Source organism: Streptomyces olindensis (assembly GCF_040645895.1).
Taxonomy (GTDB): Bacteria; Actinomycetota; Actinomycetes; order Streptomycetales; family Streptomycetaceae; genus Streptomyces; species Streptomyces olindensis.
Genome location: NZ_JBEYZD010000008.1, coordinates 1 through 56358, shown reverse-complemented (window position 1 = coordinate 56358; position 56358 = coordinate 1). Strand labels below are relative to the sequence as shown.

52 protein-coding genes, 2 pseudogenes and 1 riboswitch (1 of these 55 only partly in view) are annotated in these 56358 nt (G+C 72.6%); of the genes and pseudogenes, 30 read left to right on the top strand and 24 right to left on the bottom strand.

From position 1 onward, the window contains the following. The 3 genes in view from nuoL to nuoN are tightly spaced (at most 5 nt apart) and all read left to right on the top strand, a layout consistent with a single transcriptional unit that may run on beyond the window. Positions 1-99 carry the 3' end of an NADH-quinone oxidoreductase subunit L gene (gene nuoL / locus ABZ948_RS06805; protein ID WP_359757880.1) on the top strand. Its footprint begins 1866 nt before the window's first position, so only the last 99 of its 1965 coding nucleotides appear in the window; its start codon lies off the left edge, out of view; it ends in the stop codon at positions 97-99. Between the two features lie 5 nt (positions 100-104). Beyond that, a complete protein-coding gene (locus tag ABZ948_RS06800) occupies positions 105-1676 on the top strand; it encodes an NADH-quinone oxidoreductase subunit M (RefSeq protein ID WP_359757879.1) in 1572 nt (523 codons plus the stop codon). Further along, complete coding sequence (gene nuoN / locus ABZ948_RS06795; protein ID WP_359757878.1) at positions 1673-3322, top strand: NADH-quinone oxidoreductase subunit NuoN; 1650 nt, start codon at positions 1673-1675, stop codon at positions 3320-3322. The genes ABZ948_RS06800 and nuoN overlap by 4 nt, the downstream gene beginning before the upstream one ends. Positions 3323-3410: 88 nt before the next feature. On the opposite strand, the gene ABZ948_RS06790 is transcribed toward nuoN, so the two are convergent. Then, positions 3411-3929, bottom strand: a complete 519-nt coding sequence (locus ABZ948_RS06790; RefSeq protein ID WP_359757877.1) for a hypothetical protein — start codon at positions 3927-3929, stop codon at positions 3411-3413. A gap of 323 nt (positions 3930-4252) precedes the next feature. Here ABZ948_RS06790 and recQ point away from each other — a divergent pair, with 323 nt between their 5' ends. Continuing rightward, positions 4253-6319 (top strand): DNA helicase RecQ, encoded by a 2067-nt coding sequence (recQ, locus tag ABZ948_RS06785; protein ID WP_359757876.1) that lies wholly within the window; start codon positions 4253-4255, stop codon positions 6317-6319. 99 nt (positions 6320-6418) lie between these two features. Here recQ and ABZ948_RS06780 read toward each other — a convergent pair whose 3' ends face one another. The 9 genes from ABZ948_RS06780 to fahA all read right to left on the bottom strand — a co-directional run bounded on the left by ABZ948_RS06780 (position 6419) and on the right by fahA (position 16026). Further along, positions 6419-9259 (bottom strand): fumarate reductase/succinate dehydrogenase flavoprotein subunit, encoded by a 2841-nt coding sequence (locus tag ABZ948_RS06780; RefSeq protein WP_435857464.1) that lies wholly within the window; start codon positions 9257-9259, stop codon positions 6419-6421. 11 nt (positions 9260-9270) lie between these two features. Then, the gene (locus tag ABZ948_RS06775) at positions 9271-10104 is read right to left on the bottom strand and encodes an ABC transporter ATP-binding protein (protein ID WP_359757875.1); all 834 of its coding nucleotides are present in this window, start codon (positions 10102-10104) and stop codon (positions 9271-9273) included. Next, on the bottom strand, positions 10088-10975 hold the full coding sequence (locus ABZ948_RS06770) for an ABC transporter permease (RefSeq protein ID WP_359757874.1): 888 nt from the start codon (positions 10973-10975) through the stop codon (positions 10088-10090). Before ABZ948_RS06770 ends, ABZ948_RS06775 begins: the two co-directional genes overlap by 17 nt. Then, a complete protein-coding gene (locus tag ABZ948_RS06765; protein ID WP_359757873.1) occupies positions 10972-12324 on the bottom strand; it encodes an ABC transporter substrate-binding protein in 1353 nt (450 codons plus the stop codon). Before ABZ948_RS06765 ends, ABZ948_RS06770 begins: the two co-directional genes overlap by 4 nt. A gap of 45 nt (positions 12325-12369) precedes the next feature. Beyond that, on the bottom strand, positions 12370-12597 hold the full coding sequence (locus ABZ948_RS06760; protein WP_003992261.1) for a 4Fe-4S dicluster domain-containing protein: 228 nt from the start codon (positions 12595-12597) through the stop codon (positions 12370-12372). A 33-nt stretch (positions 12598-12630) separates the two neighbouring features. Beyond that, a complete protein-coding gene (locus ABZ948_RS06755; RefSeq protein ID WP_359757872.1) occupies positions 12631-13419 on the bottom strand; it encodes a GntR family transcriptional regulator in 789 nt (262 codons plus the stop codon). Between the two features lie 140 nt (positions 13420-13559). Further along, positions 13560-14498: a M56 family metallopeptidase gene (locus ABZ948_RS06750; RefSeq protein WP_359757968.1), complete on the bottom strand. Its 939-nt coding sequence runs from the start codon at positions 14496-14498 to the stop codon at positions 13560-13562. Positions 14499-14535: 37 nt separating this feature from the next. Next, positions 14536-14670, bottom strand: coding sequence for a hypothetical protein (locus ABZ948_RS06745; protein ID WP_359757871.1), 135 nt, complete (start codon positions 14668-14670; stop codon positions 14536-14538). Between the two features lie 144 nt (positions 14671-14814). Next, positions 14815-16026 (bottom strand): fumarylacetoacetase, encoded by a 1212-nt coding sequence (fahA, locus tag ABZ948_RS06740; protein WP_359757870.1) that lies wholly within the window; start codon positions 16024-16026, stop codon positions 14815-14817. 319 nt (positions 16027-16345) lie between these two features. Between fahA and ABZ948_RS06735 the strand changes: the two genes are divergently transcribed. The 5 genes from ABZ948_RS06735 (at position 16346) to ABZ948_RS06715 (ending at position 23524) form a co-directional block, all read left to right on the top strand. Then, positions 16346-17593, top strand: a complete 1248-nt coding sequence (locus tag ABZ948_RS06735; RefSeq protein ID WP_359757869.1) for a DegT/DnrJ/EryC1/StrS family aminotransferase — start codon at positions 16346-16348, stop codon at positions 17591-17593. Between the two features lie 4 nt (positions 17594-17597). Next, positions 17598-19934, top strand: a complete 2337-nt coding sequence (locus ABZ948_RS06730) for a lipopolysaccharide biosynthesis protein (RefSeq protein WP_359757868.1) — start codon at positions 17598-17600, stop codon at positions 19932-19934. A gap of 196 nt (positions 19935-20130) precedes the next feature. Further along, positions 20131-21945, top strand: coding sequence for a glycosyltransferase (locus ABZ948_RS06725; protein WP_435857467.1), 1815 nt, complete (start codon positions 20131-20133; stop codon positions 21943-21945). Next, positions 21942-22382 (top strand): hypothetical protein, encoded by a 441-nt coding sequence (locus ABZ948_RS06720; RefSeq protein WP_359757866.1) that lies wholly within the window; start codon positions 21942-21944, stop codon positions 22380-22382. The genes ABZ948_RS06725 and ABZ948_RS06720 overlap by 4 nt, the downstream gene beginning before the upstream one ends. Further along, on the top strand, positions 22379-23524 hold the full coding sequence (locus ABZ948_RS06715) for a glycosyl hydrolase (RefSeq protein WP_359757865.1): 1146 nt from the start codon (positions 22379-22381) through the stop codon (positions 23522-23524). The genes ABZ948_RS06720 and ABZ948_RS06715 overlap by 4 nt, the downstream gene beginning before the upstream one ends. Positions 23525-23529: 5 nt before the next feature. On the opposite strand, the gene ABZ948_RS06710 is transcribed toward ABZ948_RS06715, so the two are convergent. The 3 genes from ABZ948_RS06710 to ABZ948_RS06700 form a co-directional block, all read right to left on the bottom strand. Continuing rightward, positions 23530-24285, bottom strand: coding sequence for a polysaccharide deacetylase family protein (locus ABZ948_RS06710; RefSeq protein ID WP_359757864.1), 756 nt, complete (start codon positions 24283-24285; stop codon positions 23530-23532). 167 nt (positions 24286-24452) lie between these two features. Further along, positions 24453-25742, bottom strand: a complete 1290-nt coding sequence (locus ABZ948_RS06705) for a glycosyltransferase family 2 protein (protein WP_359757863.1) — start codon at positions 25740-25742, stop codon at positions 24453-24455. Positions 25743-25763: 21 nt separating this feature from the next. After that, positions 25764-26834 (bottom strand): GNAT family N-acetyltransferase, encoded by a 1071-nt coding sequence (locus ABZ948_RS06700; RefSeq protein ID WP_435857466.1) that lies wholly within the window; start codon positions 26832-26834, stop codon positions 25764-25766. Between the two features lie 186 nt (positions 26835-27020). Between ABZ948_RS06700 and ABZ948_RS06695 the strand changes: the two genes are divergently transcribed. Further along, positions 27021-27869 carry an HAD family hydrolase gene (locus ABZ948_RS06695; protein ID WP_359757861.1) on the top strand — a complete coding sequence of 283 codons (849 nt, stop codon included), beginning with the start codon at positions 27021-27023 and terminating at the stop codon, positions 27867-27869. Here ABZ948_RS06695 and ABZ948_RS06690 read toward each other — a convergent pair. Further along, on the bottom strand, positions 27833-28597 hold the full coding sequence (locus ABZ948_RS06690; RefSeq protein WP_359757860.1) for a LysM peptidoglycan-binding domain-containing protein: 765 nt from the start codon (positions 28595-28597) through the stop codon (positions 27833-27835). The genes ABZ948_RS06695 and ABZ948_RS06690 overlap by 37 nt on opposite strands. A 3-nt stretch (positions 28598-28600) precedes the next feature. Beyond that, positions 28601-28779, bottom strand: a riboswitch (cyclic di-AMP (ydaO/yuaA leader). A 463-nt stretch (positions 28780-29242) separates the two neighbouring features. On the opposite strand from ABZ948_RS06690, the gene ABZ948_RS06685 reads away from it, so the two are divergent. The 4 genes from ABZ948_RS06685 to ABZ948_RS06670 all read left to right on the top strand — a co-directional run bounded on the left by ABZ948_RS06685 (position 29243) and on the right by ABZ948_RS06670 (position 33642). Next, positions 29243-30253, top strand: a complete 1011-nt coding sequence (locus ABZ948_RS06685) for a polyprenyl synthetase family protein (RefSeq protein ID WP_359757859.1) — start codon at positions 29243-29245, stop codon at positions 30251-30253. A 232-nt stretch (positions 30254-30485) separates the two neighbouring features. Next, positions 30486-31754 (top strand): LolA family protein, encoded by a 1269-nt coding sequence (locus ABZ948_RS06680; protein WP_359757858.1) that lies wholly within the window; start codon positions 30486-30488, stop codon positions 31752-31754. Between the two features lie 36 nt (positions 31755-31790). Continuing rightward, on the top strand, positions 31791-32777 hold the full coding sequence (locus ABZ948_RS06675) for an ABC transporter ATP-binding protein (RefSeq protein WP_359757857.1): 987 nt from the start codon (positions 31791-31793) through the stop codon (positions 32775-32777). Then, positions 32764-33642: an ABC transporter permease gene (locus ABZ948_RS06670; RefSeq protein ID WP_359757856.1), complete on the top strand. Its 879-nt coding sequence runs from the start codon at positions 32764-32766 to the stop codon at positions 33640-33642. The genes ABZ948_RS06675 and ABZ948_RS06670 overlap by 14 nt, the downstream gene beginning before the upstream one ends. Before the next feature lie 33 nt (positions 33643-33675). On the opposite strand, the gene ABZ948_RS06665 is transcribed toward ABZ948_RS06670, so the two are convergent. The 3 genes from ABZ948_RS06665 to ABZ948_RS06655 all read right to left on the bottom strand — a co-directional run bounded on the left by ABZ948_RS06665 (position 33676) and on the right by ABZ948_RS06655 (position 36080). Then, on the bottom strand, positions 33676-34257 hold the full coding sequence (locus tag ABZ948_RS06665) for a flavodoxin family protein (protein WP_359757855.1): 582 nt from the start codon (positions 34255-34257) through the stop codon (positions 33676-33678). Positions 34258-34365: 108 nt separating this feature from the next. Continuing rightward, positions 34366-35571, bottom strand: a complete 1206-nt coding sequence (locus tag ABZ948_RS06660) for an amidase (protein ID WP_359757854.1) — start codon at positions 35569-35571, stop codon at positions 34366-34368. 5 nt (positions 35572-35576) lie between these two features. Continuing rightward, a complete protein-coding gene (locus tag ABZ948_RS06655; protein ID WP_359757853.1) occupies positions 35577-36080 on the bottom strand; it encodes a DUF6668 family protein in 504 nt (167 codons plus the stop codon). Positions 36081-36240: 160 nt separating this feature from the next. Between ABZ948_RS06655 and ABZ948_RS06650 the strand changes: the two genes are divergently transcribed. Beyond that, entirely contained in the window at positions 36241-37479 is a 1239-nt protein-coding gene (locus tag ABZ948_RS06650; protein ID WP_359757852.1) for a tetratricopeptide repeat protein, read from the top strand. A 9-nt stretch (positions 37480-37488) separates the two neighbouring features. On the opposite strand, the gene ABZ948_RS06645 is transcribed toward ABZ948_RS06650, so the two are convergent. Both ABZ948_RS06645 and ABZ948_RS06640 read right to left on the bottom strand, forming a co-directional pair. Beyond that, positions 37489-38439 carry a M28 family metallopeptidase gene (locus ABZ948_RS06645; RefSeq protein WP_359757851.1) on the bottom strand — a complete coding sequence of 317 codons (951 nt, stop codon included), beginning with the start codon at positions 38437-38439 and terminating at the stop codon, positions 37489-37491. A 141-nt stretch (positions 38440-38580) separates the two neighbouring features. After that, positions 38581-39054, bottom strand: coding sequence for a VOC family protein (locus tag ABZ948_RS06640; RefSeq protein WP_359757850.1), 474 nt, complete (start codon positions 39052-39054; stop codon positions 38581-38583). 21 nt (positions 39055-39075) lie between these two features. Here ABZ948_RS06640 and ABZ948_RS06635 point away from each other — a divergent pair, with 21 nt between their 5' ends. Beyond that, on the top strand, positions 39076-39699 hold the full coding sequence (locus ABZ948_RS06635; RefSeq protein WP_359757849.1) for a CGNR zinc finger domain-containing protein: 624 nt from the start codon (positions 39076-39078) through the stop codon (positions 39697-39699). Here the strand turns inward: ABZ948_RS06635 and ABZ948_RS06630 are convergent. Beyond that, positions 39686-40159 (bottom strand): winged helix-turn-helix transcriptional regulator, encoded by a 474-nt coding sequence (locus ABZ948_RS06630; RefSeq protein ID WP_359757848.1) that lies wholly within the window; start codon positions 40157-40159, stop codon positions 39686-39688. The two genes, ABZ948_RS06635 and ABZ948_RS06630, sit on opposite strands and share 14 nt — an antisense overlap. A 91-nt stretch (positions 40160-40250) precedes the next feature. On the opposite strand from ABZ948_RS06630, the pseudogene ABZ948_RS06625 reads away from it, so the two are divergent. After that, positions 40251-41405 (top strand): annotated as a pseudogene (locus ABZ948_RS06625) (MFS transporter); the annotation flags it as partial. Between the two features lie 80 nt (positions 41406-41485). On the opposite strand, the gene rarD reads toward ABZ948_RS06625, so the two are convergent. Both rarD and ABZ948_RS06615 read right to left on the bottom strand, forming a co-directional pair. After that, entirely contained in the window at positions 41486-42499 is a 1014-nt protein-coding gene (gene rarD, locus ABZ948_RS06620; protein ID WP_359757847.1) for an EamA family transporter RarD, read from the bottom strand. Between the two features lie 188 nt (positions 42500-42687). Beyond that, positions 42688-43155 (bottom strand): RDD family protein, encoded by a 468-nt coding sequence (locus tag ABZ948_RS06615; RefSeq protein WP_031114006.1) that lies wholly within the window; start codon positions 43153-43155, stop codon positions 42688-42690. A 210-nt stretch (positions 43156-43365) separates the two neighbouring features. Between ABZ948_RS06615 and glnA the strand changes: the two genes are divergently transcribed. The 7 genes from glnA (at position 43366) to ABZ948_RS06580 (ending at position 50152) form a co-directional block, all read left to right on the top strand. Next, entirely contained in the window at positions 43366-44775 is a 1410-nt protein-coding gene (gene glnA / locus ABZ948_RS06610; protein ID WP_359757846.1) for a type I glutamate--ammonia ligase, read from the top strand. A gap of 143 nt (positions 44776-44918) precedes the next feature. Then, on the top strand, positions 44919-45179 hold the full coding sequence (locus tag ABZ948_RS06605) for an SCO2583/SCO2584 N-terminal domain-containing protein (RefSeq protein ID WP_359757845.1): 261 nt from the start codon (positions 44919-44921) through the stop codon (positions 45177-45179). 47 nt (positions 45180-45226) lie between these two features. Next, positions 45227-45598, top strand: coding sequence for a cupin domain-containing protein (locus ABZ948_RS06600; protein ID WP_359757844.1), 372 nt, complete (start codon positions 45227-45229; stop codon positions 45596-45598). A gap of 98 nt (positions 45599-45696) precedes the next feature. After that, complete coding sequence (gene htpX, locus ABZ948_RS06595) at positions 45697-46614, top strand: zinc metalloprotease HtpX (RefSeq protein ID WP_359757967.1); 918 nt, start codon at positions 45697-45699, stop codon at positions 46612-46614. Between the two features lie 7 nt (positions 46615-46621). After that, a complete protein-coding gene (gene pspAB / locus ABZ948_RS06590) occupies positions 46622-47206 on the top strand; it encodes a PspA-associated protein PspAB (RefSeq protein WP_359757843.1) in 585 nt (194 codons plus the stop codon). Positions 47207-47247: 41 nt separating this feature from the next. Next, complete coding sequence (locus ABZ948_RS06585; RefSeq protein WP_359757842.1) at positions 47248-48879, top strand: alpha/beta fold hydrolase; 1632 nt, start codon at positions 47248-47250, stop codon at positions 48877-48879. 88 nt (positions 48880-48967) lie between these two features. Further along, positions 48968-50152: a winged helix DNA-binding domain-containing protein gene (locus ABZ948_RS06580; protein ID WP_359757841.1), complete on the top strand. Its 1185-nt coding sequence runs from the start codon at positions 48968-48970 to the stop codon at positions 50150-50152. A gap of 43 nt (positions 50153-50195) precedes the next feature. Here ABZ948_RS06580 and ABZ948_RS06575 read toward each other — a convergent pair whose 3' ends face one another. Continuing rightward, the gene (locus ABZ948_RS06575) at positions 50196-50822 is read right to left on the bottom strand and encodes a TetR/AcrR family transcriptional regulator (protein ID WP_359757840.1); all 627 of its coding nucleotides are present in this window, start codon (positions 50820-50822) and stop codon (positions 50196-50198) included. Between the two features lie 94 nt (positions 50823-50916). Between ABZ948_RS06575 and ABZ948_RS06570 the strand changes: the two genes are divergently transcribed. After that, entirely contained in the window at positions 50917-51972 is a 1056-nt protein-coding gene (locus ABZ948_RS06570; protein WP_359757839.1) for an aldo/keto reductase, read from the top strand. 54 nt (positions 51973-52026) lie between these two features. Here the strand turns inward: ABZ948_RS06570 and ABZ948_RS06565 are convergent, their stop codons facing one another. Next, positions 52027-52341 carry a hypothetical protein gene (locus ABZ948_RS06565; RefSeq protein WP_359757838.1) on the bottom strand — a complete coding sequence of 105 codons (315 nt, stop codon included), beginning with the start codon at positions 52339-52341 and terminating at the stop codon, positions 52027-52029. 227 nt (positions 52342-52568) lie between these two features. On the opposite strand from ABZ948_RS06565, the gene ABZ948_RS06560 reads away from it, so the two are divergent. The 5 genes and pseudogenes from ABZ948_RS06560 to ABZ948_RS06540 all read left to right on the top strand — a co-directional run. Continuing rightward, positions 52569-52928 carry an arsenate reductase family protein gene (locus ABZ948_RS06560; protein WP_359757837.1) on the top strand — a complete coding sequence of 120 codons (360 nt, stop codon included), beginning with the start codon at positions 52569-52571 and terminating at the stop codon, positions 52926-52928. Positions 52929-53050: 122 nt separating this feature from the next. Then, positions 53051-53764, top strand: a complete 714-nt coding sequence (locus ABZ948_RS06555; protein ID WP_359757836.1) for an SCO2207 family protein — start codon at positions 53051-53053, stop codon at positions 53762-53764. A gap of 357 nt (positions 53765-54121) precedes the next feature. Then, positions 54122-55153: a glutamine synthetase gene (gene glnII / locus ABZ948_RS06550; protein WP_359757835.1), complete on the top strand. Its 1032-nt coding sequence runs from the start codon at positions 54122-54124 to the stop codon at positions 55151-55153. A gap of 334 nt (positions 55154-55487) precedes the next feature. Next, on the top strand, positions 55488-56075 hold the full coding sequence (locus ABZ948_RS06545) for a winged helix-turn-helix domain-containing protein (protein ID WP_037763212.1): 588 nt from the start codon (positions 55488-55490) through the stop codon (positions 56073-56075). Positions 56076-56144: 69 nt separating this feature from the next. Further along, positions 56145-56267, top strand: a pseudogene (locus ABZ948_RS06540) (reductase); the annotation flags it as partial. Positions 56268-56358 lie beyond the last annotated feature (91 nt).

Genomic DNA, 56358 nt, shown 5'->3' with positions numbered 1-56358 from the left:
CGCAGGCTGCAGAACGGCTTCGCCCGCTCCTACGCGGTCTCGATGTTCGGCGGCGCGGCGATCATCGTCGCCGCGACCCTGCTGATGAGGGCGGTCTGATACCGATGTCCTTTCCTCTGCTGACAGCGACAGCGGCGCTCCCGGCGATCGGGGCGATCGCCACGGCCGCCGTGCCGGCCGCGAAGCGCACCGCCGCCAAGTGGCTGGCGCTGCTCTTCTCGCTCGCCACGCTCGTCCTCGCGATCGTCGTCCTGGTCCGGTTCGACCCGGACGGCGACCGCTACCAGCTCACCGAGTCCCACGCCTGGATCGCCGACTTCGGCGTCCGCTACGAACTGGGCGTGGACGGCATCGGGGTGGCGCTGATCGGGCTCACCGCGCTGCTCATCCCGTTCATCATCCTCGCGGGCTGGCACGACGCCGACCCGCTGGAGACCGGCAGCAGCCGGTGGCGGCCGACGCAGGGCTTCTTCGCCCTGATCCTGGCCGTCGAGGCGATGGTGATCCTCTCCTTCGAGGCCACCGACGTCTTCCTCTTCTACATCTTCTTCGAAGCCATGCTCATCCCGATGTACTTCCTCATCGGCGGCTTCGGGGACCGTGCCCACGAGCACGGCGAGAAGGCGGCTGCGACGCAACGCTCGTACGCCGCGGTGAAGTTCCTCCTCTACAACCTGGTCGGCGGCCTCATCATGCTGGCCGCGGTGATCGGCCTGTACGTGGTCGCCGGGAACTTCTCGCTCCAGGAGATCGCCGAAGCACGGGCCAACGGCACGCTGGACATGGCGACCAACACCGAGCGGTGGCTGTTCCTCGGCTTCTTCTTCGCCTTCGCGGTGAAGGCGCCGCTGTGGCCGCTGCACACTTGGCTGCCCAACGCGATGCAGGAGTCGACGGCTCCCGTGGCGGTCCTCATCACGGCGGTCGTCGACAAGGTCGGCACGTTCGCGATGCTCCGCTTCTGCCTCCAGCTCTTCCCGGAGGCCAGCAAGTGGGCGACGCCCGCGATCCTCGTCCTCGCCCTGATCAGCATCATCTACGGGGCGCTGCTCGCGGTCGGCCAGCGCGACATCAAGCGGCTGGTGGCCTACGCGTCGATCTCGCACTTCGGCTTCATCATCATGGGCATCTTCGCGATGACCAGCCAGGGCCAGTCCGGCGCGACGCTCTACATGATCAACCACGGCATCTCGACGGCCGCGCTGATGCTGGTCGCGGGCTTCCTGATCTCCCGGCGCGGCTCGCGGCTCATCGCCGACTACGGCGGTGTGCAGAAGGTCGCCCCGGTGCTCGCCGGCACGTTCCTGATCGGCAGCCTCGCGACGCTCTCCCTGCCGGGACTGGCGCCGTTCGTCAGTGAGTTCCTGGTCCTGGTCGGCACGTTCACGCGCTATCCGGTGATCGGCATCATCGCCACCTTCGGCATCGTCCTCGCCGCGCTCTACACCCTCGTCCTCTACCAGCGGACGATGACGGGCCCGGTGAAACCGGAGGTCAGCGCGATGCCGGACCTCAAGGTGCGGGAGCTCGTGGTGGTCGCCCCGCTGGTCGTGCTGCTGATCTTCCTGGGCGTCTACCCGAAGCCCGTCACGCAGATCATCGACCCGGCGGTCAAGCAGACCATGTCCGACGTACAGAAGAAGGACCCCCAGCCCGAGGTGGAGGCGGCCAAGTGAGCGCAACAGCCGTCCACAGCCTGTGGACAACCGCGGCCGAACCGATCACCAAGATCGACGCGCCGACGTTCGAGTATGGACAGTTGGCGCCCACCCTGATCGTCGTCGGAGCGGCGATCGTCGGGATCCTGGTCGAGGCGTTCGTCCCGCGCACATCGCGCTATTACGTCCAGATGTTCGTGTCCGTCGTCGCGCTCGCCGCCGCCTTCGCCGCGGTCGTCGCGCTCGCGGCCGACGGGTATGGCACGACCAAGGCGCGCATCGCCGCGATGGGCGCGATCGCGGTCGACGGACCGGCCCTCTTCCTGCAGGGCACGATCCTGCTGGCGGCCCTGGTCGGCCTGTTCACCTTCGCCGAGCGGCGCCTCGACCCGGTGGTGCACGGCAACCGGGTCGACTCCTTCGCCGCGCAGGCCGCGTCCGTGCCGGGCAGCGAGAGCGAGAAGGCCGCGGTCAAGGCCGGGTTCACCACCACCGAGGTGTTCCCGCTGCTGCTGTTCGCCGTCGCCGGCATGCTGATCTTCCCCGCGGCCAACGACCTGCTGACGCTGTTCGTGGCCCTGGAGGTCTTCTCCCTCCCGCTGTACCTGCTGTGCGCCCTGGCCCGCCGTAAGCGGCTGATGTCGCAGGAGGCGGCGGTCAAGTACTTCCTGCTCGGCGCCTTCGCCTCCGCGTTCACCCTGTTCGGCATCGCGCTGCTGTACGGCTACGCGGGCTCGATGTCGTACGCGACGATCGCGCAGGTCGTCGACGGCACCGTGCAGGACGTGAACCCGGCGCTCGCCGACACCATGGGCAACGACGCGTTGCTGCTGGTCGGCGCCGCGCTGCTGGTGATGGGCCTGCTGTTCAAGGTGGGCGCGGTCCCGTTCCACATGTGGACGCCGGACGTGTACCAGGGCGCGCCGACCCCGGTGACCGGCTTCATGGCTGCGGCGACGAAGGTGGCGGCGTTCGGCGCGCTGCTGCGGGTGCTGTACGTCGTCCTGCCGGGGCTGCGCTGGGACTGGCGGCCGGTGATGTGGGCCGTGGCCATCGTCACCATGCTGGGCGGTGCGATCGTCGCGATCACACAGACCGACATCAAGCGGCTGCTGGCGTACTCGTCGATCGCGCACGCCGGGTTCATCCTCGCGGGTGTCATCGCGACCACGCCGGACGGCGTCTCGTCGGTGCTGTTCTACCTGGCGGCCTACTCGTTCGTGACGATCGGCGCCTTCGCGGTGGTCACGCTCGTCCGGGACGCGGGCGGCGAGGCGACGCACCTGTCGAAGTGGGCGGGGCTCGGGCGCAGGTCCCCGCTGGTGGCGGCCGTGTTCGCGGTGTTCCTGCTGGCCTTCGCGGGCATTCCGCTGACCTCCGGCTTCGCCGGGAAGTTCGCCGTGTTCAAGGCGGCGGCGGAGGGCGGGGCGGCCCCGCTGGTCGTCATCGGCGTCATCTCGTCGGCGATCGCGGCGTTCTTCTACATCCGTGTCATCGTGCTGATGTTCTTCAGCGAGCCGAAGGCGGAGGGCCCGACGGTGGCCGTGCCGTCGCCGCTGACGATGACGGCGATCGGAGTGGGCGTGGCGGTCACGCTGGTGCTCGGTGTGGCGCCGCAGTACTTCCTGGACCTGGCGGGGCAGGCGGGCGTGTTCGTCCGCTGACGCCCCCTGGGCGGTACGCGCGAGCGGGACCCGGTCTCCTTCGGGAGCCGGGTCCCGCTCGTGTGTGCGCCTCAGGGACGCGGACAGCTCACGGGCACGTGACCCTGGGGTTCCAGGGGTAGAAGACACCCCGGGGGTTGTCCTTGAAGATCCAGGCGTGCAGCGTGTAGACGACGCCCAGACCGGGGATCTCCTCCGGCCCGTCGAAGTGCCGGTCGCCGAACATGACCGGGCGGTCCCAGTCCGTCTCCACCTTCTGGTCGGCGTCGCGGACGATCCACTCCACGGCTCCGGCGCGGAGCCTGCCCTGCTTGTCCTTGTGGTAGACGACCGCGGCGGGCTTCACCGGATCGGTGGAGTTGATGAGCCGCTGCTTGATGTAGTGGTAGCCCATGGCGCCCTCGCCGGGCAGGGCGGTGCACGGGCCGGCGGGCAGGTAGTCGTCTCTGATCGCGCGCTTCACGTGCTGGTAGTGGCGCGTGGCGGCGTAGGTCTGCACGAGCTCGGGCTCCGAGTCGTGGCCGTGTCCGGCGGCGTGGGCGGGAGCCGCGGCCAGGGCGAGAGCGGTGGTCAGGGCGAGGGCGCAGGCGGCCTTGAGGCGGGACATGTCGAGTCGCTCCTTGCGGAGAGGGACGCCCGCGGGCGGGCGCGCGTCGTGAGGGCGCCGTGAGCGCCCGCTGGGGGAAGGACGGGCACGGGGGGTGTGATCCTCGGCAGGCCCGCGTCAGCAGCATCGCCCGGCCGGTGGGGGCGTGCCAGGCGGGCCGTCCATTGGGCTGACTCGAACGCGAGTGTGAGCAGGGAGCGCCCACCGGGCGAGACCTGTGGATAACTCCGGGACTGTCGGTGCGGGCCCCTATGGTGGACGCAGTGGTCGAGGCGCGACACACGGGGGGCGGAACGATGGGCGCTACGGGCGGGACGGGTGTGATGACGGAACTGGACGCGGTGACCGGGACCGGTACCGGTGCGGGCAGCGGCCCCGCCGGACCTCTCGGGGCCGACGCGAGCGAGGCGCTGGCCGCGCTGCACCGGGTCTTCGGCTACGAGGCCTTCCGCGGCGAGCAGGAAGCGGTCATCGACCACGTGGTCGCGGGCGGCGACGCCGTGGTGCTCATGCCGACCGGTGGCGGCAAGTCGCTGTGCTACCAGATCCCGTCCCTGGTCAGGCCCGGTACGGGTGTGGTCGTCTCGCCGCTCATCGCCCTGATGCAGGACCAGGTGGACGCGCTGCGGGCGCTGGGCGTGCGGGCCGGGTTCATGAACTCCACGCAGGACTTCGACGAGCGCAGGATGGTGGAGGCCGAGTTCCTCGCAGGCGAGCTGGACCTGCTCTACCTGGCGCCGGAGCGGCTGCGGTTGGAGAACACGCTCGACCTCCTCTCGCGCGGCAAGATCTCCGTCTTCGCGATCGACGAGGCGCACTGCGTCTCCCAGTGGGGCCACGACTTCCGGCCCGACTACCTGGCGCTGTCCCTGCTCGGCGAGCGCTGGCCGGACGTCCCGCGGATCGCGCTCACGGCGACGGCCACGCGCGCGACGCACCGTGAGATCACCGAGCGGCTGAACATGCCGTCGGCCCGTCACTTCGTGGCCAGCTTCGACCGGCCCAACATCCAGTACCGGATCGTGCCCAAGGCCGACCCCAAGAAGCAGCTGCTCGCCTTCCTGCGCGAGGAGCACGCGGGCGACGCGGGCATCGTCTACTGCCTGTCGCGCAACTCGGTCGAGAAGACCGCCGAGTTCCTCAGCCGCAACGGCATCGAGGCGGTGCCCTACCACGCCGGCCTGGACGCGGGTACCCGCGCGGCCCACCAGTCCCGCTTCCTGCGGGAGGACGGGCTGGTCGTGGTGGCGACCATCGCCTTCGGCATGGGCATCGACAAGCCGGACGTCCGCTTCGTCGCCCACCTCGACCTGCCCAAGTCGGTCGAGGGCTACTACCAGGAGACGGGCCGCGCCGGGCGGGACGGACTGCCGTCGACGGCCTGGATGGCCTACGGCCTCAACGACGTCATACAGCAGCGCAAGCTGATCCAGTCCGGGGAGGGCGACGAGGCCTTCCGGCGGCGTGCCCAGGCCCACCTGGACTCCATGCTGGCGCTGTGCGAGACGGCCCAGTGCCGCCGGGGCCAGCTCCTCGCCTACTTCGGCCAGGACCCGGACCCGGCCGGCTGCGGCAACTGCGACACCTGCCTGACCCCGCCGGAGACCTGGGACGGCACGGTCGCGGCGCAGAAGGTGCTGTCGACGGTGGTACGGCTGCAGCGGGAGCGCGGGCAGAAGTTCGGCGCGGTGCAGATCGTCGACATCCTGCTCGGCAAGCGCACCGGCAAGGTCATCCAGTTCGACCACGACCAGCTGTCGGTCTTCGGCATCGGCGAGGACCTGTCCGAGGGCGAATGGCGGGGCGTCATCCGGCAGTTGCTGGCCCAGGGGCTGCTCGCGGTGGAGGGCGAGTACGGCACGCTGGTGCTGACGGAGGCGAGCGGCTCCGTCCTGCGGCGGGAACGCGAGGTGCCGCTGCGCAAGGAGCCGAAGAAGCCGGTGACCTCCCGGTCGGGCTCCTCGTCGTCCTCCGGCTCCGGGCGGGGTGAGCGCAAGGCCAGGACGGCCGCGGCCGAGCTGCCCGAGGAACTGCTGCCGGCGTTCGAGGCCCTGCGCGCCTGGCGCGCCGAACAGGCCCGCGAGCAGGGCGTCCCGGCATACGTCATCTTCCACGACGCGACGCTGCGGGAGATCGCGACGGTGTGGCCGGCGTCGGTGCGTGAACTCGGCGGGATCAGCGGGGTGGGCGAGAAGAAACTCGCGACGTACGGGGAGGGCGTGCTGGAGGTGCTCGCGTCCCTGGGGGGACCGGCCGGTGCGCCGGCGGCGGCCGAATCCCCCTCGGCGTCTCCGGCTCCCACTCCGGTGCGGGCGTCCGGCCAGGGTGGGGAGGGGCCGGACGACTGGCCCGAGATGGACGCGGAGCCGGAGCCCGACGACTGGATATAGAGACGACTGCTTCAGGGACAGGGCCCCGGCCGGATCGCTTGGCTCCTGGCTCCGGCCGGGACACAGCGCCCCGACCACGGACGGGGAAGGCCTGATCGGTCACAGCGCTCGTGACGCATACGCCCTGACGTCCGCGTCGGAGTCCGTCGTCGCCGTGGCCAGAGCCGCTCGTGCCTCCGTCGCCGACCGGTGACGGGACAGGGCCAGGACGGCGGCCTTGCGGACGTCGGCGTTGGCGTCCGCAAGGGCCTTCGCGAGCGCGGGGACGGCCACGTCGGGGTCGGCGACGGACAGGGCCGTCGCGGCACCGGCCCGCACCTGCCAGGCCGGTTCCGCAAGGGCGGCGACGGCGCGTGCGGCGAGGGGTGCCGGGCATCCGGTCGTGCCCAGTGCTCCGTACGCCGCCGCACGCACCAGGGCGTCGGGGTCGTCGAGCAGCCCCGTGAGGGCGTGCGCGATCGGATCGGCCTCGAAGGCGTCGTCCCGGCTCGGGAGCGGTCCGGCACCCAGTCGTTCCGCCCCCACGGTGGCCAGCCCTTTGGCCATCGCCACCCGGACCTCGCGGGACGGGTCGGTGGCCGCCGCGCCCGCCAGTGCCTCGGCGGCGTCGACCGACACCAGGGCGCGCACGGCCTCGATGCGGACGGCGATGTCGGAGTCGGTCAGGGAGTCCGAGAACAGGCCGGTGTCCCCGAGGCGCAGGGCGCGCAGGACGTCCAGCGCGGCGGCGCGGACCACCGGGTCGGGCTCGTCCAGGGCGGCGGCGAGGCCGTCGCGCAGGCCGGGCTCGGGCGGCAGCGTCTCGACGAGCTCGCGCAGGGACGCCGCCGCGGCGGCACGGACCTCGGCGGCGGTGTCCCGCAGGGCGGCGGCGAGGGCGGGGCCCGTCCCCGACGGCAGGGTCTCGGTGAGCACGGCGACCGCCTCGCGCCGGACGGCGGGCACGGGGTCGGTCAGGTACGGCTGGAGGGCGTCCAGCTCGGGTTCCTCGTCGGCGAGGGCGACGAGTTCGAGGAGGCGGGCGGAGGACTCCTCGCCCGGAGCGCCCGGAGCGCTCGGCGGAGCGGTGGGTGAGGTGTGCGGCGTCGCGATCCGCTCCGGCTCCGCGGCTCCGGCCCGGGCCGCGACCGGCGCCACATCACGCGATCCCGCCGTCGCGACGTCCTCGGCGTGCACCTCGCCGATGTGCCGGGACGCGCCGCCGACCGGGTCGAAACCGTCGACCGGAACGAGATACGGAGCCACGGGACGAGCCGTGAACTCCATCGCACCAGAGGGGGACTTGTGCAGATCGAGGTGGTGGAACCAGGACGCGTCGTCACGCCGGGGGTGGTCGAGCCGGTCGTGGTAGAGGCCCCAGCGGGACTCCGTGCGGGCCAGGGAGGAGCGCGCGGCCATCTCCGCGCAGTCGCGGATGAAGGTGACCTCGGCGCAGCGCATCAGTTCGTGCGGGGTGCGGGCGCCCATCGCGGCGATGTCGTCCCGCATCCGCTCGAACGCCTCCAGGGCCAGCGACAGCCGGGCTCCGGACTTGGGCGGGGCGACGTAGTCGTTCACGAAACGGCGCAGCTTGTACTCGACCTGGGGCTGCGGCGGGCCGTCGGGGTTGCGCAGCGGGCGGTAGATCAACTCGTGCGCCTCGCGCAGCTGGTCGGCCGGCAGCGCTCCCTCGTGGGCGGTGTACTGCGACGCGTCCGCGCCCGCCAGGTCGCCGAAGACGAACGCGCCGATCATGTAGTTGTGCGGCACGCAGGCCAGGTCGCCGGCCGCGTACAGGCGGGGGACGGTGGTGCGCGCGTGGTCGTCCACGCGGACGCCGGAGGCGGAGTGGCCGCCGCACAGGCCGATCTCGGAGATGTGCATCTCGACGTCGTGGGTGCGGTAGTCGTGGCCGCGGCCGGAGTGGAAGGTGCCGCGGGTGGGGCGTTCGGTGGAGTGCAGGATCGTCTCCAGCGCCGAGACGGACTCCTCCGGGAGGTGGCTCAGCTTGAGGTAGACGGGGCCCCGGTCGGACGCCACCTCCGCCGCGAACTCGGCCATCATCTGGCCCGACCAGTAGTCGGAGTCGACGAAGCGCTCGCCGTGCCGGTTGACCTGGTAGCCGCCGAAGGGGTTGGCGACGTAGGCGCAGGCCGGGCCGTTGTAGTCCTTGATCAGCGGGTTGATCTGGAAGCACTCGATGCCGGTGAGCTCGGCGCCGGCGTGGTAGGCCATGGCGTAGCCGTCACCGGCGTTGGTGGGGTTCTCGTAGGTGCCGTAGAGGTAGCCGGAGGCGGGCAGGCCGAGGCGGCCGCAGGCGCCGGTGGCGAGGACGACCGCGCCCGCGCGGACCTGGACGAACCGCCCGGTGCGGGTGTTGAAGCCGGCCGCCCCGACAGCCCGCCCCCGCGCCGTGAGGACGCGCACCGGCATCACCCGGTTCTCGATGCGGATCCGCTCCCGCATCTCCCGCCGCCGCAGCTGCCGGTAGAGGACCTTCTTGACGTCCTTGCCCTCCGGCATGGGCAGGACGTAGGAGCCGGAGCGGTGCACCTGGCGGACCGCGTAGTCGCCGTGTTCGTCCTTCTCGAACTTCACGCCGTAGGACTCCAGCCGCTGCACCATCGCGAAGCCGCGGGTGGCGGTCTGGCGGACGGTGGACTGGTCGACGATGCCGTCGTTGGCCCGGGTGATCTCGGCGACGTAGTCGTCCGGTTCGGCGCGGCCCGGGATGACCGCGTTGTTGACGCCGTCCATGCCCATGGCGAGCGCACCGGAGTGACGGACGTGGGCCTTCTCCAGCAGCAGCACGTGCGCACCGTGCTCGGCGGCGGTCAGGGCCGCCATGGTGCCGGCGGTGCCGCCGCCGATGACCAGGACGTCGCAGGTCAGTTCCTCGGCGTCGGCGAGGTCCGGGACGGCGAGGGGGAAGTCCGCAGGGGTGTTCACGGAGGTGGTCACCGGGGTGCCTTTCAGGTACCGAGCGAGGTGAGGACGTCGCGCCGCAGGGCCAGGCGCGCGGGGTCGTCGTGCGCGCCCCGGTCGCGGGGGCGGGGCACGTCCCGGACGGCGGCGACACCGCCCGCGGCGAGCAGGGCCACGCGGTCGCCGAGGAACAGCGCCTCGTCCACGTCGTGGGTGACGAAGACGACGGTGGCGCCCGTGCCCCGGAGCACCTCCACCAGGAGGTCCTGCATGCCGGCGCGGGTCTGCGCGTCGAGCGCTCCGAACGGCTCGTCCATCAGGACGGCGCGCGGGCGTGCGGCCAGGGCGCGGGCCAGCTGGACGCGCTGGCGCTGCCCGCCGGAGACCCGGTGCGGCAACTGCCCCGCCTGCGCGCCGAGTCCGACGCGCTCCAGCCAGGCCGTTGCCTGGGCCCGGCGTTCGGCGCGGGGGACGCCCCGGATGGCGAGCGGCAGTTCGACGTTGGCGCGCAGGGTGCGCCAGGGGAGCAGGGCGTCTTCCTGGAAGATCAGGGCGCGGTCGGCGGCGGGGCCGGACAGCGGGTGGCCGTCCTGGGTGATCTCTCCGGCCAGCGGCGCCAGCAGGCCCGAGAGGGTGCGCAGCAGGGTCGACTTGCCGCAGCCGGACGGGCCGACGACGGTGAGGATCTCGCCGGGCGCGACATCGAGGTCGACGCCGTCCAAGGCGGTTGTGCCGGGGCGGCCGAGGCGGGCGCCGGCGAGGGCGAGCCGGGTGCCGCGCCCTGCCGTCCCGGCGGCGAGGGTCTTCGTCTCGGGCGACGTGCCCGGGACGGTCTCCGGCTCCGGCGAAATGCCCGGGACGGTCTCAGACGAGGTGCTCATCGCGTGCCTCCTGGGATCGGGCCCCATCGGGTCGGGCGGCGGGTGCGGCGGGAGCGGGCCGTCCGGCTCCGGCGGGCCGTGCGGGCCGGGGCGTGCGGGCGGCGGGTTCGTAGGCGGTGCGGGGCAGCCAGCGGGTGAGGCGGCGGCCCAGCAGCTCCACGGCCGTGGACGTGAGCCAGCCCAGCACGCCGATGGTGGCCATGCCGACGAAGACGCCCGGGTAGTCGACGACGGTGTAGTCCTGCCAGGTCCGGTAGCCGACGCCGTACTGGCCGGAGATCATCTCGGCCGAGATCACACAGATCCACGAGACGCCGATGCCGACGGACAGGCCGCCGAAGACGCCGGGCAGCGCACCCGGCAGGACGACCGAGCCGAGGATCCGCCACCGTCCGCCGCCCATGGTGAGCACCGCCTCCTCCCACACGGGCGTCAGCGCGCGCACGGCGTGCCGGGTGGAGACCAGGACCGGGAAGAAGGCGGCGGTGCAGGTGATGAAGACGATGCCCTGCTCGTTGGAGGGGAACAACAGGATCGCGACGGGGACCAGGGCGATCGCCGGGACCGGGCGGATCACCTCCAGCACCGGGCCGAGCAGGTCCTCGGCGAGACGCGAGCGCGCCACGAGCACGCCCGTGGCCACCCCGAGGACGGCGGCCAGCAGGAAGCCGGTGAGGATCCGGGTGAGGGAGTCGGTGAGGTCCGTCCAGTAGTCCGGCCCGGACAGCCGGGCGGCGAAGGCGCGGGCCACGTCGATGACCGTCGGGAACTGCGAGAACCGCAGCCACAGGTCGACGTTCAGGCTGGTCAGCGCCTGCCACAGGCCGAGGGCGGCGGCCGGCGAAAGCAGGCGGAGCGCATACCGCCTCATGAGGCCCGCTCCAGGGCGTCGGCGTAGGAGACGATCCGCGCCCCGGAGTGCCCGGCGAGGTACGCCCGCGCGGTGTCGGGGGCGACGAAGGGCAGCAGCTTGCCGCCGTCGGCCACCCACACGGCCTTGTCGGCGAACCAGAGGGTGCCGGTGGTGGTGTCGGGGACGTAGGCGGCGCGCAGGGAGCCGCGGTGCCCGGCCACGTAACGCAGCAGTGCGGAAGGGGAGGTGAAGGTGACGGTCTTCGAGGCGCCCTTGGGCCAGGCCTCGCTCGCGGCCGGTGCGGGCTGCGCGGCCAGACGGTCGGTGTACGCCGACGGCCCCAGGGCCTTCTTCACGTACCGGTCGTCGACGAAGGAGTCGACGTCCACGTCGCCGGTCAGCTCGGCCGACTTGAGGATCGACACGTCCTGCTTCAGGGCGGCCACGAGCCGGGGCTTGATCGCCGGGTCGAAGGTGGCGATGCCGTGAGCGCCGTTGTAGAGGTAGACGACCTCGGCGGGCAGGCCGGTCGCCTTCGCGACCTTCTCGGCGGCGTCCACCGGGTGCTCGTTCAGGTAGTCGGTCGCCTCCGCCTGCGCCTTCAGGAACGCCTCCAGCGCGGCCGGGCGCCGCTCGGCGAAGTCCTCCCGGGCGGTGACGCCGTGGAAGGTCGGCAGGTTCAGCCGGGCGCCGTCGTAGAGCGCCTTCGCCTTGCCCTGGTAGGCGAGCAGGCCCGGCCACGCGACGAACTGCGACAGCGCGTCCGTGCTGCCGGCGGCGAGGGCCGAGGCACCGACGGCGGGCTGCTGGTTGAGCTTCTCGACGCCCCGCTGGGGGTCGATGCCGGCGCGCTGCAGGGCCCGCACGAGGGTGCCGTCGGCGGCCGAGCCGACGCTGGTGGAGACCTTCTTGCCCTTCAGGTCCTTCAGGGAGGCCAGCCGGGAACCGGGCGCGGTGACGATGGTGTTGAGGCCGCCGCGCAGGTTGTAGCCGGTGACCGACACCAGCCGGGTGGGGCGGTTGAGCTGCTTGCCCCGGGCCGCGTTGATGAGCAGCGGGAAGTCGCCCATCGAACCGATGTCGATCTTCCCGGCGGTCATCTGGGCGGTGATGGGGGCGCCGGTGGCGTAGTCCTGCCAGCTGACCTTGTAGCGGACGCCGTCATTCAGGGCGTTGAGCTGTTTCTCGAAGGAGCCGAGGGAGCGGAGCAGGGTGCCCGCGGTGACGGTGTTGATCGTCCGGGACTGGTAACCGACGGTGACGGTGACGGTGACGGTGGAGCCGCCGCCGGCCTCGGCGTCACCGCCGCAGGCGCTGAGCGGGAGCAGGAGGACGACGGCGGAGGCGGCGACCGCGGTGCGTTTCATGGAGGTTCGGAACATGACGCTTCGGGGCATGACGGTTCGGGCCTCTCACCGGAGCAGATAGGGCATGTTGACGGTGACGGCTCCGGTGGGGCAGCGCGCCGCGCACGGGCCGCAGTACCAGCACTCGTCGACGTGCATGTAGGCCTTGCCGTTGCGCTCGTCGATGGCGAGGGAGTCCAGCGGGCACATGTCCACACAGAGCGTGCAGCCGTCGATGCACTTCGACTCGTCGATGGTCACGGGCACGTCGGCCCGCTGGGGCGCCAAGGGCATGGCTGTCTCCAGGAGTGTGCGCGAGCGGGTGGGTCAGACGGACCGGTGCAGCAGGCCGCTCATGGTGATGCGGTCGCCACGGAACCGTATGAACTCCAGGTCGACCGGTCGGCCGTCCGCGAGGTGGGTGAGGCGTTCCAGCATGAGGACGGCGGCGCCGCGCGGGGCCTCCAGCACGGCGGCCGAGTGGGTGTCCGCGCTGACCGCTTCCAGGGTGATCTCGGCATGGCCGAGGCGTCGGCCGGTGACGGCTTCCAGGAGGCGGAAGACGTCGGTGTTCTCGAGGTCGGCGCCGAGCAGGCCGGTGCCGATGTCCAGGGGGATGTAGGTGAGGTCGAGGGACAGGGGCAGGCCGTTGAGGCGGCGCAGGCGTTCGATGTAGAGGACATCGGTGCCGGGCGCCAGGCCGAGGCGTGCGGCGACGGGCGCGGGCGCCGGGGCGGGGCCCATGGTGCGGACCTCGTTGGTGACGTGGCCGTGTTCGCGCAGGGTTTCCGCGAGGCCCATCAGGCGGTCGAGGCCGTGGGGGTACTTGCGGGCCACGACCACGGTGCCGACGCCCGGCTGGCGTTCCACCAGCCCCTCGGCCCGCAGCAGGTCGAGAGCCTCGCGGACCGTGTTGCGGCTGGCGCCGTAGTCTGCCGCGAGTGTCGACTCGTGGGGCAGGACGCCGTCGCCGAAGTCGCCGGTGAGCAACTGCCGGCGGAGCAGGTCGGCCAGTTGCCGGGCCCGGTCGGCGCGCAGCCGTCGCCGCGCGCGGTGGGCGGCGACGGTGGTCGCGGCGCCCTGTCCGGCGTGGTCTCGGATGCGGTCGGTCGGCATGGCTCGAACCCTACCTATCCGATAGGAATAGTGGTGTTGCGGGAACATTGCGCCACCGGGAGGGCGACCGGCTCCACGCTTGACCTGGGTGTTCGCGGGGCGGGCCGGCAGATCCGCCACCGGCCGCCGGCCCGGAGCGGCTACGACAACGCCGTCAGCCCCGGCGCGAACGCGATCAGCAGGGGCAGCAGCGGCACGAGCGCGGCCGTCGTGGTCGTCAGGGCCCGGTGCCGGCGGCCCAGCCGGGGCGGTGGTTCCAGGAGCCGGTCGACCCGCTCGCCCAGCAGGCGGTGGCTGGAGGCGCAGGACAGGACGCCGCGGTGCTGGTTCAGCTCGATCAGGGCCAGGGCCGTGGTCAGGTGGCCGCAGCGGCGGGAGGCCGTGTCGTCGGCGGCGAGTTCGACCAGGCGGTGGGTCTGGTCGCAGAAGTGGGCGAACAGCGGGATGCGGGGGAATCCGGTGGCCAGGGCGGTGGACAGGTGCAGCAGCCAGTCGTGGCGGGCGCGGGCGTGGCCGCGCTCGTGGGTGAGGACGGCGTCCAGCTGGTGGCCGGTGAGGCGGTGCAGGGCACCCGTGGTGACGATCAGCTGGGGCGGGCTGCCGGGCATCCACCAGGCGTCGGGATACTCGTCCTCCAGGACGAGCAGGGGTCCCTTGGCGGCGGGCAGGCCGGCCGGCAGGTCGGGGGCGCGTTCGCGCAGGTGGGCGCGGGCCTGGGCGCGGCGCCTGCGCGCCTCGACGAGTTCCCGCGCGAGCATCGCGGTCGTCCAGGCGGCACCGAGGGCCAGCAGCAGGGTGAGGGCGGCGGCCCACGGCGGGGCGGTGGACAGGTCGTACGCGGCGGTGACCGCGGGCGGAGCCGGGGCGAAGAGCTGGGCGCGGACGGTGCCGAAGACGGCGGCGGCGCCCAGGGAGAGCGCCGTCACGCAGCACAGCAGGACCGTGGCGACCAGGCACTGCCACACCCACAGCGCGACGACCGGTTCCCGCTCGGGCCAGCTGGCCCGGGTCAGCGCACGGGGCACGGGTACGGCGGCCGTCACGGCGACAACGCTCAGCAGGAGCAGGCAGACGGTCATTGCCACGGGCTCCGGTTCCTGGTCGGAAGAGGGGCGGCTACGGGTCGTGCGGGGGAGGGCGGTCGCCGTGCGCGAGTGCTGCGGCTGCGTGCGCACCGGTGACGTGGTCGCCGTGTTCACCGGAGATCCGGCTGCTGTGCGCACCCGTGACCGCGACGAACGCGGCCGACATGCCGTGCACCACGCGCGTGCGGGCACACCGCCCGTCGCCCAGTATGACGGGCCCGGGCGGTGTGCGTCAGGGATCGGACGTCAACGGAAGGGCCGGGAGGGGCGATCGCTGACCGGCCCGGGCCGCCCGGACCGTCCGCGGGGGTCAGCCCGCGACCACCCGCCCCGTCACCTCGCCCAGTCCCACGCGGACCCCGTCGGGGCCGGGCGCCCAGGCCGAGAGCGTCACCACGTCGCCGTCCTCCAGGAACGTCCGCTTGCCCTCGGGGAGTTCGAGCGGGTCGCGGCCGTTCCAGGTCAGTTCCAGCAGGGAGCCGCGTTCCCGGTCCGCCGGGCCGCTCACCGTGCCGGAGCCGTACAGGTCGCCGGTGCGCAGGGAAGCGCCGTTCACGGTCATGTGGGCCAGTTGCTGGGCGGCCGTCCAGTACATGGTGGCGAAGGGCGGCTCGGAGACGACATGGCCGTTGACGGCGACGCTGATCCGCAGGTCGTAGCCGCCGGGTTCCTCGTCGCCGTCGTCGAGGTAGGGCAGCAGCCCGTGCGTCCGGGCCGGCGGGGCCACCCGGGACTCCTCCAGGGCGTCCAGCGGGGTGATCCACGCCGACACCGACGTGGCGAAGGACTTGCCGAGGAACGGCCCGAGGGGGACGTACTCCCAGGCCTGGATGTCCCGGGCGGACCAGTCGTTCAGCAGGCACAGCCCGAAGACGTGCTCGCGGAAGTCGGCGAGGGCCACCGGCTCGCCCATCCGGGACGGCACGCCGACGACGAAGCCGACCTCCGCCTCGATGTCCAGGCGCACGGACGGGCCGAAGACGGGAGCGGCGTCGCCGGGCGCCTTGCGCTGGCCCGAGGGGCGTACGACGTCCGTGCCCGAGACGACGACCGTGCCGGAGCGGCCGTGGTAGCCGATCGGCAGGTGCTTCCAGTTGGGGGTGAGGGAGTCCTCGGCGTCGGGCCGGAAGATCTGCCCCACGTTCCGCGCGTGGTTCTCGGAGGCGTAGAAGTCGACGTAGTCCGCGACCTCGAACGGCAGGTGCAGGGTCACGGCCGACAGGGGGTGGAACAGCGGCTCGACGGTCTCGCGGTGGGACGGCACGGTCACCCAGGCCGTCAGCGCCCGGCGCACGTCCGACCAGGCCGTGCGGCCCGCGGCCAGCAGCGGGTTGAGGGACGGGCGGGCCAGCAGGGAGGCGTAGGGGGAGCCGAGGGCGTGGGCCGCCGCGCCCGCGTCCAGGACGTGGTCGCCGAGCCGGACCCCCACGGTCCGGTGGGAGGAGCCGGGCAGGGAGAACACGCCGTACGGCAGGTTGTGCGGACCGAAGGGATCGCCCTCGGGGACATCGAAGGGGGGCATCGGGTGCTGCCTCGCTTTCGGGTGTGCCATGTCGTCGCCACGTGTTCGTGGTCGTGCCACACGTTACGGGTGCCACGGGGGTCGAGGGCAGGGTCCGAGGAGGCTCGGACGGGCGAACGGGGCAGGTGGGCCGGGGTGCGATCGGACGGGCCCGTACGACCCCGTCCGGCGCGGCGGGCGGGACCGCACATGCGTACGTGCCGGAAGTTATCCACAGGACGCGACGCAATCTTGACGGAGCGGTGCGAACGGGGCGACTCTGGGCGGGTGCCGGAAGGCCTCGGGGAGGGGGCGTTCCGACGGCACACCAGGGGGGCGGATGGCCATTGGGGAGGCCGGTCCGGGTTCGGTGCGGCGTGGTCTACAGCCGAAGCGGCTGGAAGAGGCCATGCGCGTCCGGCTCGGCCGGGAATGTGTGTACGTACCGTCGTGCCGTCTCGGGCTGTACGTGGCGTTGCGCCACTGGTGCCCGCCCGGCGGCCGGGTACTGATGTCGCCGGTCAACGACGACGTGATCTTCTTCGTCGTGCTCGCGGCCGGACTGCGCCCGGTGCAGGCGCCGTTGAACCCGCTCGACGCGTCGATCGACGTCGATGCCGTGCCCCAGGAGGTCTGGGGCTCGGTTTCGGCCGTGCTCACGACGAACCTGTACGGGAACCCGGATCCGGCGCCGCGCCTGCGGCAGAAGTGCGACGCGCTGGGGATCCCGCTGTTCGAGGACGCGGCGCACGCGATCGGCAGCCGGGTGGGGGACCGGCCGGTCGGGGCGTGGGGTGAGGCCTCCGTGTTCAGCCTGTCCAAGCATGTGGGCGCCAAGGCCGGGGGCATGCTGTCCCTCGCCGATCCGGGGCTGCGGGGCGCGGTGGAGAAGACCTGTGCGGGGTTGCTCACCCCGAGCCGGCTGAGTTCCGAACTGGCCTTCGCGGTCCGGCCGTACGCGGAGGCGGCGGTGCGCGGGTTGCGGCTGCGGCGCGCCGCCTGGGCGGCGGTCCGGCTGCTGGGGCTGGCGGACCGCGAGGAGATCCGGATGCCGCTGCGCCCGGACGAACTCGCGCGGGCCGCCCGCCGGGCGCCGGGGCTCGAAGCCCACCACCCGTGGGTGCGCGTCGACATGCACGACTACCGCCTGGAGTCCGGCCGGCTGCGGCTGCGGCGCATCGGACACAAGCTCGACGGGCTGGACGGCGTGCTCGACGCCTGCCGGGCGGGCACGGAGCTGCTGCTGTCCACGCCGTGGGCCAAGCCCCGTGCGGCGTACGGGACGCAGCCGCTGTTCCGCGTCCCGCTGTTCGTGGCGGACCGGGACGCGGCCATGGCGGCCCTGGCGCGGCGGGGCGTGGTCGTCGGCTACCTCTACGACCCGCCCCTGGACGACTACGCGGGCGCGGAGTTCACCGACCCCTCACCCGCCCCGGAAGCGGCCCGCTGGTTCGCACGGCACGCGCTGCCCGTGGACCCGCTGCGGGCGCGGACGGTCGTCGACGTGCTGGAGCGGTCGGGGGCACGACCGGTCGAAGCACCGGGAGAGCTGTCCCGGAGCAGGCCGACACCGGGAGGGCTGGGTTAGTCCCGTGGCTGAGATCCAGGTGCACGAGCCCGCCGCCGCGCGCGCCGAAAGCGGCGGCGGACCGAAACCTGCCGACGGCGAGCACGGCCACGACTCGCTGTTCAAGAACGCCTACTTCCTCATGCTCAGCACCGGCGTCTCCGCCGTCCTGGGCCTGGGGTTCTGGCTGGTGGCCGCCCGCTACTACTCCGAGGAGGCCGTCGGCCAGGGCTCCGCCGCGATCGCCGCGATGCGGCTGCTCGCCAGCATCACGGCGACGACGATGATCGGCGCCGTCGTCCGCTTCGTCCCGCGCGCGGGACGGGAGACCGGGCGTCTGGTGTGGGGCACGTACGCGGCCAGTTCGCTGGTCGTGGCGCTCGCCGCGGCCGTCTTCCTGCTCACGCTCGACGCGTGGGGCGCGTCGTACGCGCCGCTGGGCACGCCCATGGCGGGGGCGGTGTTCGTCGCGGCGTGCGTGGCCTGGGCGTTGCTCACCCTCCAGGACGGGGTGCTCACCGGCCTGCGCAAGGCCGAGTGGGTCCCGGCGGGGAACGCGGTGTTCTCGGTCGGGAAGCTGGCCCTGCTGGCCGTCTTCGCCGGGACGCTGCCCGTCCTCGGCATCTTCGTGTCCTGGGCGGTGGCGATCGCCTTCTCCACACTGCCGCTCGGCTGGCTGATCTTCCGCCGGCTCATCCCGCGCCAGGCGGCGGCCGACCGCGACAAGGACCCCCCGAAAGTCCGGGACATGGGCCGCTTCCTGGCCGGGGACTCGCTGGGCGCCCTGTTCAGCCTGGCCATGATCAACCTGCTGCCGGTGATGGTCGCGGTCCGCTTCAGCGCCGCGGAGAACGGCTACTTCTACGTGGCGTACACCGTCGGCGGCACGATGGAGTTCATGGCCATCAACATGGCCTCGTCGCTCACCGCGCACGCCTCGCACGACCCGCGCCAGCTCGCCGACGGCGTCCGGGGAGCGCTGCGCCGCATGACGCTGCTGCTGGTGCCGGTCGTGCTGGTGCTGGTCCTCTTCGCCCCGTACATCCTCACGCCGTTCAGCCCGGACTACGCCGAGCACGGCTCGACCGTGCTGCGGCTGCTCGCCCTCGGCGCGCTGCCGCGGGTGGTGGTGGAGCTGTACATCGGCGTACTGCGCGTGCAGGGGCGCACCGGTGTGCTGGCAGCGCTCCAAGGGGCCATGTGCGCCCTGGTGCTGGGCAGCGCGGCCGTGCTGTTCACGCCGGCCGGGATCGCCGGGGCGGGCTGGGCGGTGCTGCTGAGCATGACGCTGATCGCCGTCGTCTCCTCGGCCGGGCTGCGCGCGGCACTGCGCCACAACGACAGCCCGCCCGCCGCCCGTACGCCCGCCGACCCCTCCTACGGCACCCGCTGGGCGCGGCTGAACGCCACGGCCGGGTACGGCACCGCCTGGGCCCGCCGGGCCGCCTACCAGCCCAAGGACGGCGACGAGGACACGGTCACGCTGTTCATCGGCCGCCCCGGCTACGAGCGGGAGGCGCTGCAGGCGGACACCCTCGCGCTGATCGTCCGGCCGCACCAGCCGGAAGCGGGGGAGAAGGGAACCGGCCCCGAGGATGCGGTCGCCGCGGGGACACCGGCGGACACGGCCGAGGACCGCGACAGTCCAAGGGCGCCGCAGGCCACCCTCCGTGGCGGGGAACCGGCCGGGGGCGACGACCCGACGCGGGAGCGGCGGCTGAGAGGCGCCCTGTGGAGCCTGCTCGGGGTCGCCGCCGTCTTCTTCTGGGCGCCGCTGCGCGACCTGCCCTGGCTCGACGGCTCCTCCGAGGCGCCGTTGACGGGGCGTCGGCTGCTGGAGGGGCTGCCGTTACCGTCGCTCACGGCGGGCGGCCTGCTGCTCGTGGTGTTCGTCGCCTCGGTCACCCTGTGCACCCGGCGCGACCCCTGGCTGCCGGGCACGGCGCTGTACGCCGCGCTGGTCGCCCTGTACGCCGCACCGGTCGCCCTCGGCCGGGAACCGCGGCCGGTGGACGGGGCGTTGTACGAGAAGACGGCCGGCTTCCTCGCGGACGCGGTGGGGCTCGACGGCCCCGAGCCGCTGCTGCGCTGGGCACCGCCGGTCTGCCTGCTGCTGTGCCTCGTGCCGCTGTGGCCGCTGCTCGCGAGCGCGGGCCGGCGGCTGTCGTGGGCGGGGCGCTGGGGGGTCCTGTATCTCGTCGCGGTCGGCGGCTGGGTGTGGCGCGAGGCGCTCGCACCGGTCGCGCCGCCCCTGCTCGTCGTCCTCGCCGTCCTCGTCCTGCTCCTGCCGCTCTGCCGCCGTGCCGCGAGGGCCTGGGGGCCATCGCTCCGCAGACGGCCGAACGCCCCATCCAGCGACTGACCCGACCCAGAGCCGAACAGAGCCGAACCGCCAGGGGGGAACCGCCGTGCGTCCGCCAGTAACTCCACGGGAGAGATCCACGCCAGAGCCCACACCCGCACAGGACGGCGCGGACATGCCCGGCAGCGACCCCGAGACCTCCAGCCAGTCCTCCAGCCCCTCCTCCTCGGAGTCGTCGAGCCCCGCCCATGAGCCCGTGACGGATCTGTCCGACCTGCCCCCCGCCTGGTCCGGGCGCCGCGCTCTCACCTGGCCCGGGGTGCCGCTGCTCGTCGCGATGGCGCTGTGGGTGTACGCCGTGCGGCACACCGACGTCTCGCGGCTCGACGACTACGGGCTGGTCACCGCGCTGCACCCCGCCTTCTGGGCCGGCCTCGTGGTCCTCACCGCCGGCTTCTGGCGCACGGTCCGCGATCCGCGCCGGCCGGGTGCCTGGGCGGCGGCGTACGTCCTCGGGCTGCTGGTGATGGAGCGGGCCACGCAGGCCGTCCTCTATCCGACGCCGCTGTACGCCTGGGCGTGGAAGCACGAGGCGGTCATCGACCACCTGCTGACGGCCGGCGGCCTGCAGACGGCCGACCAGGTCGGGGACATGGCTGTGTACGACCAGTGGCCCGGCTTCTTCGCCGCCCAGGCCGCCCTCGTGCGGCTGCTGGGCGTGGAGTCGGCGGCGATGTTCATGGCCTGGTGGCCCCTGGTCTCCAGCCTGATGCTGCTGCTCCCGCTGCTGCTGATCTACCGCACCTTCACCGAGGACCGGCGGCTGATCTGGACGGCGGTCTGGCTCTTCTACGTGGCCAACTGGGTAGGACAGGACTACTTCTCGCCCCAGTCCGTGGCGTACGCGCTGCACGTGGGCGTGCTGGCCGTGGTGCTGCGCCGCTTCGGCCGGTCCGCCGTGCGGCGCGGGCGGCCCCGGCAGGCCGTGTGGACGGTGGTGATCACCGTCATGATCACGGCGATCGTCATCTCCCACCAGCTCACCCCGGGCATGCTCGTCGTCTGCCTGCTCGCCCTGGGCCTGAGCCGCCGCTACCGCGACTGGGTCCCGGTGGTCACCACGGTCGTGATCTTCCTGGCCTGGTGCCTCACGGCCGCGCTGCCCTTCCTGTCCGCGGCGATGCCCGACATGATCCGCTCCGTCGGCGACGTCGGCGCCAACGTCGAGACCGGCTACGGCGCCACCCCGACCGGCACCGGGGCGATCGCGACCTCCTGGGCGGCCCGGCTGCTGTCCGGTTCCGTCCTGCTGCTCGCGGCCGTCGGCGTCCTGCGCCAGCGGGTGCTGCGCCATCGGGCCCGGCCCCTGCTGCTGGTCGCCGCGGCCCCGCTGCCGATGTTCGCGGCGAGCAGCTACGGCAGCGAGATGATCTTCCGGGTGCTGCTGTTCATGCTGCCCGGCGCCGCCTTCTTCGCCGCCGCCGCGATCCTGCCCAAGGTCCGCACCCTGGCCGCCGACGCCGCCGCGCAGCAGGCCGGCGGCCGGCAGGCGGCGCCCGTGAAGGGCCGCTGGTGGCGGCCGGGCGCCTGGGTGCCGCCGGCGGCCCTGCTCCTCGGGACGCTGGCGTTCGTGCCGAGCTACTCGGGCAAGGACCGGATCAACTACTTCCCGCCGCAGGAGGTGGCCCTCGTACGGCAGCTCTTCGACCAGGCGCCCGAGGGGTCGCTCGTGGTGGCGGCCAACCGCAACTACCCGCACGCGTACGCCTCCTACTGGAGCATCGACCACTACTGGTTCCTGGACGACGCCCGCAGCCACGTCGACCGGATCGTCCGGGACCCGGCCGCCACCCTCGCCAGTGACATGGCCGGCGTCGAGCGGCCGGCCCGGGCCTACTTCCTGCTCACCCAGGGGCAGTTGGCCAACTCCGAGATGAACGGACAGCTCACCCGGGCGCAGCTGGACCGCATCCGCACGTCCGTCGACGCCTCGCCGCGGTTCCGGCTCGTGGCGGAGAACAGCGCCGGATGGCTCTACGAACTGAAGCAGGCGGGGGGAGCGGAGCGATGACACCGCAGGAACTCGTGGTCCGGATGCTGCCGCCGTTCGGCGGCTGGCTGGCGCTCGCCGCGCTCGCCCTGCCCGGCGGATCGCCCCTGCGGGGCGCCGCGGTCGTGCTCTTCCTGGCGGCGGGCCCGGGCGCCGCCATGGTGAGAGTCTGCGCCCCCGCGCTGGGAGCACGGCCCGCCGAGGGGCCCGTCGAGCGCCGGGACCCGGACTTCGCCCGCCACTCCGACCTGCTGGAGCGGCTGATGCTGGTGCTGTTCCTCAGCATCGGCGCCGTGATGCTCGTCGCGACCGTGCTGATCGCCACGCACACCTTCAGCGCACAGCGGGTGCTGCTGACGCTGACGCTGCTGACCACGCTCGCCGCGTTCTGTCCGCCGCTGCGCGCCTCCCCGCCGCCCAGGACGACGCCGAGGACACCGAAGGGTTCTGCTCAGTGAGGTTCAACCGTCCCCACCGTCCCTTTCGCCGCGACCCGATCACGACCGGACAGCACCGCAGGAAGCCACCCGCCGCACAACAGGCCGCCGGCCCCTTCGCATCGAGCAGGCGCCGCCTGCTGATCACGTCCGCCACGGTCGTCAGCGCTGTCCTGGTCGCCGTACTCGCCCTCCGGAACGCCTCCGGACCCGAACCGGGAGCCGCCGGGGCCGACGCCGACTGCCGCCCCACGGCCCTGCTGGAACCGCCCTGCGGCGCCTGGTTCGGCGCGTTCGTGCCGCACGAACGGGACGACCTGCCCGAGAAGGTGCGCGCCTACGAGAAGCGCGTGGGCCGCGCACTCGACATCGTGTACACGTACCACGACATGTCCCTGGCCGAGGGCACCCGCAGGGAGGGCCAGCTGCTCACCCCGGAGGAGCAGCGCGTCGGCCGGGACCACCTGCTGCTGCTGTCCTGGGAGAGCAAGTGGTGGGGCGGCACGAAGAAGCAGCAGCCGACCTGGAAGCAGATCGCGGCCGGCGAGCTGGACGAGAAGGTCATCGACGTCCAGGCCCGGCGCATCAAGGACTACGGCAGGAAGGTGTTCCTCTCCTTCGACCTGGAGATGGACACCCGCACCCCGGCCAACGGCACGCCCGCCGAGTTCGTCGAGGCGTACCGGCACATCCACGACCGGTTCCGCGAGCTGGGCGTCGACAACGTGGTGTGGACGTGGATCACCACGGGCTACCTCGACCACGCCGACGTGATCAAGAAGATGTATCCCGGCGACCGGTACGTCGACTGGATCGGCTACAACCAGTACAACTACTACCGCTGCCACAACACCGGCTGGCTCACCTTCGCGCAGACGCAGGACGCCACGCACGACTGGATCCGGAAGAACATCTCCGACGACAAGCCGCTGATGCTCTCCGAGTTCGGCACGGCCGCGGACTCGGCCCGCCCGCAGCGGCAGGCCGAGTGGTACGCGCAGGTGCCCGGGGTGCTGAAGGGCCTGGAGGGCGTCAAGGCCGCCCTCCAGTGGAACTACCGCGACCCCGGACCGCACTGCAACCTCGCACTGGCGAACGACGCGGCCTGGGACAGCCTGCGCAAGGCGGTCTCCGACCCGTACCTCAACCAGCCCCTCAAATAGCCGGGTCAGCCCGCGAACTCGGGCCCGCGCGCGACCGCGCGGGCCCGCCGGTACCACCGCCACGCGATCGTCTTCGGCCCGTCCCGGTACGGCGCGACCCGGGCGCCCGCGCCCGCCAGCCAGCTCTCGACGTCGGCGACGGTGTGGCCGCGCCGGACGATGAGCCGGGCGATGCGGTACCGCTCGTCGCGGTCCGAGCTGAGCGCGTGGCGCACGGCGGTCGCCGTCTCGTACCCGGCCCGGGCCGACATGGCCCGCACCCGCGGGCTGTTGTAGCCGTGCGGATAGGCGAGGTGCCGGACCTCGTGCCCGAGGGCGTCCTCCAGCACGGCCTTCGAGGTGCGCAGTTCGTACGCGAGGTCCTTCGCGGAGAGCGTGTCGAGCTGGGCGTGGGTGACCGTGTGGCTGCCGATCTCCATGCCGTAACGTTCCAGCTCCGCCGCCCGGGCCAGGGTCATCATCGGGGCCGGCGGCAGCAGACTCCGGCCGCCCGGGGCGATGGCGCCGGTGGTCAGGTAGGCGGTGGCGGGCAGCGACCGCTCGGCCAGCGCCTCGGCGGTGGGCCCGGGCAGATCGGCGAAGCCGTCGTCGAAGGTGAGCAGCACCGGCCGGGCCGGCAGCGGCGCCCGCCCGGCCAGATGGTCGGCGATCGTGCTGATCGTGACGGGCGTGCGCCCGCTGCGCACCACGGCGTCGAGATGCGCGGCGAACTGCTTCGGCGTGACCGTGAACTCGGCGATCCAGTCCGGCGGGTCGTCCATCACGGAGTGGTAGAGGAAGACGGGGATGGCCGGAGCGCGGACGTCACCCGGGCTCGCCGGAGCCGCTGAACGCCCCGGGGATATCGGACCCTCACCGTCCGGCGCGCCCCGTTCCGCCCGGCCTCTGCCGTCCCCCTGCCCCTCGCTCCGCTCACGTGCCGATGTCTTCATCTCGCCCCCTGAACAACAGTCCGGCGCAGCGCCCTGCGCGCCCGCACATAGCCGACAGGCCCGTACACCATCCCCCTGCGCTGCAACCGCGACAGCCGCCGCGGCCAGGGATGCGTCCGCACGTCGTGATCGCCCGGCATGCCCCCGCCGTCCGCCCCCTCCGTCTCGCGCACGGCGGTCAGCGCGCGGGCGTGCGCGAGGCCGCGGGGCAGCCGCGCGAGGAACGCCGGCAGCAGCGCGGGCCGGTTCACGAGCACCGCCGTGAGATAGGCGGTGAGTCCGGCGCCGTAGCCGTAGGCCTGCGTCTCCAGGTCCCGCCAGGTCTCCCGGTGGTGGTGCCACACGAGGGCGTACGGGGTGTAGCGCAGTCGGTGCCCGTCGGCCAGGACGCGGACGAAGCCGTAGAGGTCGTCGCCGCCCCGGGCGGCCGTCCCGGCACCGGTGGCCGGGTCGAAACCGCCGACGGAGCGCAGCACCCGCGTCCGGAACGCCATGTTGGCGCCCGAGCCGAACCGCCCCGCCGTGAACGGGAACAGCGGCTCGTCGTCCGGCGGGTGCGCCGGGTCGTACGTCCTTGGAGTGAAGCCTTTCGCGAAGCCGCCGTGGCTCTCCAGCAGCACCTGGGCCGGGGTCGTCAGCCGCGCGGGCAGGATCAGCCCGGTGCTGCACCCGAGTCCGGCGTCGGCGGCGAAGGGCGCGGTCAGCTCGGTCAGCCAGCGCGGGTCGGCGACCACGTCGTCGTCGGTGAAGGCGACCACCTCGCCCCGCACCGCCGCGAGGCCGGTGTTGTGGGCGACCGCCAGGCCGGGCACCGGCTCGCACACGTACCGCACGCGCTCGGCGTACTTCCGCTCGACCAGCTCCCGCGTCTCGCTCGTCACGGGCGCGTTGTCGACGACGACGATCTCGAACCGCGGATGGTCCTGCGCCAGCAGCGAGTCCAGCGCGCGGGCGAGCTGCCCGGCGCGCTCCCGGGTGGCGACGACGACACTCGTGAACGGCGGCTCCCCGGGCTCCGCCACGACGGCCGGCGCGAACTCCGCCCGCGCCCGTTTCCCGAGCACGGCCTTCGGATCCACCCCCTCCGGCACCCGGCCGAGCAGTGTGCCCACGGGCCGGCCACCCCACCGGACCAGCACGAACACCTCGCCGTGCGTCACCGGCGGACTCCCCGGGCCCGGTCTGAGCACCGCCCCGTCACCGTCGAGGTCCAGCTCGGCGACCTGCACCGCCCCGATGTCCAGGAACCGCCGTATCTCCTCCCGCGCACGTGCCGAACGAGCCATGCGCCCTCCCCCCACTCGTGTTCAGGTACGGCGCAGCCGAGCCGCGCCCTTCAGGGTCCGCGCGGCCAGCGACGCGAGCCGCGGCCGGCTGCGGACGAAACGGTGCGCGCGGCGCGCCGGCTCACGGCTCAGCCAGTGCAGCGCCGAGCCCGCCCCCGGTCGCGTCGCCGCGCCCTCGTACACAGGCCGTTCGCCCGTCTTCAGCGCGTCCTTGTACTCGGCCGCGCCCCGCCCGAGATCGAGCAGGCCGATGCCCTCGGCGGCCGCCGCCTCGGCCATGCGCAGGTGCAGCACCAGCCCCGGCGAGTACTTGGCGAACTCCGGGTCGTACGCCGGGAACCAGCAGGCCAGCACCGACGCCGAGCGCAGCCCGAAGTGCGCGGCGACGGGCCGCTCGCCGGCGTACAGCACGGAGAGCGTGCCGCCGCACTCCGGCGCCCGGGTCCGGGCCAGCTGCCCCACCAGCCGGGTGATCCACTCCTGGGCGAACCGGTCGCGGCGGCCCGTCCTGCGGTACTGCGCCGACTTCCACTCCATGAGCGTGCGCAGCGCGGCCGGGTCGCGCTCGTCGAACACGAACCGCACCTCGCCGGCCTGCCGGCCCAGCCTGCGCTCCTTGGCCAGCGTGGTCTTCAGGAACTTCGGCGACTGGGCACGCAGCGCCGACTCGTACGTCTCGTAGCCCTTCTCCACGTCGACCACGTAGGTGGCGTGCTCCTCCGCCGCGTACCGGACGAACAGCCGCTGCTCGGCCTCCAGGTTGTCGAAGGCGAAGCTGGACAGCGCGCAGGCCCGCAGCAGTTCACCGGTCTCCAGGGCCAGCCCCGGCCGCAGGATCGCCCCCTGGACGTCCGAGACGCCGAGTCCGATCGCCCGGCCCTGCCCCAACGGCCCGCGCTCGTACGGCAGGAACCCGGCGGGCTCCCGCCCCTCGTACACGACCGCGACCCGGGCCTGCGGCCGCACGCGGCCGACGGCGTCGGTGAACTCCGGTTCCATGAAAGGGTTGCGCGGCGCCTCCGAGGCGGCGCGCAGCGCGCGCCAGCGCTCCCTCTCCCTCTCGCCGAGCTCCCCGGGCCCAGCCACGCGAATGCGCCCACTGCTCAACCTGACCCCCCGATCAAGTCCCCCCTGGACACTTGGAAGGTACCGCCCGAGACGGCCCCGACGGTAGGTAGCGGACCATGTTGTTGCCAACTGGTGCAGAGGCCTTCAACCGGGCAATCGGCGTGCGCCGTGCGATGAAACGAAGGGGCGCGCTGTCCGTATTCTCTGATCATGGCCGCACCCATCGCATATTCACTCATCGCCACCGACCTGGACGGGACGCTGCTGCGCGGCGACGACACCCTCTCCGACCGGTCTCTCGCCGCGCTCGCGCGGGTGGCGGACGCCGGTGCCCAGCACCTCGTGGTGACGGGCCGGCCGGCGCCGAGAGTGCGGCCGCTCCTGGACGACCTGCGCTGCACGGGGCTCGCGGTGTGCGGGCAGGGCGCGCAGGTGTACGACGCCGGCGCGGACCGGCTGCTGTGGTCCATCACCCTGGACCGGGAACTGGCGGAGACCGCCCTCGGCAAGATCGAGGCCGAGGTGGGGCAGGTGTACGCGGCGGTCGACCAGGACGGCGTCGACGGGCTCACGCTGATCGAGCCGGGCTATCTCATGCCGCACCCGACACTGCCCGCGGTACGGGTCGACCGGCGTGAGGAGCTGTGGGACGAGCCCATCAGCAAGGTGCTGCTGCGCCACCCCTACCTGACGGACGACGAGTTGGCGGCGACGGCCCGCTCGGTCGTCGGCTCGCTGGCGACGGTGACGATGTCGGGGCCCGGCACGGTCGAGCTCCAGCCGTGCGGCGTCACCAAGGCGACGGGACTGGCGCTGGCCGCCGAGCACCTGGGGCTGCGGCCGGCGGACACGATCGCCTTCGGCGACATGCCCAACGACATCCCGATGTTCGACTGGGCCGCCCACGGCGTCGCGATGGCCAACGCGCATCCCGAACTGAAGGCCGTGGCCGACGAGGTCACCCTGTCGAACGAGGACGACGGCATCGCCGTCGTCCTCGAGCGACTGCTGGGCGGGACGGCTCAGTACGGGCCGAAGACGTTGTCGATCGAGCCGTAGCGGTCGGCCGCGTAGTTGCAGGCCGCCGTGATGTTGGCGACGGGGTCGAACGGGTCGTAGGGGGTGCCGGACACGTGGTAGGCGGCGAAGGTCGGGTCGATGACCTGGAGCAGGCCCTTGGAGGGCGTGCCCTTGGCGGCGTTGGAGTCCCAGTTGTTGATCGCCTGGGGGTTGCCGGACGACTCGCGCATGATGTTGCGGTAGATGCCGTCGTACGACCCCGGGATGCCCTTCTGGGCCATGATGTCCAGCGCCTCGCGGATCCAGCCGTCGAGGTTGTTCGCGTAGGTCTTCGCGGCGGCCGGGGTGGCCTTGGTGATGCCGCCGGCCGGCTTGGTCGGGGCGGACGACTGCGTCGCCTTCTTCTCGGCGGCCGCCTTCGTCGTCTCCACCTTCAGCTTCAGGCCCGGGTGGATCAGCCGCGGGTCGTCGCCGACGGCGGCGCGGTTGTCCTTGTAGAGCTGCTTCCAGCCGCCCGAGACGTCGTACTTGTCCGCGATGCGGTAGAGCGTGTCGCCCTTGGTCACGGTGTACGTGAGGGACTTGGCGGGCTGGGCCGCCTGGGGCGCGGTCTGGGCGGCGGGCGCGCTCTGGGCCGGCTGGGCGGCACTGGCCTGCGTCGCGCCGAGCAGCGGGAGGGTCAGGGCGGCCCCGCCGGTGCCGGCGGCGACGACGCCTCGGGTGAGCGGGCTGGTTCTGGGGCGACGGTGCTTACCTCGTCCGGGCATGGCGATGTTCCTCTCCGGCGCCTGCGAGGTGAGCTGTCGGGTTCGGGCCGGGAGGTGCCCGGCCGCGCACGGCGTTGTGCTGCCGTGCGCGGCTTCACCCCGAGCCGTTCCACGTCGTGGACCGGCGACTTACCTGGGTCCCCCGCTCCTGCCCTGCGTGAGTGAGTCGGTGTGTGTGGGGAGTCCGGGCGGCGGCAGGATTCGGCGTCCGCCGGACAGGCCCGGAACGTATGCGAGAGCACATGTCGGGAACAAGCACCGGGGTCACATATCGAGCTTGTTGACCTTGGTCGGGGGATATGAGCGGCTTGATCCTTTGCGGGAGCCAAGGCTCAACTTGCTTTCGGTGAACGGGGGTACGGGAGGGTGCCGGGGTCCGGCTGTCGAGAGGGAGAAGTGATTCAACTCACTGATCACGACCTGGGGCGCAATATCCCGCAAGGGGAATTTGCTTACCCAATACGGCAAATCGCATATGAGCGGCTACTTCCGGGAAAGTCGATAAATGTCTGTTGCCGCCCGGCCTGTAACCATGGGCGCTGGCGGTGATCGAAACGTGACCGGATACGCTGACTCGAGTGATGGCAGCGACCTATCGACAATCCGTGTGATCACCGGCAGACACCAGCAGACAGGAGACCCCTCGTGACCGACGTCGGGCCGTTCGGGCTGAGCGTGCGGGACCAGGCTCTGGAAGCCGATGTCCAGGCCGGGCTGGCGGCTGTCGAGGAAGGCTTGCTCGAGGCCACCAAGAGTGAGGTGCCCTTCATCACGGAGGCCGCCCAGCACCTGGTGCGGGCCGGCGGCAAGCGGTTCCGGCCGCTGCTCGTGATGCTCTCCGCCCAGTTCGGTGACCGGTACGCGCCCGGGATCGTGCCCTCGGCCGTCGTCGTGGAGCTGACCCACCTCGCCACGCTGTACCACGACGACGTGATGGACGAGGCCGCCGTGCGCCGCGGCGTCGCGAGCGCGAACGCCCGCTGGGGCAACTCCGTCGCGGTCCTCACCGGCGACTTCCTCTTCGCCCGCGCCTCGCACATCCTGGCCGACCTCGGTCCCGAGGCCGTACGGGTGCAGGCAGAGGCGTTCGAGCGGCTGGTGACCGGGCAGATCCTGGAGACGGCCGGTCCGCAGGACGGCCGGGACCCGGTCGAGCACTACCTGGACGTGCTGGGCGGGAAGACGGGCTCGCTGGTGGCGGTCTCGTGCCGGTTCGGCGCGATGATGTCCGGCGCCGACGAGACGGTCGTGGACGTCCTGACCCAGTACGGCGAGCGTCTCGGCGTCGCCTTCCAGCTCGCGGACGACGTCCTGGACATCGCCTCCGACTCCCACGAGTCCGGCAAGACCCCCGGCACCGACCTGCGCGAGGGCATCCCCACGCTCCCGGTGCTGCGGCTGCGCGAGCGGGCGGCCCGGCTCGGACTCGCCGACGACATCGCCCTGTGCGAGCTGCTCGACTCCGACCTCACCGACGACGCCCGGCACGCCGAGGCCCTGCGCCTGCTGCGCGCCCACCCGGCGCTGGACCAGGCCCGCAGGGACACCGTCCGCTACGCCGAGGACGCCCGCTCGGCGCTGGCCCCGCTGCCGGAGTGCACCGCCAAGACGGCGCTCGTGGAACTGTGCGACGCGGTGGTGCACCGGGCCGGCTAGCCCCGGGTTCCCCGGACGACCCCTACGGGTCGGGGGAGAAGCGGCCCCCTCGTGTCATACCGCAGCAGTACGTGGAGTTGAGCCCGGGGTCTGACGTATCTCCCTGGCCGATTTGGTCAGATGGAAACCACGGAAGACACCACTCCTCACCTGTTCGGGTGAGAATGGCGGCTCAGGGACGAGTGCGTGGACGACACGGACAGCCGCCGCCGACCACGGAGGTAGGGCACACATGGCACCGTACGCATCCGACGACAACACGACCGGCGGGGAGGTCGACGAGCAGCACTCCCGGCGGCGCAAGGCCGCCCGGTACGTCGTCCCGGTCACGGTGGTGGGGGTGGCAGCCGCGACGATCGGCCTGGTCCCCGCACTCGCCGACTCCGGTGACCCCGACCTCCCGAAGATCACCGCACAGCAGCTCATCGAGAAGATCGCCAAGTCGGACGTCGAGCAGCTCTCCGGCACGGTGAAGATCAGCACGGACCTCGGCCTGCCGAACCTCGGCGGCCTGGAGTCCAGCCTGATGTCCGGCGCCGCGGGCGGGAACGAGGGCGGTTCGTCCGCCGACCCGACGGCCAAACTCACCGAACTGGCCTCCGGCACGCACACCCTGCGCGTCGCCGCCGACGGCCCGGACCGGCAGAAGCTGTCGCTGCTGGAGAACGCCGCGGAGTACAGCCTCATCCACAACGGCAAGGACGTTTGGGGCTACGACAGCAAGTCCAACGAGGTCTACCACGGCACCGTCCCGCAGAGCGCGAAGGACGACCGGGCGCAGGAGCCGCCGGCCCTGCCGAAGGACTTCGCCGAGGAGGCCCTGAAGGCCGCCGACGACACGACCTCCGTGACCGTGGACGGCACCGCACAGGTGGCCGGCCGCGACGCCTACAAGCTGCTCATCAAGCCCAAGCAGTCCGGCTCGACGGTCGGTGCGATCACCGTGGCCGTGGACTCCGAGACCGGTCTGCCGCTGAAGTTCACGCTGACCCCGGCGGGTGGCGGTTCCGCCGTCGTCGACGCGGGCTTCACGCAGGTCAGCTTCGCCAAGCCGGCCGCGTCGACCTTCGACTTCACGCCGCCCAAGGGCGCGAAGGTCACCGAGGAGAAGGACGCCGGCAAGAACTCCGGCAAGGACGCCGGAAAGGGCTTCGGCGAAGGCCTCGGGATGGACTTCGGCAAGGGCGAGGCACGCGAGCACGCCCCGAAGTCCAAGGAGGCCCCCGGCGAGGGCCCCGAGGGCATGAAGACCATCGGTGAGGGCTGGAACTCCATAGCCGTCTTCGACACCGGCGGCCAGGGCATGCCGTCCGGCGAGAGTGCCGGCGGCGACCTCGGCGGTTTCGTGGACTCGCTCGGCGACAAGGTCACCGGGAAGTTCGGCTCGGGCACGGTCTTCTCGACCCGCCTGGTCAACGCCCTGATGACGGACGACGGCAAGGTCTACGTCGGCATGGTCACCAAGGACGCGCTCGTGAAGGCGGCCGACGCCGCGCGGTAGGTCCTGCCACGGGACGTCGAGAGAACGAGGAAGCCGATGGGCGAACCGTCCGCCACGGAGCCGGAGCAGGGCGGCGCGGGTGCCGCGGCCGGGGAACCGGTCATCGCCACCCGCGGCCTCACCAAGCGCTACCGCGGCGGACAGCTCGCCGTCGACGGTCTGGACCTGACCGTCCCGGCGGGCAGCGTCTTCGGCTTCCTCGGCCCCAACGGCTCCGGCAAGACCACCACGATCCGCATGCTGATGGGCCTCATCGAGCCCACCTCCGGTACGGCACGGGTCCTCGGGCAGCCCATGCCCAAGGCCACCCGCGCCGTGCTCCCGCACGTCGGCGCCCTCATCGAGGGCCCGGCCCTGTACGGCTTCCTCTCCGGCCGCGACAACCTCGTCCGCTACGACTCGGCCGACCCGGCCGCCGATCCGCGCACCCGGCGGACCCGGGTCGCCGCGGCCCTGGACCGGGTGGGCCTGACGGCCGCCGCGGGCAAGAAGGCCAAGGCCTACTCACTGGGCATGAAACAGCGCCTCGGCCTGGCGGCCGCGCTGCTCCAGCCGCGCCGGCTGCTCGTCCTCGACGAGCCGACCAACGGCCTCGACCCGCAGGGCATGCGCGAGATCCGCACGCTGGTACGGGAGCTGGCCTCGGACGGCACGACCGTCTTCCTCTCCTCCCACCTGCTCGACGAGATCGAGCAGGTCTGCACGCACGCGGCCGTGATGGCGCAGGGCCGGCTCATCACGCAGGGCCCGGTCGCCGAGCTGGCGGCCGGGGCGCGCGGCCGGCTCGTGGTGACCACGCCCGACCCGGCGGAGGCGGCCCGGGTGCTGAAGGAGCAGGGGGTCGCGGACCTCGCCGTCACCGACGACCGGGTGACCGGCGAGCCACCGGAGCGCGACCTGGCCGAGGTCAACGCCGCGCTGGTCACCGCCGGCGTCCGGGTGCGCGGCTTCACCGTCGAACGGGCCTCGCTGGAGGACGCGTTCGTGGCACTGACGGGGGAGGGGTTCGATGTCGCGGGCTGAAGTCGCGGAGCACGTACGGCCGGTGAGCCCGCTGTGGACCTTCGGGCTGCTGCGCAACGAGCTCACCACCACCTTCCGGCGCTGGCGCACCCTCGCGCTGCTGGCCGTGCTGGCGGGCGTGCCGGTCCTCGTCGGCATCGCCGTCAAGATCGAGACGGGCGACGGCTCCTCGCCCGGCGGCGGGGGCGGCGGGGGGCCGGCGTTCATCTCGCAGATCACCAACAACGGCCTGTTCCTGGTCTTCACCGCCCTGGCGGCGACCCTGCCGTTCTTCCTGCCCATGGCGGTCGGTGTCGTCGCGGGCGACGCGATCGCCGGCGAGGCGAACGCCGGAACGCTGCGCTATCTGCTGGTCGCCCCGGCCGGCCGCAGCCGCCTGCTGCTCACCAAGTACGCGACGGTCGTCCTGTTCTGCCTGGCCGCCACGCTCGTGGTCGCCGTCTCGGCCCTGACGGTCGGCGCGCTCCTCTTCCCCCTCGGCGATCTGACTACCATCTCCGGCACGCGGATCAGCTTCGCCGAGGGGCTGGGCAGGGCCCTGCTGATCGCCCTGGCCGTCGCCGCGTCACTGATCGGCGTCGCGGCGCTCGGCCTGTTCGTCTCGACGCTGACCAACAGCGGCATCGCGGCCATGGCGACGACGGTGGGCCTGCTGATCACGGTCCAGATCCTGGACCAGATCCCGCAACTGCACGCGCTCCAGCCGTACTTCTTCTCGCACTACTGGCTGTCCTTCGCCGACCTGATGCGCGAGCCGGTCTACTGGGACGAACTGGCCAAGAACCTCGGCCTGCAGGCCCTGTACGCGGCGGTGTTCGGCTCGGCGGCGTGGGCACGCTTCACGGCGAAGGACATCACGGCGTAGGCCTCAACGGCGTGGGTCTCAAAGGCGAAGGTCTCACTCCTCGTACAGGAACCGGGCGAGCGGTGCCTCCTGGGCGAAGAACGTCTTGGCGCGGGCCAGGGCCTCGGTGTCGTTCAGCACGTCGCCGGGCTTGCTGCCGTTGCCGAGCAGCACACCGCCGAAGCGCATCCCCATGTACGCGGCCGAGTTGTTGAGCGTCCCGACCAGCGGGTCGGCGACCACCTGCTCCTGGTGCGCGAGAGCGGTGACGCCCCACAGGGTGCGCCCGGCCAGGGTCTTCTTGAAGTCGAGGCCGGGCGTGCGCAGCCAGCCCGACCAGTAGTCGAGGTAGCGCTTGGTGTGCGCGGAGACCGAGTACCAGTACAGCGGCGAGGCGATCACGATGTCCGTGGCCGCGAGCGTGGCGTCGAGCAGCAGGGCCACGTTGCCCTCGGTCGGACGGACGTGGTCGCTGTCGTGCCGCAGGTCCTCGAAGTCCGGCACCGGATGCTCGGCGAGGTCGAGCCACTGCTGTTCGACGTCCGGCGGCAGCTGCTCGGCGGCCCGGCGGGCCAGCAGCTCGGTGTTGCCGTCGGCACGGGCGCTGCCCAGGACGAAGAGGAAGCGGCGGGTCATGGGGTCCCCCTGAATGCTCGGCGTACGTCAATTACACGCGCATGCATCATATGCGCGTGCAATCAAATCCGCCAGTGAGCCCCGCGCCTGGATCCGCCAGGGGGGTCCTCAGCTCCCGGTCCGCGCCTCCGCCTCCCGCGCCACGGCCAGCAGCAGCGCCTCCCGCCCGTGCGGTGCCACGAGGTGCAGCCCGGCCGGGCAGCCGTCGGCGCCGAAGCCCGCCGGGAGGCTCAGCGCCGGATGCCCGCTGAGGTTGAACGCCCAGGTGAGCGAGGTGGAGTAGCGGTCGCCGGGCCCCTCGTGGCCGTGCGGTGCGGTGGGCGCCGTCGGCGTGAGCAACAGCTCGGCATCCGCGAACAGACGGCCCAGCCGCTCGTTGTTCCCGGTCCGGACCCGGTGGGCTCCGGCGAGGTCGAGACCGGGGCCGAGGTCGAGGGTGGTTCCGGTTCCGGTTCCGGTTCCGGTGCCGCTGCCGGTCCCGGTGCCCGACCGCAGCGCGAGCCACGCGGGCCCCGGATCCGTGAGCCGCAGCGGCACCCGTGGCCGTACGAGCCGTACGACGCCCGCCGCGACGAGCCGCTCCACGGCCGCCCGGGCCAGGGCGACCGGCTCCGGGTCGGGCCCGGCGAACCCGAGGTCGGGGGACCAGACGGCGGTGACGGGCAAGGATGGTCCGGCGGCCTCGGGCTCGCCCGACACGACCCGCCACCACACCGCCGCGTCCGACGCCGTGCGGGCGAGCACGCCGGGCACGGCGAGCCCCGTACGGTCGGCGGAAGGCAGCCGTCCGCCCGTGGTCTTCAGCCCGGTCACCCCGCACCACGCCGCCGGGATCCGCACTGACCCGGCCCCGTCGCCGCCCGTCGCCAGCGGCACCAGCCCGGCCGCCACCGACACCGCCGCCCCGGCCGACGAGCCGCCCGGCGTACGGTCGGCCCGCCACGGGTTGACGGTCCGGCCCCGGGCACCGAGCCCCCAGGTCTGCCAGGGCGTCCCCGGCCCGGGCACGGAGGTCGCCCCCACCGCGACACAACCGGCCGCGAGCAGCGGACCGGCCGCACGCAGCCCGTGCCGCCCCTTCACGGCGATCGGCACACCGGCCAGCGGCAGCGGCGGCACACCCCCGGCCCGCCGGTCGAGCAGTGCGTCCACCTCACCGGCCCGGCGCAGCGCGTCCTCGCCCCACACCTCGACGAACGCGCACAGCTCGGGATCGGCCCGCTCGATCCGCTCCAGGGCCGCCGCGACGACCTCGGCCGCGCGCAGCTCCCGGGCCCGTACGCCCGCCGCGATCTCCCCGGCCGACAGGGCCACGGCCGTCAGCGCACCGCTCCCGTCAGCCGGAGCAGGGGCTCGGTCTCGCGCGGCGGACGGCCCGGCTCGCCGAGCCGCCAGGCCGGCACCCACGGCACGCGGTACACGTCGATGACCGACTCCAGCGACCTGACCCGCTGGGCGAGCGGGCGCGGCAGCCGCCCCGGGGCGTCCGCCACCAGGACGACGGCGTCCAGGTCGAGCCCCGGAGGGGCCTGGCCGCGCCGGAACGCCTCCACCGCGCCGGCGGCCGTGTCGAGCCCGGCCGCGTGCGTCCGGGCGACCAGCAGCACCGACGTGGGAGCGCCGGGCCCGGGCCAGGTCCGGCCGCTGTCATGGCCGCCGTAGACCGCGGCGAGCGTGGAGACGCCCGCGCCGCCGTGCGTGCCGACCCAGGAGAAGCGCCGTGCCGCGGCATGGGCGTGTGCGGGCTCCGGCGACCCCGGCCCGGGCGTGGTCACCGGGCCGCGGATCCAGATCTCCGGCCCTCGTCGCATGCCTGTGTGCATGCCCATCTCCTCCCTCGTACTCCCGGTCCCCATGCCATCCGGAACGAGCGGCACCGGTGCCGGTGGCCCTTGGGACGAGCCTGTGACACCGCGGTGACGTGAGAAACGGGGGCGAGCGGACACACTCGACAGTAGGTGTACGACGCCGAGTGAGGGGACGATGTCTCGACTCAGCCGCGAGAAGAAGCGGGAACAGCAGCAGGCCGCACACGCGGCGGCGCCGATCGACGTCCACGTCCCCGGGGGCACAGAGGATGCCGGGCGGGGCACGGGCGGGGCGTCCGACGGTGCGTCGGTCGGCGGCGTCCCGGTCTTCGCGGCCCCCGGCGAGGAGATCCAGCAGGCCGTCCTGAACCGCCTCCACCACCTCGCCCTCGCCACCGGCCACCCCGTCCTCGCCACGGTCCGCGACGAGCGCATCGGCTACGTCGTCCCGCTCCAGGTCGACCCGGACGGCTCCAGCCACTTCACCGCCGAGCCGGTGCGCACGGGCCCGGCGGAGCAGGAGCCCCCGCGGGGCGACAGCGCCACGCACGTCCTGCGCCCCGTGCCGGAGTCCGGCCACGGCACGGCACCGACGTTTCCGCCGCGTGCGGTGACCGAGCCGCGGGCGGTGACCGAGCCGCAGCCGGCGGACGAGCCGGTGCCGACCCCGGTGCCGACCTTCCTGCTGCGGGCCGTAGCGGAGGACGCGCCGCCGGCTCCGGCCAGGCCCCCGGGCACCGTCGCGCCCCCCACCGGGGAGTTCGGTCCGCCCCCGCCCATGGACGCGCGGCCGCTGCCCGTCCCGGAGGCCACACCGGCCCCGCGACCCGAGCCGCTCCCCGACGCCGCCCTGCTGGCCGCCGAGGCCGAGGCCAAGCCGACGCCCGCCCGCGGCTTCGACGCCGTCGCGGAGGCCGTGCTCGGCGACGAACCCCTCACCGCCCCCGGTGATCCCACCGCACCCGCCCTCCTCGCGGAGCCGGTCGGGCGGATCAACGAGGCCGTGAAGGAGGGCCGGATCGACGTGGCGGCCGGGCTGGCGGACCAGACCGTCGCCCAGGCGTCCGGGACGCTGGGGCCGGAGCACCCCGAGGTGCTCCGGCTGCGCGAACTGACCGCGTACATCGCCTACCTGGCGGGCGACCCGCTCCGCGCCTTCCACCTGTCGCTGGACCTGGCCGGTGCCTTCCGCCGCAGCGGCGACGCGGAGGGCGCCTACGGCAACGTGCGCAGCGCGGCCACCGCCTGGCGCGCGGTGCGCGATCCGGCGCTCGGGCTGGAGCTGGGGCGTGGTCTGATCGGCCTGTGGACGGAGCTCGCCGCCGAGGACGGCCCGGCCGCCGAGGAGGTCGAGGAACTGGAGGCGGCCCGCGCCCGCATGGGCCGCCTCACCGCACGCGCGGGCGACCGGTAGCCGCGGGGGCTACTCGGACAGCTCCCACACCGCGTGGGCGAGGGCGTCGCTGTTGCGGTTCAGGGCCGTGTCGCTGATGTTGGCGGTGGTGTCGCAGGAGGAGTGGTAGCAGCGGTCGAAGGCCTGCCCGGCCGTGCCGCCCCACTTGGCCGCCTGCGCCGCCGTCTTCGTCCGGCTGGCCCCGGTGAACAGGCCGCCCACCGGCACGCCGGCGCTCTTGAAGGGCGCGTGGTCGGAGCGGCCGTCGCCCTCGGTCTCGATCTCCGTCGGGACGCCGATGCCGGTGAAGTAGTCCTTGAAGGTCTTCTCGATCGCCGGGTCGTCGTCGTAGACGAAGTAGCCGGGGTTCGGGGAGCCGATCATGTCGAAGTTCAGGTACGCGCTGATCCGTGAACGGCCGCCGGTGGCCAGCCGGTTGACGTAGTGGCGGGAGCCGACCAGGCCGATCTCCTCGGCGCCCCACCAGGCGAACCGCAGGTGCTTGGTGGGCTTGTACTGCGCCCGGGACACGGCGAGCGCGGTCTCCAGGACGGCGGCCGAACCGGAGCCGTTGTCGTTGATGCCGGGCCCGGAGGAGACGCTGTCCAGGTGCGAGCCGGCCATCACGACCTGGTTGGTGTCGCCGCCGGGCCAGTCGGCGATCAGGTTGTAGCCGGTGCGGCCGGAGGCGGTGAACTGCTGGACGGTGGTGGTGTATCCGGCCGCGTCCAGCCTGGCCTTCAGGTAGTCGAGCGAGGCCTTGTAGCCGGGGCGGCCGTGCGCGCGGTTGCCGCCGTTGGCGGTGGCTATGGACTGGAGCTGGGACAGGTGGGCCTTGACGCCCGCCAGGGGTATGTCCGGCGCGGCGGCCGCTCTGGCGGGAGCGGAGGACGCGGCGTCGGCCACGGCACCGCCGGCCAGGAGCATGGCTGTTGCCAGGCCGCCTGCCGCCACGGCACGCGCGGAAACGGAGAGCTTCATGTGGGGGCTCCGAGTTCCTTGGGAAGCCCGTGGGGTGTCCACAGGCAGCCCACGGTGAATGGGGTGCCTGGATGGTGAAGCTGTGACTGACTCTCCGTCAAGGTCCGTATCCGGACAGGGCGTTGCCGAGGCCGGCCCGGATCACTGCACGCAGAACTCGTTCCCCTCCGGGTCCGCCATCACGACCCACTCGCCGCCCTGCTCCGTCACCCGCCGCAGCACGCTCGCCCCGAGCCCCTCCAGCCGTGCGACCTCCTCGTCGCGGTGCCCCCCGCCCGGGTGCAGATCGAGGTGCAGCCGGTTCTTCACCGTCTTGGCCTCCGGCACCCGCTGGAACAGCAGCCGCCGCCCGAGCCCGGTCCCGCTGTCCTCCTCGAACGGGTCCCCGGGGTGCCGTACGGCGATCAGGTCCCGGAAGGCGCGGCGGCCGTGGAACTCGACCGTGGCCTCCTCGGGCAGGGCGCCGGAGCCGAGCAGCTTCTCGATGAGGGCGCTGTTGTCCTCGACCTCGTACCTCAGGGCGGCGGCCCAGAAGCCGGCCTGTGCGTGCGGGTCGCGGGCGTCGATGACGACCTTCCAGTGCACGGGAGCGGGCGATGCGGGAGTCTGCGTCATGTAACCACTTATACTGGTTAGGTGAGCGGACGCGCAGCGGAAACGCCGAACGAGCCTCCGGGCCTGACGCTGGTCTCGTCCGAGGGGAAGCCCTACCGCTTCGACCCGGGCGCCCTGTGCCTGGAGCTGACGACGACCGGCGGCCCCGGCGCCTTCGCGCGCTGGGAGGTGCTGCACGAGCCGGCCGACCTGGTCGCCTGGGCCGGCCGCAGCCGGCTCCCGGCCGGGCTCGACCTCACCGTCTCCGTCGAGGAGCTGGAGCGCGCCCGCGCCCTGCGTGACGCCCTGTTCCTGCTCGCCGCCGACCGCGCCCACGACCGTCCGCCGCGGACCGCCCACCTGGACGTCGTCAACGCCGCCGCGGCCGGACCCGCGCTCGTCTCCCGCATCGCCCCGGACGGCAGCCGCGCCTGGGCCCCGGGCGCCACCGGCGCACAGCTGCTCTCCACGGTCGCCCGCGACGCGATCGACCTGTTCACCGGCCCCTACGCCCACCGCGTCCGCGAGTGCGGCGCCCACAACTGCCATCTGCTCTTCGTCGACACCTCCCGCCCGGGCCGCCGCCGCTGGTGCGCGATGGAGCGCTGCGGGAACCGCGAGAAGGTGCGGGCACACCGGGCCCGCCAGGCGCCTAGGGAGCCGTAGCGGCCTCCGCGGTGGCGACACGGCCGACCTGCTCCTGGGCCTCCCGCGTGTCGTACGCGGTCCGGGCCGCCGCGATCTCGTCCTGGTGCTTCTCCGTCCAGGTCACCAGGGACTGGATCGTGGTGTGCAGCGTCCTGCCGAGGGAGGTCAGCTCGTACTCGACGCGCGGCGGGACCACCGGGTGCACCGTCCGCTTCACCAGGCCGTCGCGCTCCAGCGAGCGCAGGGTCACCGTCAGCATGCGCTGGCTGACCCCGTCGATCTCCCGGCGCAGCTCGGTGAAGCGCAGCCGCCGGTTCTCCAGCAGCGCGATGACCAGCAGCGACCACTTGTCCGCGATCCGGTCGAGGATCTGCCGGACCTGGCAGTCCTCGCGGGTGTCCCACTGGAAGGGGTCGGCGTCGCCGTGGTCGACGGTGCTCTCGCAGTTACTCGGTGACTTAGAAGTGCCTTCTTCCATGTCTGTCGATGCTGCCGCAGGGTGGTCGTGGTTACAAGAGGGAACCGACCCTCGCTTGCGTAACCGATCCCTACCAGAGGAGTGTTGATTCATGGGCACGCGTGCCTGGGCGCTGCTGCTCGTCCTGTGCGGAACGATCTTCCTCGAAGGCGCCGACGTCGCGATGATGGCGGTGGCGATCCCGGCCGTCCGCTCCGACCTCGGCCTGACCACCGGCACCGCGGCCTGGGTGATGAGCGCCTACGTCCTCGGCTACGCCGGCTTCACCCTGCTGGGCGGCAGAGCCGCCGACCTGCTCGGCCGACGGCGGATGTTCCTGCTGTGGCTGACCGTCTTCCTCGCCTTCTCGGGTCTCGGGGGCTTCGCGACCGAGGGCTGGATGCTGATCGTCGCCCGGTTCGTCACCGGTGTCGCCGCCGCGTTCATGACCCCGGCCGCGCTCTCCCTGATCACCACGTCGTACGAGGAGGGCCCGCAGCGCAACAAGGCCGTGCTGGTCTTCGCCGGGACGGGCGCGGCCGGCTTCTCCCTCGGCCTGGTGATCGGCGGCCTGCTCACCGAGATCGGCTGGCGCTGGGTGTTCTTCGCGCCCGTGCTGATGGCCGCCGCGCTGCTCGTCCTCGCCGTCCGCCTGATCCCCCGGCGGGACGCCCCGCCGGCCCGCCGGCGCGCCTTCGACCTGCCCGGCGCGATCACCGCCGTGGGCGCCATGCTGCTGGCCGCGTACACCGTCGTACGCCTGGAGCACGGCCTGCGCGACTGGCCCCTCACCGTGGGCGCCGGGGTCGCCGCGCTGCTCTCGGCCTGGGCCTTCGTCGTGGTCGAACGCCGCTGCCCCGACCCGCTCGTCCGCCTCGGCATCCTGCGCCAGGGCCCGGTCGTGCGCGCCGACCTGGGGGCGCTGCTGTTCCTCGGAGCCTTCTTCGGCTTCCAGTTCGTCGTCACGCTCTATCTGCAGGAACTGCGCGGCTGGTCGTCGCTCCAGACGGCCCTCGCCCTGCTCGTCATGGGCATCGACGCCGTCCTCGCGCCGACGCTCACGCCGAGGCTGGTCACCCGCTTCGGCAACGCCCGGGTGATCGTCGGCGGTTTCGCCCTGGCCGTGGCCGCCTACGCGCTGTTCCTGCCGGTCGGCATGGACTGGTCCTACGCGATGATGTTCCCGACGCTGCTGCTGTCCGGCCTCGCCTTCGCCCTGGCCTACGGGCCGCTGACGATCGCGGCGACGGACGGCGTCACGGAGTCGGAGCAGGGCCTGGCCGGCGGGCTGCTGACCACCGCCACGCAGTTCGGCTCGGCGATCGGCATCTCGGCGGTGACGGCGGTCTACGGCTTGGCGTCCACCGGGTCCGGCCCCGAGGCCACGCTGTCGGCGTTCCGCGCGGCGCTGATCGTGCCGGTCGTCCTGGTCGTGCTGGGCGCGCTGATCTCGGTGGTGAGCGCGCGGGAGGCCCGGCGGGCGGTGCGCAGCGCGTCCCAGGTGAGCAGGGTCAACGCCAGCCAGACCAGGGCGAAGCCGGCCCAGCGCTCGGGCGGCATCTCCTCGTGGAAGTAGAAGATGCCGAGCAGGAACTGGAAGACCGGCGTCAGGTACTGCAGCAGGCCGATCGTGGACAGGGGCACGCGGATGGCGGCCGCGCCGAAGCAGACCAGGGGGAGCGCGGTGACGATGCCGGCCGAGGCGAGCAGCGCCGCGTGTCCGGCGCCCTCGGCGGCGAAGGTGGAGCCGCCCTGCGCGGTCAGCCACACCAGGTAGGCGAGCGCGGGCAGGAACTGGATCGCGGTCTCGGCGGCGAGCGACTCCACGCCACCGAGGTTGACCTTCTTCTTCACCAGCCCGTACGTGGCGAAGGAGAAGGCGAGGCAGAGGGAGATCCACGGGGGCCGGCCGTAGCCGACGGTCAGGACGACGACCGCGGCGCAACCTGTTCCGACCGCCGCCCACTGCACGGGCCGCAGCCGCTCCTTCAGCAGCAGCACGCCCATAGCGATGGTGACCAGCGGGTTGATGAAGTACCCGAGCGAGGCCTCGACGACGTGCCCGGAGTTCACGGCCCAGATGTACAGGCCCCAGTTGACGGTGATGACCGCCGCGGCGATCGTGATCAGGCCCAGCTTGCGGGGCTGCCGCAGGAGTTCGCCGGCCCAGGCCCAGCGGCGCAGCACGAGCAGGGCGACGCCCACGAAGACCAGCGACCACACCATCCGGTGGGCCAGGATCTCCATCGCGCCGGCGGGCTTCAGCAGGGGCCAGAACAGGGGCACCAGCCCCCACATCCCGTAGGCCGCGAAGCCGTTCAGCAGTCCTATGTGCCGCTCACCCCTCGGCTTGCCGGTCACGGGCCCCTCCTTCACACGTCGCGTCCGCGTGCACGACGGTAATGCCGCGCACCCCCGGCTGTCATGTCCGTATCGGCATACGGTCATGACAGCCGGGGGTGGGGTGGCTAGGGGGTGTCCGCAAAGTCGCGTCGTCCGCCCGGAGGGCGGGCCCTGCGGCGTTCGTCATGTCGTGTTGCCGGTCCGGTTCAGATGCGGACCTCGACCGTGCCCGCCAGCCGGTCGTGCAGGCCGCGGCCGTCGCGGTCCCAGATCAGGGCGGGGATCGCGAGGAAGAGCAGGACCGTGCGCAGGGCGGAGCGCCACGGGCTGACGCGGCCGGTGTCCAGGGCGAGCACACGCAGGCCGAGCAGCCGCTTGCCCGGGGTGAAGCCGACCGTACCGACGGTGAGCACCATCAGCGCGAACATGATGAGCGGCGCCCAGATCTGCGCGGCCTCGTTATAGCTCTGGGTGATGAGACCGTATGCGATCAGGAGGCTCAGGCCCCAGTCCACGGCCAGGGCGGCGAGGCGGCGGCCCGGGCGGGCGATCGAGCCGGGCCCCTCCTCGGGCAGACCGAGCTGCTCACCCCGGTATCCGAAGTCGACACCGGCCTCTTCCGCGGCCGCGCGGGGCCCGGAGAGCCACGATCCGAGTGCTTGCCTGTTGTCCACCCGTCCACGGTACTGCGCCCGGAAATGCCCAGGGCACGGCGGGGTGTGTCCGGGCTACCGTGGGAGGGGAGCCGGTTAACTTGTGCGAAACAAATGGGTCACGCCAGAGAAATCACCCGTCCCTAGGGTCGAGGTCAGCGTGTGCCACCCGCACTGGCCGCACGAACGAACTACCACCCCGGCGGGACGGTCGGGAGTAGGAGGAGCTGGATGTTCCAGAACGCCGACGAGGCCAAGAAGTTCATCGCGGACGAGGACGTCAAGTTCATCGACGTCCGCTTCTGCGACCTCCCGGGCGTGATGCAGCACTTCACGGTGCCTGTCGACGCGTTCGACCCGGACGACGAGCTCGCCTTCGACGGATCCTCGATCCGGGGTTTCCAGGCCATTCACGAGTCCGACATGGCGCTGCGCGCGGACCTGTCGACCGCCCGGGTCGACCCGTTCCGCCGTGACAAGACGCTGAACATCAACTTCTTCATCCACGACCCGATCACGGGCGAGCAGTACTCCCGTGACCCGCGCAACGTGGCGAAGAAGGCCGAGGCCTACCTCGCCTCCACCGGGATCGCCGACACGGCGTACTTCGGTCCGGAGGCCGAGTTCTACGTCTTCGACTCCGTCCGCTTCGCGACCAGCGCGAACGAGTCCTTCTACCACATCGACTCCGAGGCGGGTGCCTGGAACACCGGCGCCCTCGAGGACAACCGTGGTTACAAGGTCCGCTACAAGGGCGGCTACTTCCCGGTCCCGCCGGTCGACCACTTCGCCGACCTGCGTGCCGAGATCTCCCTGGAGCTGGAGCGGGCCGGCCTGAAGGTCGAGCGCCAGCACCACGAGGTGGGCACCGCCGGCCAGGCCGAGATCAACTACAAGTTCAACACGCTGCTCGCCGCCGCCGACGACCTCCAGCTCTTCAAGTACATCGTGAAGAACGTGGCGTGGAAGAACGGCAAGACCGCGACCTTCATGCCGAAGCCGATCTTCGGTGACAACGGCTCGGGCATGCACGTCCACCAGTCGCTGTGGACGGGCGGCTCTCCGCTCTTCTACGACGAGGCCGGTTACGCGGGCCTGTCGGACACCGCCCGCTACTACATCGGCGGCATCCTCAGGCACGCCCCGTCGCTGCTGGCCTTCACCAACCCGACGGTGAACTCGTACCACCGCCTGGTCCCCGGCTTCGAGGCCCCGGTCAACCTGGTCTACTCGCAGCGCAACCGCTCCGCCGCGATGCGCATCCCGATCACGGGCTCGAACCCGAAGGCCAAGCGCGTCGAGTTCCGCGCGCCCGACTCCTCCGGCAACCCGTACCTGGCCTTCTCGGCGCTGCTGCTCGCGGGCCTGGACGGCATCAAGAACAAGATCGAGCCGGCCGAGCCGATCGACAAGGACCTGTACGAGCTGGCTCCCGAGGAGCACGCGGGCGTCCCGCAGGTCCCGACCTCGCTCCCGGCCGTCCTCGACTCCCTCGAGGCCGACCACGAGTTCCTCCTCCAGGGCGACGTGTTCACGCCGGACCTGATCGAGACGTGGATCGACTACAAGCGCACGAACGAGATCGCGCCGCTGCAGCTGCGTCCGCACCCGCACGAGTTCGAGCTGTACTTCGACGTGTGATCGACGCCCCCGTCGTACCCGCGGTGCCCCCGTCTCCTTCCCGGAGGCGGGGGCACCGTCGTATGCCCGGACCCCGCTTCACAGACGGCCCCGGACGGGGGATCATCGGTACTGACACGGTTGTTCGAGAGAGGTTTACGGGGATGTCGGAACGGCACGACGACGAGCGGGAGTTCGACCTCAGATGGGCGGACAGCGCCGAGCACAAGGAGCCCTCGGCCCGTGCCCGCATGCTCGCCGCCCGCTGGAAGGAGAACCCGCCCGGACCCGTGCCGTTCCGCCCCGACCCGGAGCACGTGGGTTCGCGCCGCCGGTCCTCCTGGGTGTCGACGGTCGTGGTGCTCGGCTGCGTGGCGGCGGTGATCGTGCTGCTCGGGTACATCAACTTCCGGGCCCCGTACTAGGCGACCGGCCCGGCCCCGACCGGCGGCGGCTGCTAGCGTCCGCCCCCGTGGACGACAGCGTGTACGTGGGCAACGCCGGGCGGGACGCGGTGCTCGACCAGGGATGGCTGCTGGGGCATTTCAAGGACGCCGGGGATCCGCGGCACAGCGAGGCTGTGGAGATCAAGTGGGGGGTGCACCCGCGGGGCGACGCGCGTGCGCGGTGGGTGAGGGGTGAGCAGCGGACAGCGCTGCTGATCCTGATCAGTGGGCGCTTCCGCGTCGAACTCCCCGGACGGACCCTGCTGCTGGAGCAGCAGGGTGACTACGTGGTGTGGGGGCGCGGCGTCGATCACTCCTGGTACGCGGAGGAGGAGTCGGTGGTGCTGACGGTGCGGTGGCCGTCGGTGGCCGGCTACGCGGTCGCCGACGGCGTCTGACGTCTTTGCCGGTCCTGGGGGTGATCACGACCCGTTCATGGGTGGGCCCGGGTGCACACTGGCTGTGGGACGAGTGCGTGAGCTGCGGGGTGATGCAGATGCACAGCCGCTTCCAAAGTGACCGGCGGTTGACCACCCGTATGGGGATCACGCTGTTCCTGCTCGGTCTGCTGTACGTGGGGTTCGTCGCCGCGTTGGTCGTGCTGCTGAAGTCGTGGGTGCTGGTCGTGGTGGTCGCCGCGGCGCTGCTCGGCGCGCAGTACTGGTTCTCGGACCGGATCGCCCTGTACGCCATGCGCGGCCGGGTCGTGGAGCGCGAGGAGTTCCCCGAACTGCACGCGGTGATCGACCGGATGTGCGCTCTCGCGGACATGCCCAAGCCGGTGGTGGCCGTGTCCGATATGGACATGCCGAACGCGTTCGCGACCGGGCGGAACCCCGACCACGCCGTGGTCTGCGTGACGACCGGGCTGCTCAGGCGGCTGGAGCCGGCCGAGCTGGAGGGCGTCCTCGCGCACGAGCTGTCGCACGTGGCGCACAAGGACGTCGCCGTGATCACCGTCGCCTCGTTCCTCGGTGTGCTCGCGGGGCTGATCGTCCGGTTCGCGTTCTACTCGCAGGTGTTCGGCGGGGGCCGCAGGGACCAGAACACGGCCGCCGTCTTCGCCGCGGTGATGGGCGTGTCGGCCGCCGTGTACGCGATCAGCTTCCTGCTGATCCGCGCCCTGTCCCGGTACCGGGAACTGGCCGCGGACCGGGCGGCGGCCCAGCTCACCGGCCGGCCCTCGGCGCTGGCGTCCGCGCTCACCAAGGTCTCCGGCGACATCGCCCGCATCCCGACGAAGGACCTGCGCACGGCCCAGGCCTTCAACGCGTTCTACTTCACGCCGGCGCTGGGCCGCGAGCCCGGCATCGCGCGGCTCTTCTCGACCCACCCGAGCCTTCAGGAACGGCTCGATCAGCTGGGCCGGATGTCCGCCGAGCTGGGCGAGGCGGCGGCGCCCGGAGGAGTGTGAGGGGAGCATGGGCCTGCTGGACATCCTGCTCGGCCGGACCAAGCCGGTCGAGGCGGACCTCGACCGGCTCTTCGCGCTGCCGTCGGCGGCCGTCACGCTGGAGGCCGCCGCGGGCTTCACCCCGACCGGGCAGGGGGCGGTGTGCTTCGCCACGGTCGAGGGCGCGGCCTTCGAGCAGACCCACCGCGAGGTGCAGGCTCTGCTGGACGCCGACACCGACCGCGACGGCCCACCGGTGCGGCTGACGCAGGACGACTACGGCTACTCCTGGCTGGTCTCGCACCGCGCCCCCGACCAGCTGGTGCCGCTCGTGAACGACCTGCACGCCGTCAACAGCCAGATGGAGGTCAACGGGTTCGGCCCCCAACTGCTCTGCTCGCTGGCCGGGTTCCGGGACCGGTCGGGGCGGCGGCTCGCGCTGGTCTACCTCTACAAGCGCGGCACGTTCTACCCGTTCGCACCCCTGCCCGGCGAGGCGCAGCGGCGTGACAACGCGCTGGAGCTGCAGGTGCGGGCCGCGCTCGCCGACGACCTGACGATCGAGCAGGACCTGGGCCGCTGGTTCCCCGTGTGGGGAGCACCGGGTTTGTGATCGGCCGCTCACGGGCCCGCGCCGCGTGAATGAATGGCCGTATGAGTGAGCTGACCCCCTTCACGCACGACGCCGACGGCGAACGCCTCAGCGGGCTGGCCGGCGGCGGTGAACAGGCCAGAGCGACCGTCGTACTGCTGCACGGCGCGGGCAACGGCAGCAAGGAGCGGCTGGTGCCGCTGCTGGAGGAGTTCGCCGCGCGCGGCTGCCGCGTACTCGCCTTCGACTTCTCGGGGCACGGGGAGAGCACGGGAGCACTGCGGGAGTCGAGCCTGCGGCGCCGCTTCGAGCAGGCCGTGTCCGTGATCGACGCTCGCGCGCGCGTGGACGGGCCGCTGGTCCTGGTCGGGTTCAGCATGAGCGGCCAGACCGTGGCCGATCTCGTCCGGCACTACGGGGACCGGGTGGCGGCCCTCGGGCTGTGCGCTCCGGCGGTGTACGCGGCCGAGGCGTGGGACGTGCCGTTCGGCGACGGCGACGGGCGGTTCAGCGAGATCATCCGCCGTCCGGGGAGCTGGCGGGCGGCGCCCGCGCTGGAGGTGCTGCGGGAGTACGAGGGGCGGGCGGTGCTCGCGGTGCCGGGTACGGACGAGGTCATCCCGCCCGCCGTGACGGAGGCTGTGTCGGAGGCGCTGGCCCGGCGCGCGCAGTTCACCCACTGGACGCTCCCGGAGGCGGAGCACCGATTGGGCCGGTGGTTCCGGGACCGTCCCGACGACCGGCGGGAGTTCGCCACCGCCGTCCTGACCGGGCTCGGCGAGCGGGGCTGGACGGCCACGCGCGCGTGGGTGGCCAAACAGCTCCCCGAGGGCCGTACGGTCGACACGTCCGCTTTTCTGACGGGCGGCTGGAGCGCGCAGATGCGGCGGCTCACCCTCGACGACGGCACCGAGCTGGCGCTGCGGACCTTCGTGAAGCCCTTCTTCCGGCTGCACGCGCCCGGACTGCTGGCCCGTGAGGCGGGGGTCCTCACGCTGCTGGCGGAGCAGGAGGGTGTGCCGGCCGCCGAGTTGATCGGTGTGGACGCGACCGGCGAGCACTGCGACCACCCGTCCCTGCTGATGTCCGTGCTGCCGGGGCGGGTGCGGGTCGACGAGGAGGAACTCGACGCGCGGGTGGACCTGCTGGCGGCCCAGCTGGCCCGGATCCACCGGGTCGTTCCCGAGGAGCGGCCGCGGACATACCAGGCGTGGACGTCCCCGGAGCGGGTGGCCGCGCCGGAGGGTGCGCTGTGGGAACGGGCCGTGGACGTGATCCGCCGCGACCCTCCGCCGTACGAGGGCTGCTTCCTGCACCGGGACTTCCACCCGGGGAACGTGCTCTTCACGGGCACCGGGGCCGAGCTGCGGATCAGCGGTGTCGTCGACTGGGTGGAGACCTCCTGGGGCCCCGCCGACCTGGACGTCGCCCACTGCTCGACGGCGCTCGCGCTGCTGTACGGCGCGGAGTACGGCCTCGGCTTCGGGGACCGCTACGCGGCACGGGGCGGCAGGCGCCTGGCCGAGGGCCCCGACCACCTGTACTGGCGGCTGCTCGACGCGCTGGCCTACGCCCCGGACGCGGCGAAGCCGGCGGGCCCGTGGCGGGAGCTGGGGCGGACCGACCTGACGCCGGAGGTGCTGGGCGGGCGGCTGGAGACGTACGTGACGGGGCTGATGGAGCGGTACGGCTGAGGGAGCGCGGCGGGCCGGTCGCGGTCGATTGTCAGTGGTGTCCGCGATGATGCAGTCGGGTCGGAGGGACGCGACGAGGGAGGCCGGCATGGGGGCACAGCGGCACATCGGCGTGCCGGAGCGGCGGGCGCGGCTCGCGCTGCGGCAGCGGCTGGCCGGCGGGGCCCGGGCGGGGACGCCCGAGGAGGTCGCCGACGCGCTCGTCGCCCTGCACGGCACGGACCCGGCGACGGTGTACCTGGCCGTGGGGGCGCGGCTCGCCGACCCGGCGCGGACGGTGGACGAGACCGGGCGCGCGCTGTACGAGGACCGTTCCCTGGTGCGGATGCACGGCATGCGGCACACGGTGTTCGTCTTCCCCACCGGCCTCACCGCCGTCGTGCACGCCTCGACCGGGCTGGCGGTCGCCGCCCGGGAGCGGGCCGCGCTGCTCAAGGCCATGGCCGCGGGCGGGGCGCCGGACGCGGCCTGGCTGAAGGAGGTCGAGGAATCGACGCTGGCGGCACTCGCCCGGCGGGGGCAGGCGACGGCCGCCGAACTCGCCCAGGACGAGCCGCGGCTGCGCGAGCAGTTCGTGTACGGGGCCGGCAAGAGCTACGAGGGTCTGCACACGGTCTCGACCCGGCTGCTGAAGGTGCTCGGCGTCGAGGGCAAGGTCGTGCGCGGCCGGCCGCTCGGCTCCTGGACGTCCAGCCAGTTCCGCTGGGCCGTCGCCCCCGAGCATCCCGAGCTGGACGCCGCCGAGGCGCAGGCGGAGCTGCTGGGGCGGTGGCTCGCCGCGTGCGGTCCGGCGACGGAGGCCGACCTCAAGTGGTGGACGGGGTGGCGCGTGACGGATGTGCGCAGGGCGCTGGCGGCGTGCGGAGCGCGGCCGGTGGCGCTGGACGAGGGCACGGGGTACGTGGCGGCGGACGACGTCGACCCGGTGTCCGCGCCGGACGAGCCCTGGGCCGCCCTGCTGCCCGCTCTCGACCCGACGGCGATGGGGTGGCAGCAGCGCGACTGGTACCTCGCGCCGGAGCTGCGGCCTCACCTGTTCGACCGCAGCGGCAACGTCGGGCCGACGGTGTGGTGGAACGGCCGGGTGATCGGCGGCTGGGCCCAGCGGCCCGACGGGGAGATCACCTGGCGGATCCTCGACGAGGAGGGCGTCGGCCGGGAGACCCGCAGGGCTGTCGAGACGGCGGCGGAACGGCTGAGCGGGTGGGTGGGCACGACGAGAATCACCCCACGCTTCCGCACCCCGCTGGAGAAGGAACTGGCGACGGGCTGACGGACCGTACCCGAAAGGGCGCCGCTCGCCCGTGGCTCGTCGGCTACGCCTGCTTCCCCCCGGCCCGTACGAACACCCCCGCACGGGCCGCGATCGCCGCCGCCTCCGCGGCCCGGTCGGCCGTGGGCTCGTCGAGTCGGCCGCCGCTGATGAGCAGGTGGTAGTAGAGCGGAGCGGAGACGGCCCGGATCACGTCATACGGGTCCGTGCCCGCGGGCACCTCCCCCCGCTCGACGGCCTGCCGGACGCAGGGCGCCCACTCCTTCACGCGGATGTCGTAGAAGCGGTGCAGCGCCGCGGCCGTCTTCGCGTCACCCGTGGCGGCGGCGATCAGCGCCTTGAACAGCGCGCCCTGCCGGGGATCCGTCAGAGTCCGCTGGACGAGCCGGGCGTTGGCCGTCAGGTCCCCGAGCAGCGAGCCGGTCTCGGCGCGCGGCGCCGACTGCTCGGCCATGTCCTGCAGCAGGTCGGCCACCAGCCCCGTCACCGTTCCCCAGCGGCGGTAGACGGTCGTCTTGCCCACCTGGGCGCGGCGCGCGATGTCGGCCAGGTCCAGCCCGGTGAAGCCCTCCTCGGTCAGGGCGTCCTCGGCCGCGCGCAGCACCGCCTCCCGGACCCGCGCCGTGCGCCCGCCGGGGCGTACGGTGCCCGGCTCGACCCCCTCAGCCATAACGGCACTCCTGTTCCATTAGCGGCTCGACCCTGCTACCTTAGCCATTACTAACGGAACCCTAGACCCGTTAGCCGACCAGAAGGGGGTCCCGATGGAATACAGGCGATTGGGCGCGTCCGGGCTCATGGTCCCCGCGCTGAGCTTCGGAGCCGGCACCTTCGGCGGCCGCGGCCCGCTCTTCGGGGCATGGGGCACCACCGACGCGCGGGAGGCACGCCGCCTGGTGGACATCTGCCTGGACGCCGGGATCACGATGTTCGACACCGCCGACGTCTACTCCGGCGGCGCCTCCGAGGAGGTGCTGGGAGAGGCGATCAAGGGCCGTCGGGACCAGGTGCTCGTCTCCACCAAGACGAGCCTGCCGACGGGTGACGGACCGGGCGACGCGGGCTCCTCCCGCTCCCGGCTGATCACCGCCTGCGAGGACGCCCTGCGCAGACTCGGCACCGACCACATCGACCTGTTCCAGCTCCACGCCTACGACGCCGGGACGCCGGTCGAGGAGGTGCTGGCGACCCTCGACACACTCGTGCGCGCGGGCAAGGTGCGCTACGTCGGCGTCTCCAACTTCTCCGGCTGGCAGGTGATGAAGTCCCTCGCGGCGGCGGAGAAGAACGGGCACCCGCGCTACGCGGCCCACCAGGTGTACTACTCCCTCCTCGGCCGCGACTACGAGTGGGAGCTCATGCCGCTCGCCCTGGACCAGGGCCTCGGCGCGATCGTCTGGAGCCCGCTCGGCTGGGGGCGCCTGACCGGCCGGATCCGCCGCGGCGCACCGCTCCCGCCCGACAGCCGCCTGCACCGCACCGCCGACTACGGCCCGCCCGTCGCCGAGGAGCACCTCTACGGCGTGGTGGACGCGCTGGAGGAGATCGCGGCGGAGACGGGCCGGGCCGTGCCGCAGATCGCCCTCAACTGGCTGCTGCGGCGGCCGACCGTGTCCTCCGTCATCATCGGCGCCCGCGACGAGCGGCAACTGCGCCAGAACCTCGGCGCCGTGGGCTGGACCCTGACCCCCGAGCAGGTGGCGCGGCTCGACGCGGCGAGCCACCGCCCGGCGCCCTACCCCTACTTCCCCTACGAGCGCCAGGAGGGCTTCGCCCGCCTGAACCCGCCCCTGTTCGCCACGCCGGGCCGGGCGGCATGACGAAGCGCCGGGCGCCCCTCGGAACAGGGCGCCCGGCGCTCGGAATCGGCCGGGTCAGCGCGCGTAACGCATGAGCGCCCGCACCATGTGGCACGTCGTGTCCGACGGCGGGTGGACGCCGATCAGCTCCGCCGTGCTGCGGATCGTCTCGTTGCGGGCCTGGTTCGGCATGTAGACGCCCGAGTCGAGCAGGGCGATGGCGAGGCGCATGGCCTTGAGGCGGCGGTTGTGCGTGACGTACCACTCGCGCGGCCGGCCCGGCGGCAACGGCCGCTTCTCCACGGGCGCGTACGGCAGGTCGAGCAGGACGGGGCGCTTCGCGGTGGACTGGGTGGGCAGCGGCTTCGACGTCAGAGCGGCAGCGGGCACAGGCATCCTCCTGTCGCGGTCGGGCGGCCCACGGAGACATCGACGTCCCCGGCGCCACCCTCGAACACTGCTTACAGTTTACCGCCGGGCACTGACAACGGGGAGGTCGCCGGGCGCGGCAAACTCCCAGGTGGCGAGGGGAATTGGCGTCACGTCACGGCAGGTCCGCAAGGGGCGGCTGGGACTGCGGAAAATCGAACAAAGCCTGCGGCGCGTACCGTGGCCCCATGGAGATCTGGATCAATCCCGCCTGTTCCAAGTGCCGCAGCGCGGTACAGCTGCTCGACGCCGAGGGCGCCGACTACACCGTCCGCCGCTACCTGGAGGACGTGCCGAGCGAGGACGAGATCCGGGGCGTCCTCACGCGCCTCGGGCTCGAACCCTGGGACATCACCCGGACGCAGGAGGCGGCGGCCAAGGAACTCGGTCTCAAGGAGTGGCCGCGGGACGCCGGTGCGCGCGACCGGTGGATCAAGGCGCTCGCTGAGCACCCCAAGCTGATCCAGCGCCCGATCATCACCGCGGACGACGGCACGGCGGTGGTGGCCCGCACCGACGAGGCCGTACGGGACGCCCTGTCACGCTGACAGCCGGTCACCCCCGCACGTGTGGCGCAGGTCACTCAGCTGACTCCTGTAACCACTGAGTAACTTCGTTCGGTATCTCGTACATAGCGGCGTACGCTCCCCTACCTCTTCAGGAGGCGCGCATGTCGCGCAGGAGAACGCTCGGTACGAAGAAGAAACTCGCGCTGCTGGTGAGCGCGGCGACGGTGGCGGGAGGCGGGGCCTTCGTCATGGCGAGCACGTCGAACGCCGCGCAGACTCCCAAGTCGGCGTCGGAATCGACCGTCTGCCTGGGTCTCGCCACCGCCCTCGGCAACAACCAGAAGTTCATCGCGGACCAGCGGGCCAACCCGGACGCCCAGTCCGAGGCGCGGATCGCCAACCGCGAGGCGGTCGTCGCGGAGATCGAGCGGAAGCAGGAGGCGTCGGGGTGCGCGGTGGGGGAGTCGGCTCAGGACTCCCAGGCCGCGCAGCCGTCGCAGCCCGCACAGTCGGCACCGCCCGCACAGTCGGCACCGCCCCAGCAGCCCCAGGAGCCGCAGCAGCCGGCGGAGTCCGCGGAGCCCTCGCAGCCCGCGCAGAACCCCGGCGGTGGCGCGGCGGGCTCCGGGCAGCAGGTGTGCAACGGCTCCACCGTCACGCTCTCCGGCGAGGGCGGTGCGCCCGCCGCGTCCAGCAACCAGTTCCCGGCCGGCACGAAGCTGAAGGTCACCAACCTGGACAACGACAAGTCCACGACGGTGGAGGTCACTTCGGTCTCCGGCAGCTGTGTGCTGCTCAACAACGCGGCCTTCGAACAGGTCCGTGAGCCCGGCAAGTTCCTGATCCGCCGGGCCGTGATCGAGAAGGTGGGGTGAGGCCGGACGATCGAGTGAGTCACTGAGGGGGCGGCCCACCCCTCGGCCGCCCCCCGTACGTGTCACCGGTCCTGCTGCCCCCGGCCAGGGGCGGCGGGACCGGCACGTCAGGGCCACGCGGCGGCGGTCACCGGCTTGACGGAGGGAAGCCGGTGACCGGCCCTGCCTCCCCGGGGCAAACACCCTCACAGCGTGACCTGTGGCACAGCGCCACCAGGTAACACGGGGTTCACATTCGAGCAATGGCCGGGAAATCGCCTGTTGACAAGCTGCCGGGCAACTACAGCGGCGCCCCAGTGCCGCAGCGCCGCAGCACCCGCGATACGCGCCCAGACACACCCCCGAAGGATGTGGCCCGTGACCTTCAAGGCTGAGTACATCTGGATCGACGGCACCGAGCCGACGGCCAAACTGCGTTCCAAGACCAAGATCATCGCGGGTTCCCCCGCCGGTCTCGACGCGCTGCCGATCTGGGGCTTCGACGGGTCCTCCACCAACCAGGCCGAGGGCCACGCCTCGGACTGCGTCCTGAAGCCGGTCTTCACCTGCCCGGACCCGATCCGCGGCGGCGACGACGTGCTGGTGCTGTGCGAGGTGCTGAACATCGACTTCACCCCGCACGCCAGCAACACCCGTGCCGCGCTGGCCGAGGTCGCGGAGAAGTTCGCGGCGCAGGAGCCGATCTTCGGCATCGAGCAGGAGTACACCTTCTTCAAGGACGGCTACCCGCTCGGCTTCCCCAAGGGCGGCTTCCCGGCCCCGCAGGGCGGCTACTACTGCGGCGTCGGCGCCGACGAGATCTTCGGCCGTGACGTCGTCGAGGCCCACCTCGACAACTGCCTGAAGGCCGGTCTCGGCATCTCCGGCATCAACGCCGAGGTCATGCCGGGCCAGTGGGAGTTCCAGGTCGGCCCGCTGGCCCCGCTGGAGGTCTCGGACCAGCTGTGGGTGGCCCGCTGGCTGCTCTACCGCACCGCCGAGGACTTCGACATCGCCGCCACCCTCGACCCCAAGCCGGTCAAGGGCGACTGGAACGGCGCCGGCGCGCACACCAACTTCTCCACCAAGGCGATGCGCGAGGGCTACGACGCGATCATCACCGCGTGCGAGTCGCTCGGTGAGGGCTCCAAGCCGCTCGACCACGTCAAGAACTACGGCGCCGGCATCGACGACCGCCTGACCGGTCTGCACGAGACCGCCCCGTGGAACGAGTACTCCTACGGCGTCTCCAACCGCGGTGCCTCGGTCCGTATCCCGTGGCAGGTCGAGAAGGACGGCAAGGGCTACATCGAGGACCGCCGCCCGAACGCCAACGTCGACCCGTACGTGGTGACCCGCCTCCTCGTCGACACGTGCTGCTCGGCCCTGGAGAAGGCCGGCCAGGTCTGATCCACCCACAGCTCCGTGAAGGGGGCGCCCACCGGGAACGGTGGGCGCCCCCTCGCGTGTGTGCCGGGGAAGCGTCCAAGCAGTGAGAGGAGGGTCCTGCCGGGGGCCTTCTTCTGCTTCAATGGGGGCATGGCCAGCCTCCAGAAGCTCCCCGCGACGGGTCGCCATGACCTCGAGCCCTTCTGGCCTTCCCGTCAGCACCACGACTTCGACCGGGTGTGTTGCCGCGCGGTGAACGCGCCGGCCCTCTAAAGCCGTACCCTCCGGTCTTCGGCCAGCGCGCAACGGCGTACGTCCCCTGACGAACCTCTCGCGCGAAAAGAGCTGACCTCTCATGGCGACCACTCGTTCCCTGTCCACCGCCACCCTCGACTCCCCCGCCCCGCACGGCCCCCGGCACCGGCTGCGTGCCGTCGACCGGGACGAGGTGGTGACCGTGGCGGATCTGCTGCCGCCCGGTGCCACCTGGCTGCCGGCTCCCCCGCACACCCTGCCGACGCTGCCCGGGCAGCCGCCGATGATCGGCTACCTGGTGCTCGTCCCGGCCGACCAGCAGCCGCCGTTCCCGGTGGCGGTGCCGGACCGGCCCGCGGCGACCGGCCCCGAGGCCGGGGCCGAGCCGGGCGGCGAGCCGCTGATCCGCGTCGACACCGTGCAGCGCACCGCCGAGGTGGCCGGACGGCCGCTCGACCTCACGTACCTGGAGTTCGAGCTGCTCGCCCACCTGGTGGCGCACCCGGGCCGGGTGCACACCCGCGACCAGCTGGTCGGCACGGTGTGGGGCTACGGGCACGTGGGCGACGGCCGCACGGTCGACGTCCACATCGCCCGGCTGCGCCGCAAGCTGGGCGCCGAGCACCGCGACACGATCCGGACGGTGCGCCGCGTCGGCTACAAGTACGTACCGCCGACGGGCCCCTGACCCGGCGCGCCGTCTGCTGACAGCAGATCCTCGTTCCGCCGCGCCGCTCCACCCGGCAGAGTCGGCGGCATGAGGCTTCTGATGCTGGGTGGTACGGAGTTCGCGGGGCGGCCCGTCGTGGAGGCGGCGCTGGCGCGGGGCTGGGAGGTCACCGTCTTCCACCGGGGACGGCACGAGGCGCCGCCGGGCGTGGGGGGGGGGGTGGGGGGGGCGCCCCGGGCGGAAGGGGGAGAAAAAAGGAAAATCCAGATACAAAAAAAAAAACTAGGTGTAGTGGTGTGAG

Coding starts and splice junctions, on each gene's coding strand:
- glnA (WP_359757846.1), top strand. CDS start 43,366: ATGTTCCAGAACGCCGACGAGGCCAAGAAGTTCATCGCGGACGAGGAC.
- pspAB (WP_359757843.1), top strand. CDS start 46,622: ATGGGCCTGCTGGACATCCTGCTCGGCCGGACCAAGCCGGTCGAGGCG.
- ABZ948_RS06545 (WP_037763212.1), top strand. CDS start 55,488: ATGGCGACCACTCGTTCCCTGTCCACCGCCACCCTCGACTCCCCCGCC.
- ABZ948_RS06790 (WP_359757877.1), bottom strand. CDS start 3,929: ATGTCCCGCCTCAAGGCCGCCTGCGCCCTCGCCCTGACCACCGCTCTC.
- ABZ948_RS06745 (WP_359757871.1), bottom strand. CDS start 14,670: ATGTCGGCCGCGTTCGTCGCGGTCACGGGTGCGCACAGCAGCCGGATC.
- ABZ948_RS06630 (WP_359757848.1), bottom strand. CDS start 40,159: ATGGAAGAAGGCACTTCTAAGTCACCGAGTAACTGCGAGAGCACCGTC.
- ABZ948_RS06650 (WP_359757852.1), top strand. CDS start 36,241: ATGTCTCGACTCAGCCGCGAGAAGAAGCGGGAACAGCAGCAGGCCGCA.
- ABZ948_RS06645 (WP_359757851.1), bottom strand. CDS start 38,439: ATGAAGCTCTCCGTTTCCGCGCGTGCCGTGGCGGCAGGCGGCCTGGCA.
- ABZ948_RS06555 (WP_359757836.1), top strand. CDS start 53,051: ATGTCGCGCAGGAGAACGCTCGGTACGAAGAAGAAACTCGCGCTGCTG.
- ABZ948_RS06710 (WP_359757864.1), bottom strand. CDS start 24,285: ATGGACGACCCGCCGGACTGGATCGCCGAGTTCACGGTCACGCCGAAG.
- ABZ948_RS06560 (WP_359757837.1), top strand. CDS start 52,569: ATGGAGATCTGGATCAATCCCGCCTGTTCCAAGTGCCGCAGCGCGGTA.
- ABZ948_RS06670 (WP_359757856.1), top strand. CDS start 32,764: ATGTCGCGGGCTGAAGTCGCGGAGCACGTACGGCCGGTGAGCCCGCTG.
- ABZ948_RS06665 (WP_359757855.1), bottom strand. CDS start 34,257: ATGACCCGCCGCTTCCTCTTCGTCCTGGGCAGCGCCCGTGCCGACGGC.
- ABZ948_RS06800 (WP_359757879.1), top strand. CDS start 105: ATGTCCTTTCCTCTGCTGACAGCGACAGCGGCGCTCCCGGCGATCGGG.
- ABZ948_RS06770 (WP_359757874.1), bottom strand. CDS start 10,975: ATGAGGCGGTATGCGCTCCGCCTGCTTTCGCCGGCCGCCGCCCTCGGC.
- recQ (WP_359757876.1), top strand. CDS start 4,253: ATGACGGAACTGGACGCGGTGACCGGGACCGGTACCGGTGCGGGCAGC.
- ABZ948_RS06570 (WP_359757839.1), top strand. CDS start 50,917: ATGGAATACAGGCGATTGGGCGCGTCCGGGCTCATGGTCCCCGCGCTG.
- ABZ948_RS06720 (WP_359757866.1), top strand. CDS start 21,942: ATGACACCGCAGGAACTCGTGGTCCGGATGCTGCCGCCGTTCGGCGGC.
- ABZ948_RS06680 (WP_359757858.1), top strand. CDS start 30,486: ATGGCACCGTACGCATCCGACGACAACACGACCGGCGGGGAGGTCGAC.
- ABZ948_RS06640 (WP_359757850.1), bottom strand. CDS start 39,054: ATGACGCAGACTCCCGCATCGCCCGCTCCCGTGCACTGGAAGGTCGTC.
- ABZ948_RS06735 (WP_359757869.1), top strand. CDS start 16,346: ATGGCCATTGGGGAGGCCGGTCCGGGTTCGGTGCGGCGTGGTCTACAG.
- ABZ948_RS06760 (WP_003992261.1), bottom strand. CDS start 12,597: ATGCCCTTGGCGCCCCAGCGGGCCGACGTGCCCGTGACCATCGACGAG.
- fahA (WP_359757870.1), bottom strand. CDS start 16,026: ATGCCCCCCTTCGATGTCCCCGAGGGCGATCCCTTCGGTCCGCACAAC.
- ABZ948_RS06690 (WP_359757860.1), bottom strand. CDS start 28,597: ATGCCCGGACGAGGTAAGCACCGTCGCCCCAGAACCAGCCCGCTCACC.
- ABZ948_RS06695 (WP_359757861.1), top strand. CDS start 27,021: ATGGCCGCACCCATCGCATATTCACTCATCGCCACCGACCTGGACGGG.
- ABZ948_RS06675 (WP_359757857.1), top strand. CDS start 31,791: ATGGGCGAACCGTCCGCCACGGAGCCGGAGCAGGGCGGCGCGGGTGCC.
- ABZ948_RS06575 (WP_359757840.1), bottom strand. CDS start 50,822: ATGGCTGAGGGGGTCGAGCCGGGCACCGTACGCCCCGGCGGGCGCACG.
- ABZ948_RS06580 (WP_359757841.1), top strand. CDS start 48,968: ATGGGGGCACAGCGGCACATCGGCGTGCCGGAGCGGCGGGCGCGGCTC.
- htpX (WP_359757967.1), top strand. CDS start 45,697: ATGCACAGCCGCTTCCAAAGTGACCGGCGGTTGACCACCCGTATGGGG.
- ABZ948_RS06655 (WP_359757853.1), bottom strand. CDS start 36,080: ATGCACACAGGCATGCGACGAGGGCCGGAGATCTGGATCCGCGGCCCG.
- ABZ948_RS06750 (WP_359757968.1), bottom strand. CDS start 14,498: ATGACCGTCTGCCTGCTCCTGCTGAGCGTTGTCGCCGTGACGGCCGCC.
- ABZ948_RS06775 (WP_359757875.1), bottom strand. CDS start 10,104: ATGAGCACCTCGTCTGAGACCGTCCCGGGCATTTCGCCGGAGCCGGAG.
- ABZ948_RS06605 (WP_359757845.1), top strand. CDS start 44,919: ATGTCGGAACGGCACGACGACGAGCGGGAGTTCGACCTCAGATGGGCG.
- ABZ948_RS06705 (WP_359757863.1), bottom strand. CDS start 25,742: ATGGCTCGTTCGGCACGTGCGCGGGAGGAGATACGGCGGTTCCTGGAC.
- ABZ948_RS06755 (WP_359757872.1), bottom strand. CDS start 13,419: ATGCCGACCGACCGCATCCGAGACCACGCCGGACAGGGCGCCGCGACC.
- ABZ948_RS06765 (WP_359757873.1), bottom strand. CDS start 12,324: ATGAAACGCACCGCGGTCGCCGCCTCCGCCGTCGTCCTCCTGCTCCCG.
- ABZ948_RS06585 (WP_359757842.1), top strand. CDS start 47,248: ATGAGTGAGCTGACCCCCTTCACGCACGACGCCGACGGCGAACGCCTC.